Origin of the sequence: Paenibacillus paridis, from assembly GCF_006345825.1 — a bacterium.
Taxonomy (GTDB): domain Bacteria; phylum Bacillota; class Bacilli; order Paenibacillales; family Paenibacillaceae; genus Pristimantibacillus; species Pristimantibacillus paridis.
Genome location: NZ_VCIX01000088.1, coordinates 230,685 through 288,355, shown reverse-complemented (window position 1 = coordinate 288,355; position 57,671 = coordinate 230,685). Strand labels below are relative to the sequence as shown.

The window sequence follows — 57,671 nt, the reverse complement described above, 5'->3', positions numbered from 1 at the left end:
GTTGCCTTCATCAAGAATGAGAATGCTGCTGCTTGCCGATAGCGCGTCATTGCGCCCGATGCTGTTGAACAGCTCCGAACGATACTCCGCCCTGACAATAATAAATAAATCGGGATTCGAGAAATCTCGAATCAGAATTGCCGAGAAATAAGCCGCTTCTTCTGCGTCTGAGCGCTCCGACTCGGGAATCAAACTGCTGAAAAAAACCTCACCGTCCTTAGCTACCGTGGAGCGGAACCATTCCGAATTGCGGACCTGCGCGGCATTTCTCATCCCGCTGTCGTCGGATGCGCTAAGCAGCTCGCCCGTACTGAAATAAATATGGAAGCGAATAAAGTCACGGATTGGCGTTACGTTAAAGCTTTTTAAATAAAGGTCCCCGATTCGCTGGCGAAACTCGAAGCGCTCCTTGTCGCTCATCTCCGGGTAACGGTTGATGCCGTCGACGTAGCTTGGATCATTATAGGAAGCCAGCAGCAAATTCCGTTTGCTGTGAAAATCATTGTCCATGTTTTTTTCGATTTGCTGAACGAGCAAGGCGCTGGCGGACTCCGCCTGCCTGCCCATCGTCGTATAGGAGATATAAAAGGATACCGATCCGACCAAGGTGATGCAGACCAGGATAATAATAAAGTAGCTGAGCAGGAGAACGGTACGTATGCGAATAATGAACCCTCCTATAGCCAAAACCACCCAAGCAATCCCACGGTAGGGATATGGCTTGGGCGGTCAGCTGCTATGTGATGATGGCTTATGCGTTGGTGATTTGGCTGGCGAAGGCGTAGGTGCCTGAGCCAATTTGGAATACAGTCTCGCCGTTCGCCTGCGTAACTGGCTTAATCTCGCTATCCGCAGCACCGGCTTCATATGCCGCAGCGTCGATATGCGTCACAATCCCTGGCAGATGAACCGTCGCGGTCGTGTTGGCCGGAACCGTAACGTTCAGCTTGAACGAGCCGTCAGCTCCGAGGGTCCACGTTACGCCTACTCTTCCGTAAAGGGAGTCATAATGCGCATTGACACTGGATACATCGCCACCCGGCTGCGGCCGGATAATCGCATTGCGGAAGCCCGGTGCCGAAGCGTCCGCTTCAATGCCCGCCATGTAGCGGAACATCCACTCGCCCACGGAGCCCAGCGAATAATGATTGAATGAGTTCATCTGTGGCGTCTGGAACCCTTTGTCCTCTGTCCAACCGTCCCATCTCTCCCAGATTGTCGTTGCGCCATGCTTGATGGAATACATCCACGAAGGGAATACCTCCTGCGTAAGCAGCTTATATGCGATGTCAAGCCGGCCGTTGTCTGATAGGGCAGGCAATAGGTAGCCGACGCCGAGGAAACCCGTCGTTAATCGGTCGCCCCGCTTGGTAATATCCGCTGCCAAATGTCCAATCGCCTTTAGGCGAAGCTCCTCGGTAAGCAGGCCGAATTGCAGCGCTAGCACGTAAACCGTCTGCGTCTCGCCATGGATGACGCCGTCCTCGCTGACAAATGCGGTGCGGAAGGCGGCTGCAATGTCTTGGAACAACTGGTCATACCGGCTCACTTCCTCCGGCTTGTCAAGCACCCCTGCAATCAAACCAAGCAGCTTCGTGCTGTAAGCAAAATATGCGGTCGCGAGCACTTCGTTTGGCGTATCCGCATCGATGGACAGCCAATCCCCGTAGTTCGCATAATCGGGCCGAACGAGATTGTCGGTATTGATTCTCAAATACTCGACCCACTTCGCCATAGCTTCGTAATGCGTCTCCAATATTCTCGTATCGCCATACATCAGGTAGAGCGTCCACGGAATGACGACGCCGGCATCTCCCCAGCCTGCATTGTCCGGCGCGAACCAATTCAGCCGCGTATTCCAGTTTTTGTGGCGAATCCAGCCTGCATCCGGCGCAACGTCAGTGAATGCGCCCGAAGGCTGCTGGCAATCGATCATATCCCATACGAATTTATGGAAGAAACGGGCCACATCCATATTGTAGGACGCCGTGCGCGCGAAAATTTGCGCATCGCCAGTCCAGCCTAGCCGCTCATCGCGCTGCGGGCAATCCGTTGGCACGGACAGGAAGTTGCCGCGCTGTCCCCAAGTAATATTCGAATAAAGCTGGTTGACCATCGCATTCGACGTTTCCAAATAGCCCGTTTCCGGTGTATCCGAATGGACTACCTTGCCGATAACCGTATCCAAATTCGGCTCGCCCGGATATCCAATCAGCTCCACGTAACGGAAGCCATGGAACGTAAAATGCGGCTCGTAGCGCTCTTCGCCTTCGCCCTTCAGCGTATAATGCTCCTGCTGAACGGCTACGCGCAAATTATCGAGATAAAGCGAGCCGTCCGGGCTGAGCATTTCGGCATGGCTCAGCGTAACGGTCGTACCGCGTTCACCCGTCACCTTAAGCTCGGTCCAGCCAACCATATTTTGCCCCATATCGTATATATAAGTGCCTGTGGGGGACTTCTTTATGCTGATCGGCTTTATCGTTTTGGTGATCGTAATCGGCGGCTCGTTCGTAGCCACCAGATTGCCGTTATAGCCTGAGCGTACATCCGGCTGCTCCCAAGCGGCATCGTCATAGCCCGCTTCGTCCCATCCGTCAATTTCAAGGCGTGCATCATAAGCCTCGCCCATAATAAAATCGGAATAAACAATCGGCCCTTTGCTTACCCGCCAAGTATGGTCGGTTACAATGCTTTCCTTGCTGCCGTCCTCATACTCCACATTGACCTGCATCATGAAGAACGGGCGCTCCCCGTAAACCTTATCGCCGAGGAAGCCGACGGTGCCCGCATACCAGCCGTCGCCTACAATTACGCCGAAGGCGTTGTCGCCCTCTGCCAGCAGCTCGGTAATCTCGTAAGCCTGCACCTGCGTGCGGACGTTGTAATCCGTAAAGCCTGGGGCAAAATAATCGCCGACCCGCTTCCCGTTTACGTGAAGCTCGAATAAGCCGAGCGCCGTCGCATACGCAAATGCGCTGCGCACTTTGCCCTTAAGCGAAAAAGCTTTGCGCAAATGAGGCGAAGGCTGCATGTTATGCTCAGCATCGCGCTTGCGGCCGATCCATTTCCCTTTGTAAGCTTCTCTGCTCAGGAGACCCATCGTCCAGAAGGACGCTGCGCTCCACTCGGAAGGCTGCTGCTCCTTGTCCCAGATGCGGACCTTCCAGAAATATTTCCCTTCGGCAAGCAGCTCGCTTCCCGCATATTCGACTTGAATCGATTGGCTCGATTCCACTTTTCCGCTATCCCATACATCGCCTTGCCCGGCTGCCAGCTTCTCGCTGGAGGAAGCTACCAGAATGTGATAGGCCGTCTGCTCGGCGGAGCGGCTGTCCGCTTCGATTTGCCAAAACAATCTTGGCTTGCCCGCTTCAATGCCTATAGGGTTCGTCATATACTCGGTCTTGCAATTCACAATCGACAAGGTCATTGCGTTATCCTCCGTTTTTGGAACTGGCATGGAATAATTCAAGCTTGGCGTACATGTCCTCTAAAGTAAATCGCGCATCGACGGAGCGATACACCCTAATTTTCCGATCCGTTTTTTGCTCCTCATAACGCATATCCGAAGTAATATGCGGCGCGTCCACCATATCATAATCAAATTCCTGATCATCAATAAGCAACGAGACAGCGGGAGAATCACCCAGCGACCACATTTCACCCTTTGGCCATCTCGGCGTATGGTCAGGATGCAAATTAAACTCTACCAGCTGCTCGAACAAATAGCGGCCGATTTCGCCATGCGGACGCACCCTTACGGCTAACTCCGCCAAGCTTACTCGCAGCATTTTGTATACATTTTGCGGAACCTGCCATAATGGAATCGGGGAGCGGAACACGACGTTTGCGGCAGCAATATCATTTTCCAAATTAAACTCCCGTGCTCCCGCTGGATACGGCCCTCCGCCGATCCAGACCGCGGTCATGCGATCGGCAATGCGCGGCTCCTGCAAATAAGCCGAAGCCAGATCCGTCAGTGGCCCGAGAAAAATAACGTATAGCGGAAGCTCGCCTTCCTTCATCGCTTCGCTTACGATAAGCTCCGAGCCCGGCGAGGATACTGGCGTCTGTTCATCCGGCAGCGCAGCTTTGGCCCCTTCATGGACGGTTACTTCATCCTCCATATGCATCAGTTGCAATACCTTCTTGATTTCCAAGAAGGATTCCTCCATCGAGGTATCGATTCTCGTGCCAAAATGCGCCGCAATAATGCCCGCGATATTAAATCTTGGCGTCAGCAGCGCATGGGCAATCGCATATTGGTCGTCCGCTTCGTTTTTGGCATCCGTATTGATGATAAGTCGAATCTGTTTGGATTCTGGTACTTTATAGGGAAAGTTCATGGCTTTGCTCCTTTTGATGAAGCGCTGCTTCATTGGCCAGGACCGCCTTCACCGCGGCCTGCCAGCCTAAAACGCGCCGTTCTCGTTCCTGCTTCGACATGCTCGATTGAAATTCTCTATCCCGCTTATAGAAGCCTGCGATCGCTTCAAGGCTCCAGCGGCCCAGCGCCAGCCCACCGATATAGGCCGAGCCAAGCGCGGACAGCTGCGCAGCCTCGGGACAAACGATGCGCGACTCCAGCAAATCGGCTTGAAATTGCATCAGCCTATCGTTTGCCGTTGCTCCGCCGTCCACCCGCAGCTCCTTAAGCGGCAAACCGGTTTGCTGCTCCAGCAGTTTAACCGCATCATTCACCTGATAAGCAATGCTCTCTAGTGCCGCCAGCAAAATGTGATGACGATCAGAGGAGCGGTTTAGCCCCGTAATCGCTGCTCTTGCCTCGGCGTTCCAATGTGGAGCTCCCAGCCCTACGAATGCCGGCACCAGGTACACGCCGCCGCTGTCTCCGGCCTTGTTTACGCTCTCCTCCAGCTCCTCGAAGCTGCGGTAGAGACCAAGCTGATCGCGCGCCCAGTTCAGGCAGTCGCCCGAGCAATGGATGATTGCTTCGAGCGCGTAGTCAACCTTGCCGCCAAGCCCCCAAGCGATGGCGGATACCAGTCCGTCCCGCGCGCGTACGATATCGGAGCCTACATGCATCAGCACCGATGTTCCTGTGCCGTAAGTGCCTTTTGCCATGCCCGGCTTCGTGCATTGCTGCCCGAACAGGGCGCCTTGCGAATCGCCGATTACACCGGTGATCGGAATTTTCCCGGCAAACAGCCCCGGCTCGTCAATGTAACCGTAAATGTAATCGCTCCCATATACATGAGGAAGAAGCTGCAATGGAACGCCAAACCAGCCGGCCAGCTCCCCGTCCCATTGCAGCGTTTCGATATTGAACAGCTGAGTCCGGCTGGCGTTACTAAAGTCGGTCGCGTGTACTTTGCGGCCGCTCAGATTCCAAATGAGCCAGCTGTCCATCGTCCCCGCCATCAGTTGCTCTAACGGCGTATCCGCAGCTGCGTGTTCAAGCAGCCAGCGCCATTTTGTCGCCGAGAAATAGGGATCGAGCAGCAGTCCCGTTTTGGCCTGAATCTGCTCCTCTAATCCCCTCTCTCTGAGCTCCCCGCAATAGCTTGCGGTACGGCGGCACTGCCATACGATGGCATTTGCAACTGGTATGCCTGTCTCGCGATCCCATAATACAGCCGTTTCGCGCTGATTCGTAATCGTCAAGCCGGCAATCTCCTGCTCTGTTATGCCGGCTTGCGCTATGACGCCGCGAATGGCTGCCTTTACGTTATTATAAATTTCAACCGGGTCATGCTCCACCCAGCCGTCCTGCGGATAATATTGACGGTGGCTGATCGCTACTTGCTGCGCAATTTTCCCGCTCTCGTCAACCAGCAAAGCCTTCGTTGCAGTCGTGCTCTGATCAATGGTTAACAGATACTTAGCAGCATTCGAAATCAGCTCCGATGCTTGCGAAGGCTGCACGTTCATCATACTTGCTTCACCTTAGCTTTGACTAGCTCGGAGGCTAGCTTCTGGACATTGTCCGCAGTCAGGCCGTAATGGGCAAAGATTTCAGCTGTTTTGCCCGCAATTGCCGGCTCATCTGGAATGCCGAGTATACGCAGCGGCACAGGAATATTCGTTGACGTAACTTCCGCAACCGCAGCCCCTAGTCCGCCAAAGATGCTATGTTCCTCCAGCGTAACAATGGCTCCCGTCTCCTTAGCGGCAGCGATAATCGCTTCCTCATCAAGCGGCTTAATCGTATGCATATTGAGCACGCGCGCCCCAATGCCAGCTTCCTCCAGCAGCTTCGCGGCGTCGAGCGCGATGCGCACCGTCTCTCCGGTTCCGATCAGCGTCACATCGCTGCCCGGCTTCATGACAACGGCCTTGCCAATTTGGAAGTCATAATCATCAGACTCATACACATCCTCGACGGGATTGCGTCCAATGCGCACATATGTGCCACCCTCATGCTTCGCAAGAGCCTGCGTCATTTTGCGCGTCTCGTGGCGGTCCGCCGGCAAAATAATCGTTAAGCCCGGGATCGCACGCGTTACCGCAATATCTTGTAAGGAATGATGCGACATGCCAAGCGCTCCATAACTGACGCCGCCGCTAATGCCAACTAGCTTCACATTCGTCGCGGAATACGCGACATCCACCTTCACCTGCTCAATGCTCCGCATGCTAAGGAAGCATGCCGGGGAGGTAACAAACGGCTTCTTGCCGCTATGGGCGAGCCCCGCCGCGATGCCGACAATATTTTGCTCCGCGATGCCTGTTTCTACGAACTGCTCAGGGAACTGCTTAACGAATGGCGCCATGGCAGCCGAACCTCTCGAATCACTAGCCAGCACCATAATATCTCTATCCTCCTGTGCAAGCTCAATCAAAGCCTCGCACATCGCTTGACGGTTGGGTATGTTGTTAGCCATTCGTGCCACGCTCCTCTTCCGCTGCTCGTATCGCCGCGCTCGCTGCTTCCAGCTCGGCAACCGCTAGTCTTAGCTGCTCCTCATTCGGTACATGATGATGCCATTCAGGCTGATTTTCGGCGAAAGATACGCCTTTGCCCTTGGTCGTATTCAGAATAACAAGCGTCGGCTTGCCCGTCTGCTCAGGGACCGCGCGAAGCGTCTCCAGCAGCTCGCCAAAATCATGCCCGTTCACCTGCTTCACATGCCAGCCGAACGCCTCCCATTTGCGGTCCAGCGGATCGATGCCCATGACATCCTCCGTATTGCCGCTAATTTGTAGGCGGTTGCGGTCGACAAAGCCAATCAGGTTATCCAGTTTATAGTGTGCTCCCGCCATCGCCGCTTCCCATACGGAGCCCTCGGCCTGCTCGCCATCGCCCATTAAGCAAAATACCCGGTAAGCCTTGCTGTCCTTCTTCGCCGCAAGCGCCATCCCGACGGAGATCGCCAGGCCATGCCCAAGCGCTCCCGTATTCATTTCGATGCCCGCAACCTTATTGTTCGGATGCCCGATCAGTCTCGTTCCGAACTGGCAGTACGTCGCAAGCTCCTCCTTTGGAAAATAGCCGAGGTCGGCCAAAATGCACCATAACGATTCGACTGAATGTCCCTTGCTCGCAATAAACCGGTCCCGCTCCGCCCATTTGGGCCGGGCAGGGTCATGCTTCATGATTTCATAATATAAGGCCGTTAAAATATCGGTATTGCTAAGCGAGCCTCCCGTATGCCCCATTTTGGCATTGTGGATCAACCGCAGAAGGTCTGCCCGAATTTGTAATGATTTGATCTGAAGCTCGGCTACAGTCGCCATCCTAGACACTTCCTCTCAGCCATGCGCGAATTTCTGCTTCCGTTGGATCAACTGGGTCCGGAGTCAGGCCAGGAATATAATTGCAAGCCTCATAAAGGGAAGGAATGACGTTTGCATGAATGCCGACCGAATGATGGACATAAGGGCCTTTCACCAGCTTCTCTTCCCATAGCGGCCAATCGTTGACTTCTACCCATACATACGAGCCTCTCGTATAAGGCCCTTGAATGCCGCGTGCTTTGCCAAGGAACAGCGAGTATTCGCCATGGTCGCCGTCAAAACGGGCCAGCGTCATATCGCCGCCGCGAATTTCTCCTTCGTGTGTGCCCGGTGCATGGTCATCGAACAAAAAGTGATGGCGCAGCTTCGGCTTGTCTTCCACCGACAAGGAAACCGGGAAGTTGCCGCAGTGGAACAGTAGCTCGCCGTTCGGATTCTCAGGGTGGCGAACGGTCAAGTCCGCAAAGAAGGTAGGCGCTTCGTTCATCGCAGCCGCCTGAACCATCACCGAGGTAATCGCACCATGAATATCCGTTTCGCAGGTCACCGGAATTTGCTCATCTGTGAGCAGCGCATTGGCGAGGCACGGCATAATGCCCATCGCGTCCTGCAATGACGACCAGCACTGAATGGCAATCGCGCCGCTGCCAGTTTCCACCGCATATTTTTTCATGGCAACCTTAAGTGCTGCAACACGCTTCACGGCAGCCTCCGTTACTTCAGCAACATTCAGCATCGCTTGGATATAAGCAATTGCTTCTTGCAGCTCAGACCCGTTCTGCTTTTCGATTCGCTCTGTTGTCTTCTGAATATCGATCAGCGTAATGGGATGCACCTCGATGCCGAAACGCTCCAGCAGCTCGCCTTCATTGACCATCATCGTCCAAAAGGACGCCGGACGAGGCGCGATTTGCAAAATCCGCAGCGTACGGAACTGACGCACGACGTTAGCCGCCGATACGAAGTTTTTGAAACCCCTTTCAAAAACCGGATCATTTACCCGGCTGTTCGTCACATAGGTGAACGGAACGTTGAATCTGCGCAAAATTTTGCCCGTTGCGAACAGACCGCACTGGGTATCCCGAAGCCGCGTGCCATCCTCCAGCGGCGCTTCATCCCGCGGTCCCCACAGCAAGGTCGGCTTTCCAAGCGCCTTGGCCACCCGTGCGACCGTATCCTCCGTGCCGAAGTTGCAATGCGGGAAAAATACGGCATCTACCTTTTCACGCTGGAACCGCTCAATGATTTTATCCGCCCCAATGTTATCGTTATAAAGAAGTCCTTCTTCATTTAGCCCTTCGAGATCGACGATATCAATGTCCATGCCAAAAGAATCCATTTTCTCGCGAATCAACACCTTGTACTTAAAAGCATCCTCTTCGCTAAACACAAAACGACGTGTTGGTGCGTATCCCAGCTTTAACTTTTTCATCCTGTCCGCCTCCGTTAAACTACGACTAAACAACTAAACACCAAAATAATAAACATACTAAACTTTTTTATAATTCGTTGCTTGACCACTTCTATATTCTTATGATTCGCTCTTGGAAATCATCCTATCACGCCTGTTTAGTTCAGTCAATACTAAATATTTAGTTGTTTTCATTAATTTAATAGGGATTTTTCAACTAAACTTTATATCAGTTTAGTAATCTATTGCTAAACTACGCCTCTTCATAGTAAACTAAACATACTAAACGGATAGCTGATTATGTTGATCATAAATAAAGAATGGAGAACGTATCGTGAAAATGGATGATATCGCAAGACTAGCTGATGTATCCAAGTCAGCCGTATCCCTCGCTTTGAACAACAAGCCGGGAATCAGCTCCGAAACGCGTGAGAAAATCATCAGGATTGCTGAGGAGAATGGCTACCATTTTAAGCCCAAGCCAAGCTTGCCTGAGAAGCCAGTCAAAACACTGCTGTTTCTCGTCTTAACCAACTCCGGTATCGTGCTGGAAAACTACTATCAGCAGCCGTTCTTTCGGGAGCTGATTCATTTTATCGAAGAGCATTGCCGCTTGAAGGGATATTCCCTCCGCTTTTCTGCCGTGGACGTGAGCGATTTGGAAAATAACTTGCAGGCCGTCGCAGAAGAAAACAAAGACAATGGCATCATTCTGCTCGGAACCAATCTAAGCCGCCTGCAGATTGAATTTATCGCGCGGCAGCTGCCTAAGCTGGTCGTGCTGGATACTTGCTATGACACGCTTCCTGTCAGCTTTGTACAAATCAATAATGAGATGGGTGCGTATCAAGCGGGCACCTATTTATATGAAAGAGGCCACCGCAGCATCGGATACGTAGCCTCGGACGTTCGAATCCACAATTTCGACGCGCGCAAGAGAGGCTTCCGGCTCGCGCTCAAGGACTACGGGCTTGCTGTAGACGACTCCCATCTCTTCCACGTTGCTCCGACGATTCTATCTTCACAGCCGGAGATGAAGAAGCAGCTTGAGGCCTATATCAGCAGCGGCAAACCGATGCCGACCGCGATTTTCTGCGAATGCGACTATATCGCTATTAGTGCCGTCAAAACGTTAACCGAGCTTGGCTTCCGCATTCCGGAGGACATCTCGGTCGTTGGCTTCGATAATATATCGGAAGCCAGAATCATTACGCCGGAGCTCACAACCATCCATGTCGACAAGGATAAAATTGCACGGGTCGCCGTCGACCTGATCATCTCTCAGCTTGAGGAAGAAAACGACATGAAGGTGAAAATAAGCATCGATACGAAATTTATCGAGCGCCTCTCCTGCGCAGCTCCAGCTGTGGCAGTCGAAACGCAGATATAATGGATGAGGCAAGGTGAAACGGCTATCACCGTCCTCTGGCGGCGCAGCGCGTTTCATTCCACGAAATATTGAGATCCCATGGAGAAGGATCACTTCTCTATATATTAAGAAAAAGGTTAGAGCGAATCAGATCGTGGTCTGATGCTCTAACCTTTTTTGTGCTTGAGGCGCGTTGTTAAATAAGTTTAGCTAATGATTTTCAACTCAATGAATTTTTAAAAGTAGGGTTTAAGTCCATAATTGTGTGTAAAATCTCATCTAGCTCAGCGGCCCGAAATGGACTGGATATGGCTGGGTTCTGGAGAAATAGATCTATTTTTTAGATCTATTCTGGCGGAAATCGCCGATTGGAATGAAATAGGTCTAAAAAATAGACCTAATCTAGCCCAGCGAGCTCCATTGGGCAGTTTGAGGCTGAGTTCTGGAGAAATAGATCTATTTTTTAGATCTATTCTTGCGAAAATTGCCGATTGGGATGAAATAGGTCTAAGAAATAGACCTAATCTAGCGCAGCGAACCCCATTGGGCAGTTTGAGGCTGGGTTCTGGAGTAATAGATCTATTTTTTAGATCTATTCTGGCGGAAATCGCCGATTGGGACGAAATAGGTCTAAAAAATAGACCTAATCTAGCCCAGCGAGCTCCATTGGGCAGTTTGAGGCTGGGTTCTGGAGTAATAGATCTATTTTTTAGATCTATTCTGGCGGAAATCGCCGATTGGAATGAAATAGCTCTAAAAAATAGACCTAATCTAGCCCAGCGAACCCCATTGGGCAGTTTGAGGCTGGGTTCTGGAGTAATAGATCTATTTTTTAGATCTATTCTGGCGGAAATCGCCGATTGGGACGAAATAGGTCTAAAAAATAGACCTAATCTAGCCCAGCGAACCCCATTCGGCAGTTTGAGGCTGGGTTCTGGAGTAATAGATAAGTTGAACGGAAGAAATGAAGGTTAAGCGAAGCTAGATGCGAGTTTAGGGAATCGAAGTGTTCGCCTTAGTAGCCAGATTCTTGCCTTTACATAGATTAGTCCACCTAAGCATCTGCCTGCAACCACGCCTCCAAAGTATAAACTGCTCGTGCAGCGTCCGAAACGATAAAGTTTAGTTCAACGTAAATTGTTGCTGCCTTCCTCCATTGCCAACGATTTCAAATCATGATAAAGTTAAAGATAAGATATATGATTAAGGTTACTTAATTCAAAAGTAAAAGGAGATTTTTTAGTGACCGACAAAAAAATAAAAATTGCCGTGCCTCAGGATGAAGGGCAGCTGTCCATGATGTTCTCCCGAGGAGGTCCGCGTGCTGGAGCTGGAAGAAAAGGCATCGGCGAAACGAAGAAGGTTTCTCTGACGCTTACCAAAGAAATATGGGATGAGCTGGAGAAGCAATGTGCGGCTTCTGAGCTTTCTCGGTCAGAAGCCATCCGCCGCATCATTGAATCGTTTTACCATAAGTCAAATTAAAGATGGGTGAAGCTTATGCATGTTGAAATTGACCAGCAGTCTCTCCGTACCGCATTACAGCACATTTCGGCCGGCGTACCAGCAAGAAGCGTCTCGCCGATTCTAATGGGAGTCAAACTCGAGTCAAGCACAGACGGCTTAACGCTGACCGCGTGCAATACTTCAGTGACACTGCAATATTTTATATCGTGTGCTTCCGATACTTTGATCATTCATAATGAAGGAAGCACCGTCATCCCTGCTCGCTACTTCATCGATATCATTCGCAGCCTCTCGGAGGGCATGGTCACGCTCGAAGAAATGCAGAACTGTTTCATTCGCATTTCCTCGGGTCACGCCGTGTACAGGCTTGCCGCAATGAGCGCTGACGATTTTCCGGTTGCCGCAATTCCTGAAAGGAATAACGGATTCAGCATAAGCAACGTAGAATTAAAGCAAATGGTCAAACAAGTTGCTTTCGCCGCAGCAACCTCTGAATCAAAGCCGGTTCTAACTGGTGTATTGTGCCAAACGGATGAACATAAACTGACGTTTGCCGCTACGGATGGCATTCGGCTTTCGACCAGAACCACAAGGCATAGCGCTAATTCCGTTAGCAGCTTCCCTTCCGTTGTTATTCCTGCTAAACACTTGTCCGATTACACCAAAATGCTTCATAATGAATCCGGCACAACACGGATCACGCTCAGCGATCATAGCATTTATTTTCAGACGCGAAATTTCAGCATGTTATCCTTGCTCATTGCAGGGGAGTTTCCCTCAATTAACAGGCTGATTCCCAAAACCTTCTCAACCGAAATTAGCATGGATGCAGCTTCGCTCCTTAGCTCTGTTCTGCGAGCCGGCCTGCTTGCAGGACCTACGCATGTGGTTGGTATACGTATCACGGATACGGAAGCCGAAATGTTCGCAGCATCTGCCGCAGTCGGCGATGTCTCGGAAAAAATCGCAATCCAGTCGTTTATCGGTGACCCATTGACCGTATTTTTTAACGTAACCTATTTAAAGGATGTATTGCTTGCGATTGAAACCTCACAGCTTCGTCTACATTTCACGGGCCGGGAAAATCCGTTTGTAATCCAGCCATCGACCTCACCGAACGCTCAGTATATCATCACACCGGTGAGGACTGCTTATAGAGAAGCTTAGCTAATTGTGCTCGCTGCCTGCTTTTCAACCATCCGCTCATGCAGAAAATCAACGATATGCTCCACTTTCATCTGGGTGCCGCAGCCATGCTTCTGGACGCCTAGCTTCATTTGCAGCAGGCAGCCCGGGTTGCTTGTCAGCAAATAATGGGCAGCCGTCGCGTTTGCATTCTCCATCTTATGCTCCAGGAGCTGCCCGGCCATCTCCGGCTGCGTAATATTGTAAATGCCGGCTGAGCCGCAGCAGCGGTCTGCCTCATGCATCTCTACAAATTCGACGCCCTCCACTTGGCGCATAAGCGTGCGCGGCGCGTTTGAAGAACGCATGACATTGCGCAGATGACAGGAATCCTGATACGTAATCCGGATGGCAGCCTTGCTTGCTGCGTCATCGGATTTATTTTGTTTGTTGGTTTCACCGGCCAGTTCGCTGAAGAACGGCAGCCGTCCATGACGCACCAGCAAATCGCTAATATCGATGACCCGGTTCGCAAACCAAGCCGCGTCCTCCCGCCACTCTGCTTCCTCATGAAGCAGATGATCATATTCTGTCAAAATCGCTCCGCAACCACCCGCATTAGAGACGATATAATCTACGTTAGCCGCTTTGAAAGCTTCGATGTTTTGGCGAGCCAGCTTCTTCGCGCCGGAGGTCTCGCCGCTATGGGCATGAAGCGCACCGCAGCAGCCTTGGCTATCCGGAATAATAACCTCAAAACCAGCAGCGCTAAGAAGCTCTACCGTTTTGACGTTCGTTTCCGTAAACATTACATCCATCAAACAGCCTCTGAACATGCCGACTGTCGCAATTTTCTCACCCTTAGCCCTGTGGTGCGTGCCCATTCGCTGCACGATCCCCTTCGGTGAGGCGTCCGGCAAAATGGCTTCCATATCGCGCAGATGTTCTGGGAACAGCTTCATCAGCCCGGCACCGCGAGCTAGCGAACGAAGGCCCGAGCGCTGGTAAAGCTGCAGCGCTCCCCCTGCAAGCCTCATCCGGTTCTGCTTAGGAAACAGCTGCTTGAATACGACGCCGCGTACCGATTTGACCCACCAGCGATGGCTATTGGTATGATCCTCAATAGCATCCCTTGCCTGCTCGATAAGTTGGCCATACTTCACGTCGGCGGGGCAAGCCGGCTCGCACGCCCGGCAGCCAAGGCAGTGATTCATCTGCTCCTCGAATACTTCATCCGGACTCATGATGCCATCAGCGACCGCCTTCATCAACGCGATCCTGCCCCGCGGCGACTCTGCCTCAAGCCCGGTTTCACGGAAAGTCGGACAAGCCGGCAAACAAAAACCGCAGCGCATGCAATTCGTGAGCTGGTCCTCGTTAAGATTCAGCTTCAGCTTCTGCGCAAGGGGATTCAGCTTCGTAAGCGATGCTTCCTTTTGGCTTGCAGCCGTATCGTTACGCTCCATCGTTTTAGCCATGCTGAAGCACCACCCTTTTGCGAGATTGCTTAGCGAAGATTTTACCCGGGTTAAGCAGGTTATGCGGGTCAAAAGCATGCTTAATCCCTTTCATTACTTCAATGCCTGCCTCTCCAACCTTCCATTCCAAAAACGGAGATTTAACCAAACCGACGCCATGCTCGCCGGTAATCGTCCCGCCAAGGCGAATAGCCGCTTCGAATATTTCCTCAAAAGCTGCTTCCACCCGGTGAATCTCCTCGGAGTCTCTCGCATCGGTCGTTGCCGTCGGATGCAGATTGCCGTCTCCGGCATGCCCAAACGTACAAATCGTCACCCCATGCTTCACCGCGATCCGGTTGATTTCCATGACCATTTCGGCGATTTTGGAACGCGGTACGGTCGCGTCCTCCAGAATCGTCGTCGGCCGCAGCCTCGCCAGCGCCGTGAACGCGCTGCGCCTTGCTGTCAGCAGCTTTAGCGCCTCCTCTGCGCTTTCGGCCACGCTGACGCTATGCGCATTTTCCCCTCGGCAAATCGCCTCGATCAGCGAAATATCCCGATCCACAGCCTCTTGGTCGCCATCCTGCTCAATAAGCAGAATCGCTTCCATATCCAGCGGCAAGCCTAGCTTCGCAAAATCGTCCACCACGCGCACGGTCGCATTATCGAGAAATTCCAATGTGGACGGTATGATGCGGTTTTCTATAATTTTGGATACCGTTCTTGCTGCCTCGTTTAAATCTTTGTACATGGCAAGCATAGTCTTCTTCGTCGATGGGGGTGGAATAAGCTTCAAAGTCGCTTCCGTAATAATGGCAAGCGTGCCTTCCGAGCCGACCAGCAGCTTCGTCAGATCATAGCCCGCCACATCCTTCATCAGCTTGCCGCCTGTGCGCAAAATCTCGCCGCTTGCAAGAACGGCTTCAAGCCCGATGACATAGTCCTTCGTCGTGCCATATTTTAACCCGCGGAGACCACCGGAGCATTCGGCAATATTGCCGCCGATCGTCGAGATCGCCATGCTGCTTGGGTCCGGCGGATAGAATAGGCCCAGAGCTTCGATATGGGTAATAAAAGATTTCGTAATCAGACCTGGCTGCACGGTCGCAGTCAAATTTTCCAAATCAACCTCCAGAATGCGATTCATCCGATGCATAACCATAACGATCCCGCCGTTGATCGGAACGGTGCCGCCGCACAGATTTGTACCCGAGCCGCGTCCGACAACCGGAATGCGATGCTTGTTTAATATTTTCATCACTTGGCTGACTTGCTCTGTATTCTCGGGATAAATGACCCCGTCCGGCAGCGCTTGCAGCATCGGCGTTCCATCATAAGAATGAGTAACTAGCGCCTCTGCATCATCCTTAAAATAGTTCGGCCCAACGACCGCAATCAGCTCTTTTTTAATCTTCTCGTCCAGCATGATCAAACCTCCAGCAGTTATGATTAATTAATCAGGTCATCTGATGACTTTATTTTAAAAAAAGTATACAATAAAATAAAGCAATGTGAAAGAAGAAAAATGAATGACAAGCAGAGGATGACGTAAATGGAAGCTAATCATAAGCGGCCGCTCAAAAGCCATGAGTGGGTCATGAACGATATTAAGCGCCAACTGCAGGCCGGAGAGCTTGTACCAGGGGATCGTCTGTCCTCCGTGACCGAGCTCGCTTCTTCCTATGGCGTGGGACAGTCCACCATCCGTGAAGCCTTGAGCGCGCTCAAGGCAATGGGCATGCTGACGATCCGCCAAGGCAGCGGCACCTATGTAAGTGCGCCGCAGGAAGCGACTGCTCCTCCATCCTTTATGAACGATGAGCTGTGGGCCAGCAGGGCAACCAGCCTACGACATATATTGGAGGTTCGCAAAATGCTCGAAACCGGCTGCGCTGCGCTGGCAGCGACCAACCGGACCGAGGCAGATGTAACAGCGTTGGCAGCGATCATTGCGAGCATGCGCGAACGACTCGATGACGAGGCTTTTAACGAGCAGGCTGATATTCAATTCCATCAGCAGCTCGCGGCCGCGACTCATAATCCGATTCTAACGGAAATGATGGAGTCCTTGTCCGCCAAGCTTCATGACAGCATGCGGGATACGCGGGCGCTATGGTTCTACTCCCAGCGTTCCTCGGCCGAGCGGCTGCTGAACGAGCACCAAGCGATATACGAGGCTATACTGGAGCAAAATGCCCCAGCCGCTTCGCTGCGTATGGAAGAACATATCGCCAAGGTCGAGAAGGTTCTGATTACGAAGCTTAGTGAGGAGTAGGAGCTATTGGTTTATTAGCCATTGTAGTATGTATTCTAATAAATGCATATGAGGAGAGTTCTAAAGCTCCGCCATAAAGCTTGTAGTCAACTAGCAGACGTTTTCCTGAGACAACTGCGGATTTGTGCCGTTAGAGCGTCCTATCATTCGGATGATGCGTATTTTAAGTCTCCGAGATGCGTTGGCACAAAAGTGGCTTGATTGTTGAGATACTTTGTTGAAGTGTGTTGCTTAAGAAAAAGAATACTTGGTTTCTGAGGGACTTGAATATGTTGAACTAATAGCGCTGGCTGAGGATGCTGGAGAGACTTACATCATTAGCAGTACTGAGGCTCAGGATCGACGGCTGCTTGAACTGTTTGATTGCTGGTGGTATTTGGAGTTATAAAGCCACTAGGATTATTGTGTTAATTTAAATGCAGAATCCGCTGGATTTGTTAAGGGCATTGAACTGCTAGTAGTGTTAGAATTGCTGTAACTATTGAGCTTTTCGAGCTACTAGAGGCTGTTAAGTTACCGATACTGTTGAGCTTATCGAGCTAATAAGAATTTTTGATTTACTGATGCTTTTGCGCTTATTTAGCTAACTAGTGCTACTCTAACTATTGGCGTTGCTGCTCTTATTGAGCTACTACCGTTGCTAGAGTTACTGGCTATTGAAGTTACGGGACAGTTGAATTAGTCGGCCTTAACATGACTCCCAAACACTCAATAGTTTTTCTAGTTAGCGTAAAATATGTGCTGTCCTCGGAGTGACTAACACAGAATAAAACCAAATGAATAATCTACATGGAATTTTTCCCGCTAATTTCTCTTCTATTAATCCATACCAATCAATTAACGGGAATTTATCCCGTTATTTCTGCCCTATCCACCTTAATCGCTGGTAAGAGTCCAGATTAACGGGAGTTTCTCCAGCTTATTCTATTATATTTCGAATATCCTTGAAATTAATGGGAGCTTTTCCCGCTAATTTGCTCCAAGGCCCACTGCACCAGCAAAAATAGACCGTTACCCTGCCAAAATGCAGGATAGCGGCTTGTCATCATTGCTGCTCCATTACTCATATTCCGAGAAGGGATCTTCGATATCGATGCAGTGAGCTTCCGTGTCGCTCGCTCCCACGTAGAGCACCGCGCGGTTGTTAGCCTCTCGGACCAAGCCGCCGCTGAAGATCACGTCCACGAGGTCGGGACGTTTAGCCGGGCCTTCCGGAAAATCACTCCGCGTGGCGATAATTTTGACCGGGGACTTCTCCCTTGTCAGTGGATTAAGCACGAAAGACATCGCGTGGTAATGCAGCAGTCCTGCCTCGTCCGTATACGAGATATGGCCCAAGACGCCGAGGAAACCATTTTTGAGCAAATGGATCTCATTGGCCCCGCCCCACTCGTCCTTCAGAAACTGGTCGCGGAACAAGGGGGCTTGAATAATCGCCGTTTCCGATAGCTCCTCGAACGATTCCAAGATACTGAAGCCAATAACCGCTCTTGTGCCTTCAATGCCAAACGGCCTGGAGAATACCCCTACTGCCCCGCCAACAAGCTCGCACAAACGAATGTCCTTCATATTCCACGGGCCAGAAGCTGCGTGCTCCAGCTCATGCAGGTTCTTCCCACGGTACAGTACCGTTCGCCAGCCAATAATGGACCTTAAAGGCTCCTCGCCAAAATACAATGCTACCCCGCCGAATATCCATTCCCCATTGATCCTCGTAATAAAAGGGTCCTGCAGCTGAAATTTCGGCAAATCCAGCCTAGACGTCCACACGTCGTTCTTGCAAGTAAAAAATATGATCTCGGATTCCTCCGAGCTGCGCTCTTCCACGCGCCCCGCGATATACAGCTCGCCTTCGTTCATGAAAGGAGCCGTAATATTGTAGACATCCCGATCACCGACTCCGGCAAAATGGAGCTTTCTCCCTTTGCTATGAGCAGGTTGATACTCCAAAAGCAGCTCTTTGCACGTTTTCGTGATCCATTCCAATTTCATCATGGGGTAAGTGCCTCTCTTATGCGTATTCCTGCATACCCTTTTCCTTCAGCAATTTGACGATTTCCTTTACTTCCTGCGCCTTGTCTTTAGCACAAATTAACAGCGCATCCTTAGTATCCGCAATAATAAGGCCGTCGATCCCAATCGTCGTTATTAAGCGCTCTTGTCCGTAAATAATAGAATTGCGCGTTTCAATGCCAACATAGCTCGCTTTGACGATGTTGCCGTATTCATCCGGAGGGAAGATTGCGCCAAGCGCATCCCAGCTCCCAATATCATTCCAGCCAAAATCGCCTTCAATGACTACGACCTCGTCGCAGCGCTCCAAAATCCCGTAGTCGATCGATATGTTTTGCAGCAACGGATAGATTTCATTCATCTTATCCTCTTCCCCATCGGTGCCTATATACTCAATGAGGGGAAGCATCGTTTTGAAAAGCCTCGGCAAAAATCGTTTGAAATTTTCGATGATGCATGAGGTCTTCCAAATAAACATGCCGCTGTTCCATAAATAGTGGCCGGATTGCAAATAGGATTGCGCTTTGATAAAGCTGGGCTTTTCTACAAACTCAGCTACCTCATAGACTTGGCAGGGACTCGCGAGAATCGGATCATTTTTGCAGGAGATATAGCCATAGCCGGTAGAAGGAAAGGTAGGTTTAATGCCGATCGTTACGATTTTATCCGTATCCATCGCAATGCGGCAGGCATCCTCAAGCGTTTTCTTAAATCTCTCTTCTTCCGTAATGTGATGATCCGAGGGGAAGACAACCATAAGTGAATCGCCGTGGTTTTTCTCTATGAACAACGCTGCCAGCAAAATGCTCGCCGCCGTATTTTTGGCAACCGGCTCTACTAAAATATTGGCATGCTGCACACTCTTGTGCATAATGCTCTCTAGCAGCACCGCTTGGGTCCGATTGGTGACGACAATCGTATTCTCCATCGGAATTACGCCATTAAAACGTTCAATCGTATCGTTGAGCATAATATCATTTCCGCTAATATTAATCAGCTGCTTCGGCAGCTCCTGACGGGAAAGCGGCCAGAAACGGGTGCCTCCGCCTCCGGCAAGAATCGTTGCAAATTTATTCATGATGCATCACCAAATGAGCCATACAGTAGGAAACAATGTTTTCAGAGCCTTGGTTTAAATTTAGGCCCATCGCATGAATGCCATCATAGCAGCCGCCCGACTCCACATCAATCAACGATTGATTCAGCGAATTGCTTCCATGGAACCACTCATAGCATGCATTTGCTAAATTGCGATAATGAGTGTTGCCTAGCGTATGATAGGCCTCCATGCAAGCAAGAAGCATTTCACAAGCCTCTATCGGCTGTTCATCGTATAACGCCGTTTCACCGCCTCTTATCAGCCAACCGTGGCTTCCTGCTGGTTTAAAATACCCTTCTTTGGCAAACGTCTTTGCAGCCAAAAAATCAAGGCTTTCCTTGGCCGTTTCCCTGAATTCATTCCTATTGGAATAGTGCGAGGCTTTGAGAAGCGCCCATGGCAGCATTGCGTTTCCGTACGTCATGCTGTCCTCAAACCAGTGCCATTCCTCGCCCTTATTCCCTTCATATTGCACATGCAGCCTCATGGCTAGCTCACTGACTGCCGAAATAATGCCTGCTCGTGTCAGAAAATCCGGGTCAGCAACTTCCTTGCTGGCGTAAGGAAACTTGTAGCCGAGCCCATCCGGCTCCCCCAGCATCGCGGTTAATCCTATTACGGTATAGGCCATTGCCCGCGGTGAGCTTAAACGGTTCACATGCGGCAGCGCTTGATTGATCATATACCTGCATGTATTTTGCAAATTATCCGGCACGGAAGGCTCCGATAACGCAAAACCAAGCGCCCATAAGCAGCGGCCTTGGCAATCCTCTGAGCCCACGGTTTCAAGAAATACACGATTATATTCCATAAAATTGCGAAAGCTTCCGTCTTCATTTTGGGCATGATGGATAAAGGATAAGTAGATTTGGATCAACCTCAGGCTCTCCGCATCTTTCCTTGTTTTGTACAGCAGCACGGCTGCAATGAGAGCTCTTGCATTATCATCCGACGTATAGCCCTTCGACCGGTCTGGAATGCCGAATTTCGTATGCTGGAAAATCCCCGTATCATCGGTCAGCCTGTTTAAATAGCCGGTTAGCAACGGTCTAGCGATCGTTTTGACCATTAAACCGCACTCCCTTTCAGCACATAGCTGGCAACCATTGTCTCCCGAAAAAGTGCAGCATACGACTTGGCTATCTCATTCCACATCATCGTGCTGCCCAGCTCCAAGGTTTTCCGCTCCATATCCTCCTTCAGCTCGGGATGGTCCAAAATGTTCAGGATATGCTTCTCCAAAGAAGCCGAATCATGGAATTCCGCAAGCAAACCTCGGCCGTCGGCCAGCATCTCTACCGCATACCGGTACGGAGTCGAAATAACAACTCTGCCATACCCGATTCCATAAGCCAACGTTCCGCTAACCGCCTGATCCTTCCCAAGGTAAGGCGTCATATAAATATCGGATAAGACTAGCGATTGAACGACTTCCTCCTGCGTAAGATGCTTATCGACAAAAGAAACATTACGCTCAAGGCCCAGGCTGGATACCAGCTCAGTCAGCTTCGTGCGGTATACTTCACCGACCTCTTGCTTGACGACGGGATGGGTTTTGCCCCAAATGATATACAGCGCCTCCGGATGCTTCGCAACGACGCCGCTCATTGCTTGGATCGCATATTCGATCCCTTTGCCCGGGCTCAAAAAACCGAAAGTCGAGAGAATTGCACGATCCGTATAGCCATAGCTAGCTTTCAGCTCGCTCCTTGATGCGGTTTGGACCAAAGGGACGCCGTGATGGAACATTTCGATTTTCTCGCGGTCGATGCCATAAATCTCATGCAGATCCTGTATTTTGTTTTGCACCATCGTGACCGCTTTAAAGCTCAAATCTGCAAGCTTCTTCATAATGTGGCGCTGTTTAGGGCTAGGCTCGGCTAATACCGTGTGAAAGATAACAATAAACGGAACGGTCAGCTTCTCCGCCAGTTCCAGCACGTATTCGCCGCTTTCGCCGCCATAGATGCCGAACTCATGCTGGATGACAAGCAATTCAATGTTCGATAAATTGATTTCTGCTGCTGCCTTGCCGTAATCCGCTTGGTTGAATTGATCGATTTGAAGCATCACTTGGTTCCCGTACGCATAAGACTTGTTATTATTGACGGCGATCATCCTAGGCGCATTAAAGTCTTGCAAACGTTCGAGCTCATCCATAAGATCCTGTGAAAAGGTAGCCAAGCCGCATTCCCTCGGCAAACTCGTGCCCAAAAATGCGATATTATGCTTCTTCATCATCTTCCTCAAAGAAATCACTCCCATATTTTATAATTTATTACATCTGTCCATAAAAAAAAGAAATAAAGAGTTCTTTATTTCTCGTTCGGTCTATATGTGATTGGCTTCGTACCGCTTCCAAAGGATTTGTAGGCGGCTGTGATCTTCCACCGTTGCTGCCGTTCCGCTCCTGTCTGTTGCTCCAACCTTAACACGACCTTATTTTCTTGTCAACGAAGCGAAAATCTAGGCTTATTTGACAAACAGTAAACTTGTGATAAAATTAACATATGACAAGAAAATATGGTCGTTAGCGGGCTGATTACACATTCTAGTGCTAATCAGTCTTTTTTTATTGTCAGATTTACCGTACCCCATTCGATTAGGAGGCAATAAATGATGAGCAAAACCATCCAGTTAAACGAACGGGCTAATCTATCAAAATCTCAAATCAATTTGCTGAGAAAGCAAGGCCAAGTCCCAGCCATTGTATATGGCAAAGACGTCGGCAGCATCTCGGTGATCGTCGGAGAGAAAGAAATCATTTCCGTGATCAAGCACAATCCGCGCGCGATTCTGAACGCAGCAATTCCCGAGCAAGGGAACAAGCCTGTGTTGATTCAAAATATACAAAGAGATCCGCTTAGCAATAAAATTGTCCATGTCGATTTCTATCAATTGAATATGAACGAGAGTATGGATTCCAAAGTAACGATTCACTTCTCCGGTGAGCCGGTTGGCGTCAAAGAAGGCGGCACGCTTCAGGTTGAGATGTACGAGGTCGAGGTCCGCTGCATGCCGAATAATCTGCTTAGCGCTTTCGAGGTCGATATTAGCGGGCTTAAAATCGGCGATCAGCTGCATGTATCCGATCTAACTTTCCATGAAGGCATTGAAGTATTGTCTGATGCTGGCTCAATGCTTGTGAAGATCGCGCAAGCAAGTGCAGAAGAAGTCGTCATTCCAGCTTAATTGGTCTATTAATAGCAAAGGAACCCTATACGCCATGTACAGGGTTCCTTTTTATTTATCTGTTTCTTCCTCGAATTTCACTACGATAAACTGCCCAGGGCTAACGTCAAAATATTTGCAAAGCCGCCATATTAAATCCCGCGGATACTGAACCATCTCATCCTTGTACATTTTACGTACGGAATCAAAATGATAATCGATCTCTTTGGCAAGCTGCCTAATCGATAAAGTCGGATCCTTTTCCCTCATTAATTCTTTCAAGTTGCTATGAACCCCTGGCATGCGCACACCTCCATTTCTTTTAATATATATCGGCAGCTTAAGATAATCAACCGAGCATGCATAACAAAACCTTCCCCCTGCTCCATTCGTAAATTCCCTCCGCTTAACGCAACCCGTCCATGTTAATTGCGTCTAACTATTACTAGCTAGACTCTTTTACTTTATGGAACGGAGGAACTTATCATGAAGAAAACCGCTGTTGCGTTACTGGGACTTTGGCTGACTGTATCTACTATTTTGCCTAATCAAAGTTTTGCAGAGAATCAGCCCGACGCGAGCCCTTTTTCCATAATGGGAAAGGTCGTGCAAGGCCGTATGTTAGTGCCTGTTCGTGGCGTGTCTGCCGGATTAGGCGCCGATGTCGTCTGGAATCCGCAGTCCAAAACCGTCACTATTCTAAATGGGGAAAGCGAGGTTATATTGAAAATAAACTCAACCAAAGCGACACGGGATGGAAAAGAATTCACCATTGACGTTCCTGCACGGGTAAACGAAGGCGTTACTTACGTTCCGATTCGCTTTGTCAGCCAAGGGCTTGGCGGTACAATTTCTTGGGATCCTGCTACGAAAACGTCAAATGTAGCGTTAGGCGACAAGAATGTACTCATTACGACCGAAGCAACCTCCAACCATTCGGGCATCCCACAAGAATACATTAACGCGCTGATCAAAAAAGCTAACGAAGCTACTCAGCCTTCTTCCTATCCGCAAATCAGAGCCCATTTTAAAAATTATTTTACCGACGCTTTCATCAATAAAATCATCCAGCAAAAGGGTCTGGCCATTAATGAACAAATTACGAGTACGCCTTATAGCTATTCGGATAAGAACGAAGGATATATTAGCCAGGATGGCAGTGCAATTAACAGCGGCGGCTTGCTCGTGGAACGTAGGATCATTTTAAAATATATTCAGGACAAATGGATGGTCGACGATATCGCTTTCCTTTATTGGACTCCGTAAAGGAGCTGCTTCTTTGTCCACTGTCACGGATAATAATGTCAGACGCAACTAAAAAACGACCCTTTCGCAAGGGTCGTTGAGTTTATGATTATTGGTGCGGTAGACAGGATTTGAACCTGCACGTCCATGGGACACTACCCCCTCAAGATAGCGTGTCTGCCGTTCCACCACTACCGCACATTTGAAGTTACTGCTTGCCTTCATTCCATTCACTTTGAGAATCAAAGAAAATGGTGAGCCATGAAGGACTCGAACCTTCGACACCCTGATTAAAAGTCAGGTGCTCTACCAACTGAGCTAATGGCTCTCACTGTGACGTGGTCGAGCTCATTAGAGCTGATACACATTGAGGATAATGGTGACCCGTAGGGGACTCGAACCCCTGTTACCTCCGTGAAAGGGAGGTGTCTTAACCACTTGACCAACGGGCCGTTTGCTACACCATAAAGATGTCTACCTGAGACAACAAAAATGATTATATCAGCTTCTCAGCAAAAGTACAAGCATTTTTTTCGAAAATAATCAAAGCGGCAAGCCGCCCTGCTTATCCGATTGTTTCAGCTTTAAATACGTTATCGAGCTTGTCCTCAGGCGTTAGTCTTTTTTTCAAAGGGACCTTAACATCTCTGCCAAGCTCTTTAAAGAAAGTTTCAACGTCGCACTCGATTTTGTCGACGTAAACGGATAATACGCCTTTTTCGATGATCGCTTCGTTGCCCTCAGCAGGCACCGTTACCTCGATTGAATATTTCTTCATTAAAGTGTTGCTGTAACGACCAAAAATCTCAAGCAATTCCTCGTTGTTAAATTTGCCAATGGCCGCTTGTCCTTTGTTCGTAAAGTTTAAGTTGATTTTCATATTTACAGCTCCTCTTCTCTAATGATGCATCTGTTCAGACGGTTCGAGTAACTTATAACGAAAAAACCACTCTCTAGTCAGATTTTATGATCTGAATATAAAGTGGCATCATCTATCAGAAAAGTGCATTCAGAATGACACCTTCTAAGTTCACCTATACGCATCGGCTAAGAGTAAGTTATGGTGCGGTAGACAGGATTTGAACCTGCACGTCCATGGGACACTACCCCCTCAAGATAGCGTGTCTGCCGTTCCACCACTACCGCACATTTATAAGTTAATTATCCTTCGCTTCCATTCTGATAAAACAAATGGTGAGCCATGAAGGACTCGAACCTTCGACACCCTGATTAAAAGTCAGGTGCTCTACCAACTGAGCTAATGGCTCTCGCTGTAGTTGTATCCGATCTCCTGAAGAGCCCGTACACTTTAAGCATAAATGGTGACCCGTAGGGGACTCGAACCCCTGTTACCTCCGTGAAAGGGAGGTGTCTTAACCACTTGACCAACGGGCCGTATATGTTACATCAATCATCGCTTCTCACTGCCCTGCAACCTTGAGTGGCAAATAAAAAAGACCGGATGAACGGTCTTCCCGTTACAAACACTTGTGAGAAAAAATGTGGCGGAGAGAGAGGGATTCGAACCCTCGCACCACTTACGCAGTCTAACCCCTTAGCAGAGGGTCCCCTTGAGCCACTTGGGTATCTCTCCAAATCTGGCTCCCCGAACAGGACTCGAACCTGTGACAACTCGATTAACAGTCGAGTGCTCTACCAACTGAGCTATCAGGGAAAAGTAAAAGTGACAAGTAATAATATATCATGTGGTACTTTCAATGTCAATCGTTTTTAACAATAATTTTCCGCGGCATTTTCCACACACATATTTGGCCGGATCTACCTTCCGTTTTCGTAAATATTCCATGCCGCAATTGCGGCATATAAGCTTGTACCGAAACGGCTGCTGCTTGCTCTGTGCGCGTTCAGGAAGCGACTGGCAATAGCGTGAACCGCCAACATGGGCAAGCAGCTGCTTGAAATCAGCATCTCGGTGCTTGTATCCCCGCTTCATTATATGCAAATGATAATGGCATAGCTCATGCTTAATTATTTTTTCCGTTTCCTCCGGACCAAATTCAGAAAGCTGATGCGGGCTAATCTCGATATTATGCGATCGCGTAAAATATCGTCCGCCTGTCGCTTTCAATCGGCTGTTGAAAGTCGCATGGTGCAAAAAAGGCCTGCCGAAGAAAGTTATGGAAATGCGTTCAACCCATTGCTGCAAAGCCTCATTGTTCATTGATTATTCTCCCCCAACTACTTGAATTTTAAAGCTGCGATACGCTACACTGTCAAGTAGGAATTATAAAATTGATGAAATATCGGCAAATGACGGACGGTAACATACCGAGGGGAGACCAAACACGATTATGGCAACTATGCGCTATGTCTTACTGAAACAAAGCGACAACATTCTGTTTGTCGAAATGCCCGCTTCGCACGCTTATCAGCTTAGCGCGCTCAACCTGCGGCTCCATAAAGAAATTGACAAGCTCACCGCAGAACACATTCCTAATCTGCCTTATGCACTAGCCGAATGCGATGATGTCGAACTGCATGATACGAGCATCACGATTATTTCCGGCCTTGATTACATTAACAGCCTGGAACAGGATTTTGCTGTGGTGAAGGAAAAAGCATACCCGCTGATCTCGTTACTCACTGAAATTCGCGCGCTTCAAGCGCAGCTTGAGCAGTGGTACGAAGAGTACGAGGAAGAACAGAGCATTTAGAGTGGACCTGCACGGTCAATCGCCCTTCCCCATATTGTAGTATTACAACAAGTCAGCCCCTGGGAGGAGGACGATGCGTATGCCACAGTGGCTGTGCAATCAACTCATGCGCGCATTTCAAAAGAAGGATCGCAGGCAAATCAAGCTGCTGAACGACTGCTGGTATTTTTATCGCAATAAACAAAGTCCGAAGGAACAAATCAGCGGTACCGAATTCCAATGATCGATCCCGATTGGATCACATAACCGCAAGCGTGCGTCACTTTGATTGCAAGTGCAGTTCTTCTTGCGGCAAATATAAGCGAAGTTATCTATGCAAAGCGCATAACTACTTATATTGGTACGACAAAAACCGGCCTCCGCCTACGCGAGGGGCCGGTTTTTTTTTTATACGTAATCCTGCACGATTAAGCCTTGAACTCATTGAAAGAAACAATGTCCTCAAGCGGCAGGCGAGTCGTTGGATGTCCAGCAGCAGCTGCTTTACCGATTGGCAGCACCAGGGTTGGCACATAACGCTCCGAAATGTTGAAGAGCTCTTTCAGTTGCTCCTTGTTGTAACCGCCCATAGGAACCGTATCATAGCCTTTAGCGCGCGCTGTAAGCATAAGCTGCATGGCAATCAGGCCCGTATCAAAAACTACGATATCCCTTAAGCGCTCCGCTGGCAGGCTCGAATACATATTAGTGGAATTTGTAATAAAGGTATTGGCGACTTCTTCCGTCATATAACCGGCTTTTGCGGCAGCGCCGTAAATTTTCTCCGACAATGTGTACATTTCCAAATCGCCCAGAACAACTATGATTGCTGAAGCTTCCACGACTTGCTGTTGGTTAAATGCGATAGGAAGCAGCTTTTGTTTAAGCTCAGCATCAGTGATAACGAGAAAGCGCCAAGGCTGCATGTTAGAGCCTGAAGGAGCTTTTGTGGCGATCTCCAATATTTCACGGATTTCCTCATCTGAAATGACAACATTGCTGTCGTATTTGCGAACGGAACGGCGCTCGTCAAGCACGGTAAAAAAAGCAGGCTGAGCATTTTCATTCGTTTGTACGCTTACTTGCGAATCAATTTGAGTGTTAGACATTGGGTTTCCCTCCAAAGGATATTTTTTTATCTGTGCATCATTTTACTCAGTATAGCTCAAAAATAATACTGTGTTTTTAACTGCACAGTTAACAGCGCAATGAACTGTATCATTTATATACACAGTATAAGGTCGCGAATATGCGTTTGTCAATTGACTAACTTTGTTATTTTTCCGCCTATTAAGGACGGTAAGTCCACGTTCTCTCCGCGAGCTGGGCAATCGTATGCTGCTGTAGCGTATCAATCGTTTTCTCTTCTATTTCATTTGCGATATCGACAAACGCCGATTGCATAAGCATGCTTGAATCTTTGGTGCACACCGTATCCAGCATGCCGCTGCATAACGGTTCACCGACTTTAAGAGCCAAGTATACCTCGGCAAGGGTAAGCGATTCTGGCGCCCGCTTTAGCCGGTATCCCCCGTCGCGTCCTTCCTTCGTTTCAATCAGCTGCGCTGCCGCCAGCTTCGCAAGTACTTTGCGCAGCTGCGTTGCCTCTGATTTTAAACAGTCGGCGATGGCAGCGCTCGGGTAGATCTCCGATTTGCGCGATAAGATCACAAGCGCCTGCAGTGCCAAACCAAACCATTTGGGGTGTGCCGTGCTTGCAGCCCTGTCTGTTTTCATAGTCATCTCACTCCTTTTGCAGGGTAGTTGGCGATGCCCATGCTTCTAGATTAAGTATAAAGGGCTTGCCTTTGGCAGGCAAACCCTTTATCTGGTCTTGTCTATACTGGCTTGCGCATCGTTAAGCTTACGCGTCCTTTTTTCTCATCGACGCTCAGCACCCATACCGTCACCGTATCGCCGACAGACACGACGTCCATCGGACGCTTGACGAATTTGTCGCTTAGCTGGGAAATGTGAACGAGCCCATCATTTTTGATGCCGATATCGACGAAAGCGCCAAAATCAATAACATTGCGCACCGTGCCATGCAGCTCCATGCCCGGCTTTAAATCTTCAATATTCAGAACATCCGTGTGGAAAATCGGCGGAGGCAGCTCCTCGCGCGGATCACGCCCCGGACGAAGCAAGCTATCCATAATATCGCGAAGTGTAGGCACGCCAACGTCAAGCGCAGAAGCCGTTTGTTCTACATTCAGCTCCGTCAGCTTCGTCTTCAGCTCATCCGTTCCAAGCTGCTTAAGGGTAAGCCCCAGCTCTTTAAACAGCTTGTCTACTACGTCATAGGACTCCGGATGAATCGGCGTGCTGTCGAGCGGATTGACAGGCTCTACGATACGCAGGAAGCCGATGCACTGCTCATAGGACTTGGCGCCAAGGCGAGGCACCTTCTGAAGCTGCGTGCGCTTCGCAAAGCGGCCGTTCTCATCGCGGTATTTGACGATGTTTTTGGCGATCGTCCCATTAATGCCCGCCACATAGGACAGCAACGAGGCAGAGGCAGTATTTACATCGACACCGACATGGTTAACCGCCGATTCAACCACCCCGCCAAGCGACTCATCCAGTCGCTTCTGGCTGACGTCATGCTGGTATTGACCAACGCCAATAGCCTTTGGTTCGATTTTCACGAGCTCAGCCAGCGGGTCCTGAAGCCTGCGTGCTATCGACACTGCGCTGCGTTCCGCCACGTCAAGCTCCGGAAACTCTTCCTGAGCAAGCTTGGAGGCCGAATAGACGCTTGCGCCCGCTTCGTTGACAATAATATACTTCAGCTCCGCGCCGCCCGTAGAGGCGGCTTTGCGCTTGCCTATCAGGGTTGCGATAAACTGCTCGGTTTCCCGAGAAGCGGTACCATTTCCGATAACGATCAGCTCGACCTTATACTTGTCGATCAAGCCGTTAATAAGCTTCTCCGCTTCGGCTACCTTGTTGTTTGGCGGCGTTGGATACGATACTGCGACTTCAAGCAGCTTGCCGATATCATCGATAACCGCCAGCTTGCAGCCCGTACGGAATGCCGGGTCGACGCCAAGCACGATATTTCCTCTGACCGGAGGCTGCAGCAGCAAATTGCGAAGATTCTCTGAGAAAATTGAGATTGCATGCTCTTCTGCTTTTTCCGTCAGCTCGCCTCGCACCTCACGCTCAATAGAAGGCGAAATCAACCGTTTATAGGAATCCTCGATAACTGCAACAAGAATATCACGAATGGACTGGGCTGTCCCATTTCGAAGCAGCTTGCGCTGGATATGCTCGTGGATACGATCAGTCGGCACATCAAAGGCTACGCGCAGCACCTCCTCGCGCTCCCCCCGGTTAATGGCGAGCACCCGGTGGGGAGGCAGCTTGCGAACCGGCTCCTGGTAGCTGTAGTACATTTCATAAACCGATTCCTCGGCAGCGTTTTTCGCATCGGTTTTAATCAGCGCCTGATCGAACGTGAATTTACGCACCCACGCACGTATCGACGCATCATCCGCGATATTTTCCGCAAGGATGTCCATCGCTCCATTAAGCGCATCCTGTGCGGTTGGAACGCCCTTCTCTTCATTCACGTAACGTGATGCTTCCGCAAGCGGATCACCGATTCGGGGCTGCGACCACAGCCATACGGCTAATGGCTCCAGTCCTCTTTCCTTTGCTACGCTTGCCCGGGTTTTCCTCTTTTGCCGGTAAGGCCGGTACAAATCCTCAATTTCCTGCAGCTTAACCGACTGATTGATTGCTTTGCGCAGCTCCTCGGTTAGCTTGCCTTGTTCATCGATCAGGCGGACAACCTCGCGCTTTCGCTCCTCAAGGTTACGCATATATTGCAGCTTCTCTTCGATCGACCTTAGGTCGTTCTCATCGAGCTCGCCAGTCATTTCCTTACGGTACCTTGCAATAAACGGAATCGTATTGCCTTCGTCAAGCAAGCTGACCGCTGATTTCACTTTTGAAATGGGAATGGACAACTGCGCGGCAATCCCATTCATAATCCGCTGGCTCTCGGCCGCTTTCTGCTCATCCGTCAGCTTCGCTTTGCCCGTGCCTTCTTCTGGTTCGTCTATCCATTGTTTTGCCTTTGTATCCGCCAAACGTCATGCCCCTTCCTTAAATCTCATGCTCCCGTATACGGGTTGTTTGCCATCTCGAAGCCGATCGTTGTCCGTCCGCCGTGCCCCGGGTATACAATGACATCTGGGTTTAGCTTGTACAGCTTCAGTCGAATGGAGTCATATAGATCGCGCTCGCGCCCGCCAGGCAGGTCTGTCCGGCCAACAGACATTTTGAACAGCACATCGCCCGAGAATAAATGGTTCCCGCACAGGAGGCTGATGCTCCCAGGCGAATGTCCCGGCGTGTGCATTACACGGAAGGTTAAGCCTAGCAGCTTTAACGTCTGGCCTTCCGCAAGCGCATATTCCGCCGGATCCGTCGAGAGCGGCGGCGTAACGTCCTGCCATCGCATCGAACCGTTCTTGCGCGGATCGGTCAGCCAGTCCGCTTCCAGGTCATGTATGTATACTGGGCAGCCCGCAGCCTTACGCAGCTCATCCACCCCGCCCATATGGTCGAAATGCGCATGTGTCAGCAAGATAGCCTCCACCTGAACGCCCTCCAGACGCTCAAGCAGCTTTCTCGGATTCATGCCCGGATCAATAACGATAGCACGCTCCGCAGGCTGTCCGCCTTCCGAGGAAGCCGGTTCCGTCACGCTAATCAAGTAAGCATTCGTTTGCAAAGGCCCTAAAGTAAAGGTTTCTATTTTCATATTCACACTCATCGCTTTCTTAAAAGGACTCCAGCAAGGTGCGAAGCTCTTTCACGATGACGGACTGATAGCCCGTGCCTTCGCCGTAACGGCGACCGATCTCTTGTCTGGTCACAGCAAGATTATCTTGATAGTCCGCGGCCTCACGGTCCGGATTCGCTTGTTTGAAAGCAATCATCGCTTCTTGCACATGGCTAGGACGAGGTCCCCATTGTCCCAGAACAGCACCGCCTGTATCGGCAAAGATGACAACCGGCACGGAACGTCCGCCCATCGTCAGAAATTCATCCATCGTATCGAGATGCTCTTCCATAATCAGCACTTCCGTAGGAATGCCGCTGTTCGCAAGCGCCTTGAACACGACTGGAATATTGCGGACAACGTCCCCGCACCAATCCGCCATTAGAATCAGCACGCGAAGATCATCACGGTTATTAAGTGATTCGAAATATTGTTTATCGGATTCGTCCGTCCATGTGAACTTCTCCGACCAGTCGATAAAAGCTTCTTTGTTTTTGGTCATGCCGTCGATAAATTGTTGTGGGGTAATGCCTTTGCCAAGCTTGCCTGCTACGCTTTTGCTCATTATGAATCCCTCTTCCGTTAATGTATTGGTGAGACATAGAAATTAAACTTCCTTCGTTCTTCCATTATACCGATTTGCCGCGCGAGCGCACAAATTTGAACAGCACATAGACAATAAGCAGCGCAATGGCGATTAATATCGCAGGCTGTACGTAAGGTGCGGCTTTCTCATCAATTTTATCCCAATTCTCGCCAAGCGAGCTACCCAAATAAACAAATAAAATAGACCATGGAAGTGAAGCAAGGGCAGTAAGCAGTGTAAACAAACCAAAATTCATGCGCGCCATGCCTGCCGGAATCGAAATCACCTGTCTCATCACCGGCACAAAACGTGCGGTAAACACGATGCCGACTCCATACTTATTGAACCATTTCTCGGAAATGTCGACATGCTTCTGCTTAATTTTGATATACTTCCCGTATTTCTCAACGATTGGGCGCCCTCCGTATCGGCCGATCCAATACAAAATCCAGTTTTGACCAATCGCTCCTAACGTACCAAATAGAACGGCTCCCCAGAAGCTGATCTTATCCTGCGATACAAGATAACCTCCATAACCTAGAACGATCTCGCTCGGAATAACCTCGATTAATAGCCCGATTAAAATACCAAAGTACCCTAAACTCTCAATCCACTGCAACAAGCCATCCAATACCTCATGAATAAAATCCATTTCTGTTCTCAATCCGCCTTCCTTCTTAAATGTAGCGATTGCTTGTTTTTCCAGCACTGAGGCTATCTTAACATACGATAAGGACAGCCTTCCACTTTTGTCATGTGCTGACAAGCCTTTGCATAGACTAGCCTTAAATCATACGAATGGATGAGGTGATCGTTTCATGTCCAAGGTTTTTATTGTAAGCAAACGACAGATTCAGCTGTTTATCGTAGTTGCGGCATTAATTATTTTGACCGGCGTTTACTTGAGCTGGAACCAGTCGAGGGAAGTTAACGCGCAGCCTTCGGAAGCACGCGTCTTTAAACTGGTAACAGGCGAATACACGATGACTACCGCAGACGGAAAAGAGCTCGATGTGTACCGCTGGGATCCCGGCACGATAATTGTGAACAAAGGCGAACTGACCGAGCTGCAAATCAGCGGAGTCAACGGCAGCAGCCATCCATTTACTATTGAGGGACTTGGCATAACCGGCGAGGTCATTCAAGGGAAAACGACCGTTGTCAGGTTTACAGCAGACAAAAAAGGAACCTATCCGATTCAGTGCATGACGCATACCGATATGCGCCACGGCGGCCCTATGGTCGGATATATCGTAGTTCAGTAACCTTTCTGACAGCACAACAACGAAACCTTGATTAATGGAGCTAGTGACCGCCTCCTCTCCCTATGCATACATATGGAACAGAGAGGAGTCGGTTTCTATGAAAGCTAACGCGCCAAAGCATAACACCGGCTATCCGAGTGCGCGCAAAATCCGAAGGGCCTGCAGCAACGAGCTTTACCGTACCGTGAAGCGGATGAAGATGTGGATTTCCAAGGAGAAAATGGATCAGGCCGAGGCGCTTTATTTTAAAAAGGTCATTCTTAATTTAAAATGGATCGTCGAGAACGAGAGCAATCGCAAGGTACAATCCGATTGGTGGGACGAGAGCGTTAGCGCAGAGATTGCGGAGCTTTGGGAAGTGGATCGCGCTCAGCTGTGTGCGGCGTTCCGGGACGCTTACGGCGGTTGAATAAGCTCAAATAGAAGAAACCTGGCTGCCGGATAGGCAGCCAGGTTTCTTCTATTTGAGGCGCATTATGAGATAAGCGGGGAATCCAGCTTATCCTGCAAAGCAGCCAGGCGAATCATCAGAACGCTAGCCTGCGCTTTTGTCACAGGCGCTTTCGGATTAAACTTGCCTCCCGTAGTCGTCAGCAACCCTAGCTTGATCGCGAGCGAGACAGCCCCTTTATTTTGAATAGAAGCCGCGTCCTGTAAAGAAGTGACATCCTTCTCTTTATTCATAAAGGCAGACAGCTTGTCATAGTTAAGCATTTGCATAAGCATTAATGCGAGCTGGTCCCTCGTCAGTGATTGCTCAAAATACTCCGGCTCTTTGTCATTATAAGCCTCAAGCCAATCTTCCTCGTAATAATAATCCCCGTATTCCTCATCTAAATATTCAGCTTCCAACTCATCATAGTAACTCGGACTAACTCCATAATAATCATCATCGCGATAAAAAGCTCTCTCCAGCATGACGATCCAATCTCTGATTGAGATCGTCGAATCCGGGTAAAGCCGTCCATCCTCGTCTGTTTCCAGAATACCGAATTCCACCATGGCTCCAAGCGAAGTTTTCGCCCAATGCTTGTCAATATCCGTTGGCTGGATGACAGCCTCCTCTTCCGGATACTGTTCTTCCTCATAGGCAAGTTCGAGTTCTCCCGATACCGCATTGACAACATAATAATCGTTCGTTTTATTGGTAAGTGGAAAATACACTAACTTGACTGCCGTTGTTTCGTATTCTCCCTCCAAATCCTCTGATCTCTGATGAATATACATAAGATCGGTACTCTTTGCTTTTTGGAATTTGCTGCGCGCATCCTCCACGGAAATATTTTGTTGAAGAAGCATAAGTTTTTTCTCCAATTGCTCAGGATCTGTCAAAGAACGGCGATATTCCCTTAGAAGACCGTCGCCACTGATCGTTACAGTCGTATAATTGTCCGCAACCCCGATGCCATTAAATACTTGTGCAAAATAGAAGTGGTACATGGTCTCTCCATTTGACTCATACGTGCTAACATCACTATCTATCCGCATGTATTTAGCTGCATTTAGGAATACGCCTGTAACTAGATCGACCGCTATCTGCTTTGCCGTCTGCATCGTAATGGATGGTTGATTGGTATCTGTCATCTCTTCACTGCCGCTGCCATCCGTATACAAAGCAAGCAATTCACCTGTCTTGGCATTGATGTAAGCAGTAACAGCTTTTTGATTGTTACTCTCCTTTTGGTACTGCAAAATAAACTCCCACGCTGGGTAACCTGTCCCGTACCAATCCTCCAGGTAGCTGCTGCGGTCTTTCTTATATTCAGACGGAAGATTAATCGTTGACAAAAGAGATGCCAAAGCCTGTTCCTCCGTCAATTTACCTTGAGCCGGAATCTTTAATGGAGAGACTGTCGATTTCAACTCGGAGAGAATAGACGGTTCTTCCGCATTTTCTCCACTCCATGCGCCTAACGCCTCTCCTGTTTTAGCATCGATAAAAGGCGTTTCATTTTCCACTTCTCCATAAACCAAGCGGTATTCATTATTTTGTGTATACATGGGATTATAATTATCGTCATAGACAGGCAGGTAATATTGCTCAAGCTGCAGTTCTTCTTTAAATTTGTTTTCTGCTTGCTGCTTCGTTAATTTTATATCCGGCATTGGATAATCCTTGTTAGAAAGGTAGGCGCCAAATCCGACCACGTCACCGTTTCCGTTCATCGTAATGCTTAGATTCTCTTCTTTTGAGGCATAACCATTAATATTCAAATAATATTGGAAGGAATAATACGCCGAGGAAAAAAGAGACGGTCTGCTTTGCTCCGTATACTCCGGCTGCAAAACCAAATCGCTTTCTTTAATCGCAGGGATAGCTTTCGCGATAAAGCGTTTGGCTTTTACCTCCGCTTGCTCCAATGTCGCTTTTAATGGATAGCTTGACTTCGCTGAGGCATGACCGGAATCATAATAGCTGATGATTTGCCCTTTTCTTGCATCAACCTGAACGAGAGCCTCATGTTTGCTTTCGTCCTTCTTCCAAGATATGTTCCAAGCCGGGCTTAATGGATCGGATTCATCAAAGCTAATTTTCACGTTTGCTTTTGCTACTTTCAGCAGCTCAGGGAGCAGCTTGGCAGCATAATTAAACGCTTCGGCTTCCGATATTAGCTTCTTAGCCTGGGTTGTCCCAGCCTGCACCGAACTCGTCTCTCCCCCCGCCGCATAGGCAGGCTGTACATTCATCGTTCCGTTCAATAGGCCCAGCGCTAGTGTAAAACCAATCATGCCTTTGAACCATCTGGAGCCTTTTACCTGCTGACCTTGCCCTTGTTTCATCAAACCCATCGCCCTCTCATCTGTACAGCGTTAAAGAAATAAGACCATGATTCATTCTAGGATAAAATTTCAATTTTTACCATACAAAAAAACCGAATAAACACATGCGTGATGCATGGTTCATTCGGTTCTTTGTTTTCTAATCGCATTGACGTTATTTGTCGATTTCCTTTAGTCGATCGCAGGAAACGGTTTTCGTATTAATTGGGTTATTGCCGACCGTTACCGTGGCCATCCCGTTCGCTTCGTCGATATTTTCGATCCATACGGAATCCTCATCCAAATGGACCGCAAAGGTCTGTTCCGATTCGTAAATTTGCTTCGCTCGCGCAGTATCCATGGTCTTTCCCTCCTTCTTTCGAACTAACCAGAGCAGAATGCACAGACGTGTCTATTTGGATTCTTGCTCCATCGTATCCGTGGTGGATTCATCGATAAGACCATTTTGTAGCGTCACGTTGCCGCCACCTAAGCCTTCATTCACCATCCGGTCGATATCCATAAAATAATCCTCTCGGCCCTCATGCTTTGGATCGGAAGCCGCTTGTTTTTCCTCATTGTTCGTATCTGCCACGGTATGCCCTCCCAAAAGTTTTGCGGACAAACATAAACGCCATCGGCGACCTCTGGCGCTTATAAAGCGTTTTGGTGTCCGCTATGACGGCTTACGTTGCTAAGCCACTATGCAAAATATGCCCGAAACGGCGACTAGTCATGCATCGTTCAAAGCAGCGGCGAGAGCATGTGAAGCAGGGATTCCGCCCATTTTTGGCGGTTTGGCCTTTGGCGAAAGGCAGTTAGCTCTAGTTGGTCGCTGTGTTGCAAATCCTCCATAAAATCCGCCTCAAGCCGGTTTATTGTGCGTTCGTCGAACAGCACCGCGTTCAGCTCGAAATTGCAGTATAAGCTGCGCATATCCACGTTAGCCGTGCCAACGCTTGCCAGCATATGATCGATAATCATTACCTTTGCGTGAACAAAGCCTTTTTGATACCGGTACACTTTTGCTCCCGCTTCCAATAAATCCTGTACGTAAGATAGCGTAGCCAGCAGCACCAGCTTGGAGTCTCCTAGTCCCGGAATAATGAGCCTGACGTCGACTCCGCTAAGTGCAGCTGTCCGAAGTCCCATTAATAAGGAAGCATCGGGTATAAAGTAGGGGGTTGTAATAAAAATCCGCGAGCTAGCGCCAGTAATGGCCGCAAACATGACCTCAGCGATTTTTTGGTCATGCTTGCCCGGCTTGCTAGAGACGATCAATACGCGTTCTTCCCCATCGCATGTATGCGGAGGCATATACGCTTTCCCGCCCAGCTCTTCTTTTGCGGCAAACGCCCAATCATTCATAAACAACTCCTGAAGGTAGTAGACTGAATCCCCCTCCAAACGCAAATGGGTATCCCGCCAAAAGCCCAGCTTCGGGTCTTTTCCTACATATTCATCTCCGATGTTAATGCCTCCGATAAAGCCTACCCGGCCATCTACGACAACGATTTTACGATGGTTTCGATAATTGAGCCGCCTGTCATAAAAGGCAAGGCGTGGCGGCAGGAAGCAGCTCGTCTTTACGCCGGCATGGTTCAGCTCGGCAATATAGGCTTGGCTGAGCGATAAGCTGCCTATGCCGTCATAGACAACCCGTACCTCTACGCCCTCCCTTGCTTTTCGCGTAAGCACCTCCAGAAAACGATTGCCGATTTCATCCGCCCTAATCGTGTAGTAGTCCATATGTATATGATGGCTCGCTTGCTCCAGCTGCTCCAAAATCGCCTCATACGTGTCATGGCCATTCGTGAGCACCTTTACCTTATTTCTGCGTGTAATCGGAAACGGTGCGAGCCCTTGCAGCATCGCATACAGCTTTTCCTGTCTTTCTATGTGCTTGTTGCCGATGTCTGTTAATGAGCCAATCTGCTCTGACATCTGATTCGCCCTTTGCACCGCTTCATGCTTAAATCGTTCTATTCGTCTGCGATTGGTAAAGTGCTTGGCAAGCAGAAGATAGGCAGCAAAGCCTATAAATGGACAGATAAAAACAAGAAGCAGCCATGCCGTCAGTTGTGCAGGCCTGCGGTGCTCCATAATAAAAACAGCGCCGATCTGGGCAATATAAGCAGCAAGCATTACAGTCAACCAAATGCACCAAGCAGCCATAATCGCATCTCTCCTCTGCTTGCCCGATTCCAAAAACAATGGTTTTCTAGTTTGAGCGGAGGCAAAGAAACGTATACTATCGCATAAAAAAAAGCCTGCCGGTTGTTAATGACCGTTCAGACTCCATATCCTAATAAACTGATTAAGATTTCAAAGTAACGTTTGCCCCGTTATCCTCCAGATGAGCAAGAATAAGACGGTGCATGCTTAATTTGCGAGTGACAAAGGCAGGCAGGATTCGATAATTCATTCCCAGCTTGTACCCAATGAGCTTGGCCGCTGATTCAGCTACCAGCTTCGGAACCAGCAGCCATTGCCGCTTGCGGCGTAGCTCCTTGAATTGCAGCTTCACGAGTTTGGAGCCTGCCTTGCCTACGGCGCTGTATGGTGTAATCCACGTATTGCAGCGCATCGATATGCCGTTATCAAAATAACGCTTGAATTGCTGCATGACCGTATAGTTATGTGAATGATAAACGGCGGCTTCGGCACTATAAGCTATTTTATAACCTGTCAGGACACATTTTGCCGCCATAAATAAATCCTCATTAAAAATAACCGGCTCTTGAAAGCGTCCCATACTCTCAAACGTCTCCCGCCGGATTGCCGAGCAAACGTTGGAACAAAAAAACGTCTTAATGCCTAATTGCTCAATATCCTCGTAGCTCTTGACCTCCGATTGCTGCGGGTAATTATGCTGCCGTGCCAGCTTCTCCAGTAGCGTAGCCTCGGGTCTGGCGATTTGTCTGGCATAGGCATAAACAACCTTATCCCCTTCAAAAAGCGGCCTAATCAGCTCCTCAATGAGCTTATCATCATACGGCAGCGCGTCCTGCGTCATAAACATGAATATATCGCCTCGCGCCTCCATAGCCGCTCTATTGCGCGTGCCGCCGTGGTCAAACTCCGCCCGATCCACCTTCATCACGCGTACGCCTGCTCTTTGCGCCAGCTCCGCCGTTCCATCGGTCGAGCAGGAGTCAATAACAATAATCTCGAAGGGCTGCACCGACTGCCCTTGCAGCCGCTGTAACAGCTGCTCAAGCTCAGCGCCTGCATTCAAGGTTGGAATAATGACCGATACGTTAGAAGCTGATTCCCGGTTAGTATGCATTTTTGTTCATCAGGCCCTTCAGTACCGTTTTGAAAATTATTTTGATATCGAAGAAAAACGTCCAGTTCTCAATATAAAAAATGTCGAACATGATCCGGTCCTGAATCGACGTGTCGCCTCTGAGACCATTGGTTTGCGCCCAGCCTGTAATGCCGGGCCGGATCTGATGCTTAATCATATATTTCGGAATTTTCTCTTTAAATTGATGAACAAAATAGGGACGCTCCGGCCGCGGTCCGACAACGCTCATATGCCCTAGCAGCACGTTAAAAAACTGCGGCAGCTCATCCAGGCTGGTACGGCGCAGGAAGCTGCCAAACTTCGTCCGGCGCGGATCATTTTCGACCGTCCACTGCGTATCCGAAACCGCATCCGTCGATACATGCATAGAACGGAATTTAAACATCGGGAACGTCTTGCGGTCCAGTCCCATCCGCTCTTGCTTAAAGAGAATGGGGCCGGGAGAAGTCAGTTTCAGACCTATAACAATAAATAGCATAATGGGAGAAGTCATTATAATAGCCGCAATCGAAAAAGCAATATCAAACCATCTCTTCAAAATTCGGTTGCTCAGCTCATCGAGCGGAATGTCCCTTACATTAATTAACGGTATGCCTGCAAAATTGTCAAAAAACGGCCTCGCAGGCAGCAAATCGAAGAAGTCTGGAATAATGAGCGTCTTCACGCCTGTCCGTTCGCATATTTCAATAATTTCAGCATACTTCTCATGAGCTTCAAGCGGCAGCGCAATAATAACCTCATCGATCGGATGTTTCTCCAGCTTCCGCTTCAAGTCATCAAGCAAGCCGATAATCGGCTTCATATCGCTATGTTCTGGCGAATGCTCCTTATGGTAATCGTCCAGAAAGCCAACAACCTCATACCCTAAATCCGGATGCTGCTGCAAGTTGTGATAGAAGCTGCGCCCTACCGAACCCGCGCCTACGATCAGCACGAACCGTTTATTGAAGCCTTTACGACGGAAGGAAGCCAATATCGATTTCACCCAGAAGCGGTATAGCGTGATCGCTACAAAATTCATAACAAAGAAAATGGCGAGAAATTCCCGGGAAATATGTACCTCGCGCGTGAAGAAAAATAAACTCAGCAGCCCGAGAAAGCTGATCGTTTGAATTTGTAAAATTCTTAATACTTCATAGGAATAATTCTTGCGTCGTTTGGGTGAATAAAACTGAAAATAAAACCCAACGAGAACCGCTGAAAAGGAGTAAATCGTTCCCCATAATAAATAAGTAGAAAATGATACGGAATTAAAGCTTGGAAGCAGGCCGCTATAAAATTTAAGCCAATACGCAGCCATAAAGACGACCAATGTGCAAGATAAATCCGCCAACATATACAGTTGGGTCAAAAACCGTTGGTTTTGCCTTAACATTCGCCGTTATCACCTGCATTCTCTTAAATTTCGACTCTATCTGCATTGTACCAAATATAGCTAGCGAGGAGAACCCCATATATTCCCATAAAATTAAACATTCTTTTGTTTTGCTTTCTGAATGAGCCACTTACGTTTACGATGCATGACTGGCATACTGCGAAAAATAAATGGCCAGCAGCGGAGCAAGCCTGGCTCCCTTAGGACAATATAGCCTAACTTCATTATCTCAGCAGCGGCAATCCATGGGCCTAGCACTAGAGAATGCCAACCTATCGGTTCATTTTTCAATAGTGTAAAAAAACGATTCTGATAGGAATGCTGGCGTACAAACAGCGGAACGCTGCTGCGACTGCCTTTCTTCCAGCCCCGATGGTGCACGGCATACGCTGCAGGCACATAATACGAAGTCCAGCCCAGCTTCCGTGCACGCCAAGCCACATCGACATCCTCCTTGTAAGCAAAAAAATGCTCATCAAAAAATTGCCCTTCGTAAGAGATGTCTTCCACCATCGCTCTTCGATAAACAGCCGCCGCACCAGAAACCCCAAACACTTGCTTGGTTTCATTCCAGTTGGCCGCTGGCTCGCCTGCCGCTAGATCAAAGGCATTTCTTGTACGCTTCATCCCAAGCCCTGCGCTATCCATCACTTCTTTATTAGACGCAAGAACGAGCTGTCCGGTTGCACTTCCAACCAAATGATTTTGTTCCATGAAACGAATGGTTTCTGTTAGATAATCAGGATCAAGCGTCACGTCTGGATTTAATACGAGCACATAATCTGAACGGGTCTGCCGAATAGCCTGATTTTGGCCGCCGGCAAACCCGTTGTTCACTTTGTTCGCTATAAAATGGACGTGCTCCGCATAAGGCTTCACACGCTCAGCCGTTCCGTCCGAGGATGCATTGTCTATGACAACAATGCGCTCCACCGGAAAGCTTTGCTGCATAACGGCCTGCAGACAGTTTTCAATATCTTCTGCGCTATTATAAGTCACAATACAAACGCTTGCTGTAGGCATGGTTTTATCACTCACTGTCTTTGAGATAGTGGTTTAACGCTTCCCTCCACGGACGCAGCAATTGAAGGCCATTGCTCCGAATGGCCGAATGATCCATGACCGAATATGCGGGTCTTGGTGCTGGCCGCGGAAAATCTGCTGTCGTACAAGGATCAACAAGAATAGACCTGCCGCTATCTTCAAAAATAGCATTTGCGAACTCAAACCAAGAGCAGACTCCGCTATTGGATGCATGATAGATGCCATAATAATCTGTATGAACAAGCTCTAGCAAAAAAGCAGCCAGATCATAGGTATAGGTAGGCGAGCCTATTTGATCCGAGACTACCTTCAGTCGATCGCGTTCTCCTGCCATTTTCAGCATCGTTTTTACAAAGTTGTTGCCATATTTCCCGTACACCCAAGAGGTGCGGACGATATAAAACCGATCATGGAGCGTCTGCACGGCTTGCTCCCCTGCGAGCTTCGACTTGCCATAGACAGTTTGCGGATTCGTCTGATCATACTCGTTGTAAGGAACACTGGAAGTTCCATCAAATACATAATCAGTGCCAATATAACAAAGCTTAGCTCCAACTTCACGGGCTGCAACCGCCACATTTCGGGTAGCCGCCGCATTCACGCGAAAAGCCTCGTCCGGCTCGGACTCGGCTTTATCAACAGCGGTATAAGCAGCACAATGAATCACGACATCAGGCTGGTGAATGGCAAAAATATTCCGGCATGCTGGCAAGCTTGTAATATCCAGTTCATTCCGGCCAAAACCAATCATTTCAGCCGTTTCCGTCTTCCATTCCGCCAATTCACGACCAAGCTGCCCGTTAGCGCCCGTGATGACAATTTTTAATTTAGACATCGGATTCGTTCGCCTCCAGGCGATCCTTGTATTGAGTTTCGTAATACTGCTGATAAGTACCGGATGCCACCTGCGACATCCACTCGGCATTGCCGAGATACCAACGAATGGTTTCCTTGATTCCGTCCTCATAATTGAACTTTGGCTGCCAGCCTAGCTCATTCCGGATTTTATCGGCATCAATCGCATAACGTCGGTCATGACCCAGCCGATCCTTAACATAAGAGATCAACGACTCCGGCTTGCCTAGCTCCTCAAGAATGGTCCGAACCACTTGCAAGTTATTCCGTTCATTTCGTCCGCCAACATTATATACCTCGCCAGCGCGGCCTTTATGCAGCACTAGATCAATCGCACTGCAATGATCCTCTACATACAGCCAATCCCGCACATTAAGACCGTCGCCATACACGGGAAGCGGCTTATCCTGTAGCGCATTCTGGATCATCAAAGGAATCAGCTTCTCAGGGAACTGATAAGGACCGTAGTTGTTCGAGCAACGAGTAATATTGACATGAAGACCGAAAGTCTCGTGGTACGCGCGAACAAGCAAATCCGCGCCTGCCTTACTGGCTGAATATGGACTATTTGGTGCAATCGGCGTATCCTCCGTGAACAGCCCTGTATCGCCCAGTGTACCGTAAACCTCGTCTGTAGACACTTGAACAAACTTGGCAACGTTATATTGCTTCGTCAGGTCCAGCAGCGTCTGCGTCCCCAAAACATTCGTTTGCACGAAAATTTCCGGATGCAAAATGCTGCGATCCACATGCGACTCAGCAGCGAAGTTAATGACCGCATCCACGCCTTGCTGGAAGAGAGGTTCAAGCTCAGACCGATTGGCAATGTCCGCTTTCGCGAAGCTATAGCCCGAATGCTGCTCAATTGAACGCAAATTTTCTAAATTGCCCGCATAGGTCAATGCATCCACATTGATAATTTCATAAGTGGGGTAGTTCTCAATCATATATAATACGAAATTGCTCCCGATAAAGCCGGCACCGCCGGTAACAAGTAATTTCACGAGTCTAACTCACCCTTCATATACAAAGTTAATTTCCGCATCAGCCAGCACTGGATGTTTGGCATCTTTATCCGAAAGGATCGGATTCGATGTCGGCCAGTCGATCGCAAGGGCCGGATCGTTCCAGGCAATGCCTCGGTCGTGTTCTGGAGAGTAGAGGGCATCTACCTTGTATTGCACCTCACAATTTGGAACTAATGTGCAAAAACCATGTGCAAAACCTTGAGGAACCAAAAGCTGTCTCTTATTGGCTGCACTTAAAATAAATCCCCGCCATTGCCCAAAAGTTGGTGACCCTTTGCGAATGTCGATGACAACATCATAAATGGCACCGGCCGTTACCCGTACTAGCTTCGTTTGAGCTTTCGGTGATAGTTGATAATGCATGCCTCTGAGCACACCGGCTTCTACGGATAAGGAGTGATTGTCTTGGATAAAAGCATGAGATATCCCATTGGCATTTGCAACTTCTTCATTATAGCTTTCCATAAAGAAGCCCCGATGATCGCCGAATACGGCCGGCTCTATGACTTTAACACCTGGTAGACTAGAATTAATTATTTTCATAGGTCACCTATTCTATTATAATTTTAACTTTCCAAACTCTTCGCCAAATGTAAGATCTTTTGCAAGCTCATTTGCTTTCGTCAATGAAGCATGGGTACCTGCATCCGTCCACCATCCGTGGAGAATATCATAACTTAGCTCGCTTGCTTCAATATAAACATTATTAACATCCGTAATTTCAAGCTCTCCGCGACCTGATGGTTTGAGAGTTTTGATAATTTCAAAAACATTACTATCATACATATATATGCCTGTAACCGCATAGTTGCTCTTTGGTTGTTTAGGTTTCTCTTCAATAGAAACGATCTTATCTCTATCCAATTGTGGAACCCCATAGCGCTGCGGATCATGAACCTCTTGAATAAGAATTTTTGCTCCCTTATTCTGCTCTTTAAAGTTGCTTACGAACGGAACAATACTATCATCAAATACGTTATCACCTAAAATAACGACCATCTGATCATCATTCACAAAGTTTTCAGCTAATCCAAGAGCTTGCGCAATACCTCCAGCTTCGTCCTGAACTTTATATGTAAAAGAAACGCCAAATTCATAACCACTTCCAAGTAAATTTACTACATCCCCCATATGTTCTTTACCGGTAACGATGAGGATATCGACAATATCAGCTTCTTTAAGCTTGGCAATAGAGTGGAAAATCATCGGATACTTGCCTACTGGCAATAAGTGCTTATTAGTTACTTTGGTGAGGGGGAATAAGCGCGAGCCAGTTCCTCCTGCTAGAATTATGCCTTTCATGAGAAAGTCTCCTTTTAGAATACTATACTATAATTATATAAATATAATTCTAATATAAGTAACACTGAATTCTTACTATTTATTCAACCGTAATACACTTGCTAGTACAGCTTACCTTATATCAAACTAGATCATATCGAGAAGTTAATTTAAACCCACTTTGACAATCTCGTGAACGAATATTTTTTGTTTATCGTGCTCACTAATGAAGTGGTACTGAATTCTCCCGTTGTTATTATTCGAATTCTTATTCGCTAGCTCCTTTACTCTATCAATCTCTCTAATTTTCTATTGTTATAGTTAAGAAATTTATCCAATAGGTTTAACAAACTTCGAATTTCTTTTGGCTGTTGGATATATATATCTGCCTATCACCCAAGGGATTTTATTATTAATTAATGAAAAGAATAATCTTTTTGTTATTTCAACTTTAAGAACCATTAAAAACACTTTAAATAACACTATATTAGATTTAACAGAAACATCAAAAAATGCAAGCAGTGCTGTTGCAATCGACATTGCGATACTTTCAAACCCACAAAGTATCAGAGTGTTCTTCCCAATATATGATAGATAATAAGATTTTTTTAAAGCATAGGCAATAATAAGATTGAAAACTATTAAGAGAATTGTAATCAATAGAATTAATATCTGGATTAAATACGAATTAAAGAAACTACCACCTATATCATTCGAGAATTGAAGCATCACCCTATCGATATCGTTAGGTCTTGAATAAATAAAAAAACTACAAGCTAAAACCAAACTAACAGACACTGAAAAAAACACTTTAGATAATCTGTTAATTTCCGTAAAAGAGAAATCCTTGATTCTTGCAAATATAATATCCCCTAAACAAAAGAAAAAAATATAGTAAACAGCGCTATCTATGTTAAAAAACATAGTTGGATCATTTGGAGCTTTTAGTATAATAGAACTTACTAAGGCTGATGCAAAAGAGATTATAAATATTAATATTTTTTTTCTAATCAATTTATTCAAAAAGTAATACAATAATTGTATTGTTAATAAACACGTAAAGAACCATAATTGACCGGCAAAACCTATTTGATTACGAATACCCCATAATGATTGAATTATAAATGTTTTTACTAATCCTAAGTCACTTCCTGTTGTAACTATAAAATATACAATGTTAAAAAGACAAAAGAAAGCATATGGTATTAGAATAGTCTTTACACAGTTAATGATGTAATTTTTAACTGACAAATCTTTTTTCTTTGAAAAAAACAAACCAGATAGAAAGAAAAACAAAGGAACGTGATAACGAAAAACAAAAGTGGTTACATTATCCCCTGGAGCAATATGTCCAATGAATATGGCTAATATTGCCAATCCTCTACATACATCTACCCATTCATATCTATTATTAGTTTTATACTCCTCTTGATAAGTTTCCATTTTTCAAAACTCCTATCAAAACTAACAAATGTAGTATCGTACAAGCAAGTTTAATAAAACACAGAAATAAATATAGTCACGGTTACTCTACGGTATTGAGTCTGTCAATATTTTTACGTAATTTATTAAAATATGTTAACTCGTCAAGTTAGCTCCCGGTTTTCAATACAGATAGTTATAGTAACCTTCTCTATGGTTTTGAGCGTCACCTTCCATGTGCGTAGGACATCCATTATGAATAATAAAGTACTTCGAACAGTACGTCGTCACTATGAACATACTTTCTTCATTGTCTCTTTGCACAACTCACTGTGGTAACTTTCAATTATATTCGTGGGCAGATAGTCTTGCGTGTTTCTGGAGGACAACAAAAAAGAAGCGGCTAACTTATCCCCGTATTTGATCAAAGAACGCATGATCAGGGATGTTTCTTAACCCATAATTTCTTAAATTAATCTAATAAGCCTCTTCAGCGGTGGACATATAAATGAATGATGCACTACTGATTTTTAGTCAACGGATAAGTAAGGAGAAGTCCGTAAAGTTATCTGAAATTGTGGTGAGAATATCTAGAGCACCATAGTTTTTGTACTCATTCAACAAACCGGTTCAGAACTTAACGGACTCATACCGTTGTTCCATCTCCTAGACTTTTTTGTTTCAATCCAGATCAGTTTAATGAAGAATTAAGCTGCTAGTTCACAATGGCTCCTATTGTTTCATTATGAATGTTATAGCTGACTTCGAGAAAGGTAGCGCATAAATACCTTAAGAGATCGATCTAGTCGTTCCTAATGCCCCATGTGTTCTCACAAACTCAACTATGTTCCTAATACAATGGATTAGGAGGACGATCAAATATTTCATGAAAACCCTCCTAAATTCACAGTAATATAAAAGACTATATTTAACGATCTACAATACCACTACCTAATCCCTGTTTACCAAAACAATATTCGTTTTTCTAAACAGTTTTAGTAATAGTCGTTTAATATTCCATTACACTGATAGTTTTTTTTTCTTTAATTGCAAACTTTTCTTTTCGATTTGGTACCATGAGAAAATAGAGATAGCAAGAGTTATCGGCGTAGCTATAACAAAATTATAAAAAGGAGTTATATGGTCTATCAATAACAAAGAAACGATTTGTTGTATAGGAAACGCATAGATATACATCCCGTAAGAGAAGTCGCCTTTTTCTTGAAACTTTTTAACCACTTTTTTAACACCAAATCCTAAATAAAAGATAATGTACGTTCCACACAATATAAATCCTAATTTATAATAGCCAGACCACGCAAGCAAAGTTAATGCAATCCCAGAGAGTAAAGCAGCATATCGATTAAGTTTGATGTCATCTCTAAATAAGTAAACAATCATTCCCATACTAAAATACTTGAAAAGCTCAAAGTATTGAAAGACTGCGACTGTAGAATCTATTTTATACGCTACGAACAACACCAATAAAAATAAAGGAACAATAACAACTTTCTTCAGCATCTTTAATGATCCAAGTACCGCTACAACAATATAGAAGAAAAATTCGTACCATAACGTCCAAAGAGAACCGTTGACCGCATTAGGATATGGGTTGTTTTCAAAAACTGCCGGCAAACTATATTGCATATTAACAAGCATAAACGATTCTAAATATCGCAATGTCGCAGGATTAGAGAAATATGCTTTTCCACCAATAGTTGTTAAAATAGGACCCAAAATAAAAACGGTAAAAAGAATAAGTACGATTAATGCTGGATATATGCGAAGAATCCTATTTCTGAAATATTCATACACATTAGCACAACGCTCAAAACTATAAGTAATCAGAAAACCACTTATGATAAAAAAGATACTTACACCTAATCCCCCAAATGTCTCTTGTCCATTAGTTAATTTAATAAATGGTTCCGAAGCATTTGAACCCAATGTTAAAGGGTAAGAGTGTGAAAAAACAACCAAAATTGCTGCAATTAGCCTTATTAAATCAAAATTATTTTCACGACTATTGAAACAATCACCAATACTTTTCCAATTGTTCTTCATATCAACTTCCCTTTACTTTTTTCTAAACACTCGGGTTATTTTCCAACTCTTCGAATTTTGAGAATTTGAAATAAATTCATCTAACTCTAATTCAGAAGCAGTGAAAATTTCTGGGACGCAGGTCTTTTTACCAAGTATTCTTTTAACTAACCGTAGCGGCTTTGTAATGTTCCATGAGTTTGAAACAAGTATAAGATGCGCGATTTCCCTTTTCCGGATCAGTTCATCATTGATTGGATAACCATTATTCAAATCACGGTTTTCTAATCGCATTCTAATCAAAGAAGAAATTCGTTTTGCATTCCCAGGTGGCATGATTAAATACTGAGAATTAAATTTATTCTGGACGTATCTATAATTTTCTTCCCATTCTTCGTTATTATGAAGTGATTGTGAACTTTCTCCCTTAAGCCACCATCTGTAGATGTTCGTGATCGTTGGAGTACTAGCAACACCGCAAATAAATGCCGCACGAACAATGAAATCCCAATCTTCGATTGTATTGATTGTTTCATCAAACCTTAAACCAAAATCATGATAGATCGACCTTGGAAATGCTAAACATAACCCTGGACACTCGTTATGATGTAGCATGGTAATAAAATCAAAATCTGCAGGATAATCATTTAGAAACCCAGAAACCGCAATAGAAGTATTCTGACTAAAAGAAGTTTTTACAGGCTCATATTCTTGTCTCACCGAAACAGATTTTAATATCTTTCCGTAGTGATTATTAGAAAGATTCTTAAATTCTTCTACCCAGTTGCTGAACACGATATCATCATCGTCAAGTATTGCCATATACTGTCCTTCGGCATTTTCAAATCCCGCATTCAATGGTGTAGATCGGTTGCCTCCATTTACTCTTATCAATCGGATTTTTGACCGAATCCACTCAGGTGTAGCATTAATTATACTTTCAACTAATAATTGTTTCTCCACAGTCAAGTTGTGTCCAACAACAAGTACTTCGAAATCCGTACATTCTTGTCCAGTCAAACAAAGCAAAACTTCTTTCAATTCTTCCGGTCTATCCCCAACAGTTCTGGTCACAATAGATAAAAATGGTCTTGCTAGTTGTCGATTGACAGGTATTTGTGTAGGATGGCTCGCGATGAACATTCGAACGAGCTGATTGACTTTCCCATCAGCACCCATATTTTTTCTTAAGCCTAACAGTAATTGACGCAAAGATGAATTTTCAGTAAGCGTTAATAGTTCTTTTGGGAAGTACTGATCACTTTTTTCCATCACAACATCTTTTTTGCTGATTTGATGCAACCCATGTTTTTTGCAGACTTCCAATAATTTTTCTTGGGTAAAGATGTTGATGTGGGTTTCATCCAATAGTCCAGTGTTAGTTTCATCGAATTTATTACATAACAATTTAAAAACAATATCATCATGAGCAAAATTCGGGACACTTATAACAACAGGAGCATTATGCTGTTTGGAAAGCACAGAGACTGTCTGTAGCAAATCCTCAAAATTTAATACATGCTCCATCACATCAAGTATGGAAATCGATGAAATAGCACGTCCGTTAAGAATCTTATCGATAAATTCAATATTGTCTTTCAGACTTGATAATTTATAAGTGTGAGCTTCTTTACCCTCCAAAACAAGATGATTAACAGCATCTGGATCCGCATCGATGCCAATGTAGTGTATTGGATGGTTTTCCATCAATTTTTCACTCATTGATCCCCAACCGCAACCAATATCGAGATGGATTCCTTGTTTAGGAAGGTCAAATTGACCCAGTAAGCTCACTGTGTGTCCATAAACATTGTCTTGCGCATATTCAAATTTATAAGGATATTCATCGATGCTTTTATTTTTCATAGTGAAAACCTCATTTTGCCGTAATTATTATTGATGAACTCTCCAATCCGATGACCGGAATCGACTTGTTCTGGTAATTTACCGTCTCTTTTTCTTCTCTTAAACTCTTCAGCTGCTTTCTTATAATAACTAACATCTGATTTTTCGAAATAGGTCAAGATATTCTCCAGAATATCGTTTCTAGACCATTTATAAGCCATTAATAGCCCTGCTTCTGCGGAATAATAATCCTCCGCATCACTTGTTTGCCAAGCTGCATTTTTAGACAAGATTTTGTCATGAAAGGCAACAGCAGATGGTTGGAAGATAATTCGATACCCTTTAAGTCGAACCATCCAAGAAAAATCAACATCATCACAATACAGAAAGAATGTGTCCGCATCAAATCCATTTACTTCTTCAAAAACAAGCCTTGGGATAAGAACACAGGCTGTTGAAGCCCAACTTGTCTCTCCGGTTCTAGTATTGTAGGATTTAGGATGCTCTACAGGCAATTGCCTTGCTTCGACTACCCCCACCTTTTGTTTGGGGTTAGCATACGGCTCAGCTAATTGAAGAAGCGTATCAGGAGCCAATATAATATCCGGATTAATAATCATAATGAAATCAGAATCAGAATGATTAGCTAATCGGTTATGTCCTCTTGCTGAACCTAAATTTGATTCAAAATAATCGTATTTGATTTGTATGTACTCTCCAAACTCAGAATTTAAGTCTTTGAGCTCTTGATCGGTAAACACGGGGTCTTGAGAACCATCCCCATAATATACCGTAATTCCCGTAAAAATTTGCTTATTAATAGCAAAGTCTGCCGCCCTAACAATGCTTTTAATCGATCGAATAATACGGGGAGCTTCATTGTTATATAAAACCGATTGAATTTGTAGACTTTTTTTATGCAACATATTTAATTCTCCCTAATAATGGTAACATATTTTATTCCCCCAATTGACCATCAATCCAATCACACAACAAGTTCATTCCCTCATTTAAGGAAACTTTCGGGCTCCAATTTAAGCTAGCCAACGTATTGGAAATGTCGCCTTGTGCGTGTCTAATGTCACCGTTGCGATATTTTCCGCATACTTCCGGATTCGGTGCTTCATATCGCGCCGCTACCAACTGAGCGACCTCTTTAATCGTTGCACCATAACCACTTCCAATATCAAAAACTTTTCCATTTGCGTTTTCACTCAACATAACTTCATGAATAGCTTGGGCTACATCCGAAATGAAAACAAAATCTCTCAACATCATGCCATCCTCGTACAAAGGGATGCTTTGTTTCTGTTTGGCCATTCTCACAAAAAGAGAGACAATACCTGTATATGAGTTAATCAATGATTGCCCTGGACCATATACGTTTTGGAGACGAAGTATGGTGTAGCTAACGTCAAAAGATTTGCACCAGCATGAGATTATATGTTCCTGTGTAAGCTTAGTTGCACCATAAATACTAGTCGGCATCGGAGTCGTATTATTTACATTCATTGGTGAAAAGGTTGAATTTTCAAAATCCCACTCACCATTTGCCAATTGTTCATTGCTTCTCTGTCCAGGAAAGTATGCCATCCCTTCAGCATTCAACCATTTCCCCTCACCATAGACCGCTCTACTACTGGAAAGTACTATTTTGCTAGGAATCGCATCATTTCTGACCAATGCATCTAACATTTGCGTAGTTCCCACTACATTCACATTGGCGTGACGACTGCTTTCTATTAAAGATTGTCCAGTTCCTGTTTCGGCCGCCAAATGTAATATCAAATCCGGCTTCCATTTAGAAAGAATCTCATCCCATATGATAGGGTCCGTAACATCTGAGACATATAAGTGTACTTTTGAGGACAATTGAGCCGGCCTTTTTCCTGATTTATGAATCTGGGGATGCAAGCTATCAATAACGATGATATTATCAAATGTATTCTCAATTAATTTCGATACTTCGCAGCCAATGAATCCTGCTCCGCCTGTGATTAGACAAGTTTTCATTAAAATTTCTCCTTAAATTTTTTTTAGGGTTTTTATCATTTTTAATAGGATTTTGTAAAGCGAGTAGAGTATTTTATGTCTATTTTTTAAGGAGCTTGTTTGGCTATGCTCAATCAAATCCATGATATTCATCGAAACATCATATCCGTTCATATTAGAAAAATAGTTTTTTTGTTTTTCTCTTACATAGGCTATTGCGTTGTCTAGAACTTTCTGACGATTTTCGACTTGTGTTTTATGATAAGGAACTCGGTACAATGAGGTGGTTTTGTCTACCAACAAGAAGTCGTTATCGAGTGATAGCCTCATCCAAAAATCCCAATCCTCTAACGCATCCATATTCTCATCAAAGTAGATCTTGTCTCGTACTAAATCTTTCTTAAACATCACACATTGTATGGGTAAATAATTTTGGTAAAACAATTTCAACCTATTGAACTTGCTATTAAACACCACTTTGTATTCATGGTTTTGGGTAGATTCATCTGGTAAGTACTCCGTAGGAACCTCAAAAGCAACAGAATATATAACAGAAATAGGATGACGAGACAACTCATTAACTAACACTTCAACGTGGTCTGGGAATAATAAATCATCATCATCTAAAAAGTTAAGAAATTCCCCGTTCGCCATATCTAAAGCGATATTCGCAGCTCTAGAACGTCCTACTTTATCCTTTATACTGAAGAACACAATATTGAGATCATGGAAATCCTCTTTAATTAATTTCTCTGACTCATTGCCTCCATCTTCAACAACAATTACTTCAATGTTTTTGTACGTTTGATTCCTTACACTCGTCAGTGCTTCTTTCAATATCTTCGTTCTACCTATCGTACGAATCAAAATAGACACAAGCGGTTTATAATCGTGTTGTACGAAATTATTATAAAACCCGCCTGTCCTTTCCTCCTCGTAATCCCAACCAACGAAGGTTGGTCTGAGTTTTTTTAATGAGCGGCTATAAAAAAAAGGGATCATAGACAAATTCTGGATGTAGGCAGATACAAGATTTCTCCGAAGTCCGTGATTAGGATTACCCTGAAGAAGCATGTAAGAGAACTTCAGGTGCCATGTGACAACATGGCGTAGTGAACCATACCTAACTTTTAAATTTAAGTTATTTATCAAACTATGTGTGAATTGGTTAGGTTTGATTTCATTTTCTTCATTGTAGGAATAATGATAAACGATACACTGTGGCATATATATCAATTTATAGCCTTTAGATCGAATTCTCCAGCTCAAATCAACATCTTCCGCATACATGAAGATGGCCTTGTCAAAGCCATTTACTTCTGCAAATACAGCTCTTCTTATAATAAAAGCTGCTCCAGTAATCCAGCTTGTTGATAAGGTAACAGGATCATAATTTTTAGGGTGCTCATAAGGGAATTGTCTAAACTCCCATGCAGCGATATTTTTGTCACTTTGTTCAATAACGATCGAAGCATTTTGAATCGAATCTTCAAATACTTCTGTATCGATATTCAAGAAAAAAATATAGTCTGATTTACCTTTTTTCGCCCCTATATTATTGGCTCTACCAAAGCCGACATTTTTTTTATTTTGAATTAGTTGCATGCTTCCAAAGCTAGATTCGTTGTTAACAATTTCTTGTTCAATTTTAGTTACCGTTGAATCCGAAGAGGCATTATCAACAAAAATGAGGTTTAATTTCTCTTTTGGAAAACGGCATCGTGATATACTGTCAACACATTTCTCAACCCAAAATTCCGAGTTATAAGTTACTATAATGATATCTAACTCCATCAGAAAAGCTTCCCCTCAGACCTGCTCTTTTATATCCTCATTGCTATGAGAATTAATGTTCATATATTGATTGCATATCTCTTCAACGTCACCCGAGCTAATAAGCTTTCCTCGGTTGAGCAAAAATGCTTTTTTACACATGCTTCTAATTTGTTCAATAGAATGTGAAACCATGATAACGGTAGTATCATCGGTAATCATTGTTCTAATTCGCTCTTCACATTTTTGCTGGAATTTGTAATCACCGACTGATAATATCTCATCTAAAATTAAAATATCGGGCTTCACTACTGTTGCAATACTGAAGCCGATACGTGCAACCATTCCAGATGAATAATTTTTTAGAGGCACATCGAGAAAATCGTGAATTTCTGCAAAGTCAACAATATCGTTAAACTTACTCTCAATAAATTTTCTAGAATATCCCAAAATTGCGCCATTCAAATATATATTTTCTCTTGCAGTCAGTTCCATATCGAATCCGGCACCTAACTCGATTAACGGAGCAACCTTACCATAAGTCTCCACATTTCCTTTAGTTGGAGTCAACACCCCTGCTATCGTTTTTAGCAAAGTACTTTTACCAGCGCCATTAAATCCTAATATACCAATAACTTCTCCCTTTAATATGGATAAAGAGACATGATCTAGTGCATTGAATTTTTCAGTGACTAACTGTCTTTTAATTTTTTTTATTATGTATTCTTTGAATCCACTAATATTCTCTTTGTGTAAATCGAAGGTAACAGATACATCTTTTAATTTTATCACTATATTTTCCATTTATTATACCTCATATAAATAAAACGATTTTATTTTCATTCTTCTTATAAACTTTATAACCTATGAGTAAAGATAATACAGTGTATGTTATAGCTAGTGCGTTTAGTTTAAAGTCAGGAAGCTGTCCGTAGAGAACCAACACCCTAAAATAGTTAATAAATACATACACCGGGTTATATTCTACCATGCCTCTAAATGTTGCAGGAATAATCTCAATCGGATAGAACGTTGCAGAAAAAAATGATAGTAAGCTTAAAAAGACACCATAAATGTGTAAAATATCCCTATAAAAAACGGTTAATGTCGACAGGAGGAGTCCAATACCGATTGAGAATAGGAATATTAAAATAACAGGGATAAAAAACAGGGTCGATGTCAACGGTAAATCATACCCCATTATGATAATAATAATAAGAACAGCTATTAAGGAAAACGATGTATTTACCAATGAGAAACAAATTTTGGATAAGGGAAAGATATATTTGGGCGTATACACTTTTTTAATTAAAGATCCATTTTGAATCAGTCCCATTTGGGCTAAACCAGTCGATTCTGCGAAGAAAGCATACATCACCTGACCGCTAAGAAAATAAATCGGAAAGTTTTCAATTTGGTTCTTAAACATAGTGGAAAAAATAATTGTTGTGATCACCATAAAGAGCAATGGGTTTAACACACTCCATATGATCCCTAGAGAAGACCTTCTATACTTTATTTTCAGGTCTCTTTTCACCAACTCGAATAACAATTCTCTATACCCATATATTTCTCGTACTATCTTCATGCCGTGCTTCACACTTTCCTATTAAATGTAGTTAATTCTGCCTTTTACGCATTATTCTGTTCGTTATATATCTCACGGTCGATGCAATTAGTTTCTCTTGAATTCTCAAATAAAAAAAAACATGTTTATACTGAAATCGCTGCCGTTGTACATGATTTAGATGAATTATTGCTTCTTGAAGTCCTCTTAGATAGATGCTACCCCACCCTCTTCTTAGAAAAAAAACATACTTTACTGAAAATCCAATTAATAGCATTGGTAAATTCAATAAAAGCTGAATATAGGGCATATTTTTATAAAATATATAGACGTTATTTCTTGCGGACAGCTTTATTTTAAACTCATTATATTTAGAACCGGAAGTACCACTTCCAACATGATACACAATAGCATCAGGACAATACTCGTTATGGTATCCATACAATTGAGCTCTATATCCAATATCTACATCTTCAAGATAAGCAAAAAAATCTTCATCAAATACACCAATCTTATCAAAAATCCATTTCCGGTAGATTGCAGCCCCTGCACATGAACTAAAAATTGGCCCACTATCGCGAAAATCCGAAACCTGTTCGCCATCACCTCGCTTGAAAGCCCATCCGAGAACTGTCAATTCATCTCCTGCGTCATCGATGATATTTCGTTCATCAAATCTGATCATTTTACTCGATACAGAGAAAATCGAATCGCTTTGGTTAATTTGATGATACAGGGATATTAACCAATCATTCTCCACTTCCGTATCATTATTTAGAAGAACAACATAATCACCGTTTGAGACGGATATGCCTTCGTTTACAGCTTTACTAAAGCCATAATTTCTTTCCAGTTCGATAATTTCAACTTTTGGAAAATCAGACCGAATATAGTCGAGACTTTGATCCGTCGACGCATTATCGACGAGAATTACCTCGAATGAAATTCCCTTTTGCCTATACAGAGATAATAAACAGCGTTCAAGAAATTCCCGTCCGTTATAGTTCGGAATCACAATTGAGCATTGTACCATGTGGAATTAGTCCATTCTTACGGATATTTGTTCAAACCCTTAAAGATTACAATATTTAAAACCAAACTTCACAATTGTATATCTCTACTAATATTTCCAATTAATTATACACCAAGCGCATAGAGAAAGTGACATCCACTTCTTGATTCGTTGTATCACGTCGATATTAAAGGATAAAATCCCACATTTCTAGAAGAGAAAATATATAAGCATTTTCTATATAACATCTAATATTTGCATATAGAAAGAGTCTTTCCACCCTTGTTATCTTACCAAAGTTCCTCCCATATTCATACCTTATTCTCCTTTCCAAACCAAACAAATTGTTGGAATTTTGCGGAATGTATGCTTTTTCGACAAATCCGCATTTCAAACAAATTTGTAAACTACATACAATTATAACCTCTCTTATATAGTAATCCACTCCCCCTTTTGCTAAAATACTAGAAGGAGTAACAGTTTCAGATATACATAACTATGGATGAGGAGTACGTACGAATGAGCGCACACACTAAATATTCAAGCAGTACACCTACGATAGCAGAGGGCTTAACGCTGTTTAGGTGGATTGGAACGATTGGGCTTGCCCTATTTCTGGTTATTTTCCCATATCAGAGAGGATTGTTCAATGGCTATGAGTTCAGCTTTGACAGTCCCATATACGGGGCTATCATCTTTGGATTGTTTCTGTTGATCGCAACTGCCGG

Annotated in this window: 54 protein-coding genes and 8 tRNA genes (2 of these 62 cut by a window edge); 12 read left to right on the top strand and 50 right to left on the bottom strand. The window is 45.7% G+C overall.

All coding sequences use genetic code 11. The annotated features are described in order from the left end of the window. The 7 genes from FJQ58_RS18400 to FJQ58_RS18370 form a co-directional block, all read right to left on the bottom strand. Positions 1 to 687, bottom strand: the 5' portion of a protein-coding gene (locus FJQ58_RS18400; protein WP_162341572.1) for a cache domain-containing sensor histidine kinase. 1,119 nt of this gene lie to the left of the window's left edge; only the first 687 of its 1,806 coding nucleotides appear in the window; its start codon is at positions 685 to 687; its stop codon lies beyond the left edge, outside the window. Positions 688 to 751: 64 nt separating this feature from the next. Then, entirely contained in the window at positions 752 to 3,433 is a 2,682-nt protein-coding gene (locus tag FJQ58_RS18395) for a glycoside hydrolase family 78 protein (RefSeq protein ID WP_139996039.1), read from the bottom strand. A gap of 4 nt (positions 3,434 to 3,437) precedes the next feature. Beyond that, entirely contained in the window at positions 3,438 to 4,349 is a 912-nt protein-coding gene (locus tag FJQ58_RS18390; RefSeq protein ID WP_139996037.1) for a nucleoside hydrolase, read from the bottom strand. After that, entirely contained in the window at positions 4,333 to 5,898 is a 1,566-nt protein-coding gene (locus FJQ58_RS18385; protein ID WP_238404145.1) for an FGGY family carbohydrate kinase, read from the bottom strand. The genes FJQ58_RS18390 and FJQ58_RS18385 overlap by 17 nt, the downstream gene beginning before the upstream one ends. Next, positions 5,895 to 6,848, bottom strand: coding sequence for a transketolase family protein (locus FJQ58_RS18380; RefSeq protein WP_139996035.1), 954 nt, complete (start codon positions 6,846 to 6,848; stop codon positions 5,895 to 5,897). The genes FJQ58_RS18385 and FJQ58_RS18380 overlap by 4 nt, the downstream gene beginning before the upstream one ends. Beyond that, positions 6,841 to 7,701 carry a transketolase gene (locus FJQ58_RS18375; protein WP_139996033.1) on the bottom strand — a complete coding sequence of 287 codons (861 nt, stop codon included), beginning with the start codon at positions 7,699 to 7,701 and terminating at the stop codon, positions 6,841 to 6,843. Before FJQ58_RS18375 ends, FJQ58_RS18380 begins: the two co-directional genes overlap by 8 nt. A gap of 1 nt (position 7,702) precedes the next feature. Further along, positions 7,703 to 9,133 carry an L-fucose/L-arabinose isomerase family protein gene (locus FJQ58_RS18370; RefSeq protein WP_139996031.1) on the bottom strand — a complete coding sequence of 477 codons (1,431 nt, stop codon included), beginning with the start codon at positions 9,131 to 9,133 and terminating at the stop codon, positions 7,703 to 7,705. A gap of 313 nt (positions 9,134 to 9,446) precedes the next feature. On the opposite strand from FJQ58_RS18370, the gene FJQ58_RS18365 reads away from it, so the two are divergent. The 4 genes from FJQ58_RS18365 (at position 9,447) to dnaN (ending at position 13,115) form a co-directional block, all read left to right on the top strand. Then, entirely contained in the window at positions 9,447 to 10,502 is a 1,056-nt protein-coding gene (locus FJQ58_RS18365) for a LacI family DNA-binding transcriptional regulator (protein ID WP_202915286.1), read from the top strand. Positions 10,503 to 10,778: 276 nt separating this feature from the next. Next, positions 10,779 to 11,456, top strand: coding sequence for a hypothetical protein (locus FJQ58_RS18360; protein ID WP_139996029.1), 678 nt, complete (start codon positions 10,779 to 10,781; stop codon positions 11,454 to 11,456). A gap of 267 nt (positions 11,457 to 11,723) precedes the next feature. Further along, a complete protein-coding gene (locus FJQ58_RS18355) occupies positions 11,724 to 11,966 on the top strand; it encodes a ribbon-helix-helix domain-containing protein (protein ID WP_139996027.1) in 243 nt (80 codons plus the stop codon). A gap of 15 nt (positions 11,967 to 11,981) precedes the next feature. Continuing rightward, positions 11,982 to 13,115 carry a DNA polymerase III subunit beta gene (gene dnaN / locus FJQ58_RS18350; RefSeq protein WP_139996025.1) on the top strand — a complete coding sequence of 378 codons (1,134 nt, stop codon included), beginning with the start codon at positions 11,982 to 11,984 and terminating at the stop codon, positions 13,113 to 13,115. On the opposite strand, the gene FJQ58_RS18345 is transcribed toward dnaN, so the two are convergent. Both FJQ58_RS18345 and FJQ58_RS18340 read right to left on the bottom strand, forming a co-directional pair. Continuing rightward, on the bottom strand, positions 13,112 to 14,551 hold the full coding sequence (locus FJQ58_RS18345) for a (Fe-S)-binding protein (protein WP_139996023.1): 1,440 nt from the start codon (positions 14,549 to 14,551) through the stop codon (positions 13,112 to 13,114). The two genes, dnaN and FJQ58_RS18345, sit on opposite strands and share 4 nt — an antisense overlap. Then, positions 14,544 to 15,959, bottom strand: coding sequence for an FAD-binding oxidoreductase (locus tag FJQ58_RS18340; protein ID WP_139996021.1), 1,416 nt, complete (start codon positions 15,957 to 15,959; stop codon positions 14,544 to 14,546). The genes FJQ58_RS18345 and FJQ58_RS18340 overlap by 8 nt, the downstream gene beginning before the upstream one ends. Before the next feature lie 126 nt (positions 15,960 to 16,085). Between FJQ58_RS18340 and FJQ58_RS18335 the strand changes: the two genes are divergently transcribed. Further along, positions 16,086 to 16,808, top strand: a complete 723-nt coding sequence (locus FJQ58_RS18335) for a FadR/GntR family transcriptional regulator (protein WP_139996019.1) — start codon at positions 16,086 to 16,088, stop codon at positions 16,806 to 16,808. A gap of 1,059 nt (positions 16,809 to 17,867) precedes the next feature. Here FJQ58_RS18335 and FJQ58_RS18330 read toward each other — a convergent pair. Genes FJQ58_RS18330 through FJQ58_RS18315 form a run of 4 tightly spaced genes read right to left on the bottom strand, consistent with a single transcriptional unit; the run spans position 17,868 to position 22,161 of the window. Then, a complete protein-coding gene (locus FJQ58_RS18330) occupies positions 17,868 to 18,803 on the bottom strand; it encodes a DUF1861 family protein (protein WP_139996017.1) in 936 nt (311 codons plus the stop codon). A 16-nt stretch (positions 18,804 to 18,819) separates the two neighbouring features. Further along, positions 18,820 to 19,899 carry a mannose-1-phosphate guanylyltransferase gene (locus FJQ58_RS18325; RefSeq protein ID WP_139996015.1) on the bottom strand — a complete coding sequence of 360 codons (1,080 nt, stop codon included), beginning with the start codon at positions 19,897 to 19,899 and terminating at the stop codon, positions 18,820 to 18,822. After that, positions 19,892 to 20,989 carry a glycosyltransferase gene (locus tag FJQ58_RS18320; RefSeq protein WP_139996013.1) on the bottom strand — a complete coding sequence of 366 codons (1,098 nt, stop codon included), beginning with the start codon at positions 20,987 to 20,989 and terminating at the stop codon, positions 19,892 to 19,894. Before FJQ58_RS18320 ends, FJQ58_RS18325 begins: the two co-directional genes overlap by 8 nt. Next, positions 20,989 to 22,161 carry a glycosyltransferase family 4 protein gene (locus FJQ58_RS18315; RefSeq protein ID WP_139996077.1) on the bottom strand — a complete coding sequence of 391 codons (1,173 nt, stop codon included), beginning with the start codon at positions 22,159 to 22,161 and terminating at the stop codon, positions 20,989 to 20,991. Before FJQ58_RS18315 ends, FJQ58_RS18320 begins: the two co-directional genes overlap by 1 nt. Before the next feature lie 378 nt (positions 22,162 to 22,539). On the opposite strand from FJQ58_RS18315, the gene FJQ58_RS18310 reads away from it, so the two are divergent. Further along, positions 22,540 to 23,112: a 50S ribosomal protein L25 gene (locus FJQ58_RS18310; protein ID WP_162341570.1), complete on the top strand. Its 573-nt coding sequence runs from the start codon at positions 22,540 to 22,542 to the stop codon at positions 23,110 to 23,112. A gap of 51 nt (positions 23,113 to 23,163) precedes the next feature. Here the strand turns inward: FJQ58_RS18310 and FJQ58_RS18305 are convergent, their stop codons facing one another. Continuing rightward, positions 23,164 to 23,394: a helix-turn-helix domain-containing protein gene (locus FJQ58_RS18305; RefSeq protein ID WP_139996009.1), complete on the bottom strand. Its 231-nt coding sequence runs from the start codon at positions 23,392 to 23,394 to the stop codon at positions 23,164 to 23,166. A gap of 183 nt (positions 23,395 to 23,577) precedes the next feature. Between FJQ58_RS18305 and FJQ58_RS18300 the strand changes: the two genes are divergently transcribed. Next, complete coding sequence (locus tag FJQ58_RS18300; RefSeq protein WP_139996007.1) at positions 23,578 to 24,357, top strand: copper amine oxidase N-terminal domain-containing protein; 780 nt, start codon at positions 23,578 to 23,580, stop codon at positions 24,355 to 24,357. A gap of 92 nt (positions 24,358 to 24,449) precedes the next feature. Here the strand turns inward: FJQ58_RS18300 and FJQ58_RS18295 are convergent. The 10 genes from FJQ58_RS18295 to FJQ58_RS18250 form a co-directional block, all read right to left on the bottom strand. Further along, positions 24,450 to 24,534 (bottom strand) — tRNA-Leu (locus tag FJQ58_RS18295). A gap of 54 nt (positions 24,535 to 24,588) precedes the next feature. Beyond that, positions 24,589 to 24,664: transfer RNA gene (locus FJQ58_RS18290), tRNA-Lys, on the bottom strand. Positions 24,665 to 24,713: 49 nt separating this feature from the next. Beyond that, positions 24,714 to 24,788, bottom strand: a tRNA-Glu gene (locus FJQ58_RS18285). 113 nt (positions 24,789 to 24,901) lie between these two features. After that, positions 24,902 to 25,216 carry a hypothetical protein gene (locus FJQ58_RS18280; protein ID WP_139996005.1) on the bottom strand — a complete coding sequence of 105 codons (315 nt, stop codon included), beginning with the start codon at positions 25,214 to 25,216 and terminating at the stop codon, positions 24,902 to 24,904. Positions 25,217 to 25,397: 181 nt separating this feature from the next. Then, positions 25,398 to 25,482 (bottom strand) — tRNA-Leu (locus tag FJQ58_RS18275). A gap of 46 nt (positions 25,483 to 25,528) precedes the next feature. Beyond that, a tRNA-Lys gene (locus FJQ58_RS18270) sits at positions 25,529 to 25,604 on the bottom strand. Between the two features lie 52 nt (positions 25,605 to 25,656). Next, positions 25,657 to 25,731 (bottom strand) — tRNA-Glu (locus FJQ58_RS18265). A 108-nt stretch (positions 25,732 to 25,839) separates the two neighbouring features. Then, positions 25,840 to 25,930, bottom strand: a tRNA-Ser gene (locus FJQ58_RS18260). A 5-nt stretch (positions 25,931 to 25,935) separates the two neighbouring features. After that, a tRNA-Asn gene (locus tag FJQ58_RS18255) sits at positions 25,936 to 26,011 on the bottom strand. Between the two features lie 27 nt (positions 26,012 to 26,038). After that, entirely contained in the window at positions 26,039 to 26,518 is a 480-nt protein-coding gene (locus tag FJQ58_RS18250) for a SprT family protein (protein WP_139996003.1), read from the bottom strand. A 130-nt stretch (positions 26,519 to 26,648) separates the two neighbouring features. Here FJQ58_RS18250 and FJQ58_RS18245 point away from each other — a divergent pair, with 130 nt between their 5' ends. Together FJQ58_RS18245 and cmpA are read left to right on the top strand one after the other, a co-directional pair. Further along, positions 26,649 to 27,011 carry a hydrolase/acyltransferase gene (locus FJQ58_RS18245; protein ID WP_139996001.1) on the top strand — a complete coding sequence of 121 codons (363 nt, stop codon included), beginning with the start codon at positions 26,649 to 26,651 and terminating at the stop codon, positions 27,009 to 27,011. Between the two features lie 79 nt (positions 27,012 to 27,090). Then, the gene (gene cmpA, locus FJQ58_RS18240) at positions 27,091 to 27,234 is read left to right on the top strand and encodes a cortex morphogenetic protein CmpA (RefSeq protein ID WP_139996075.1); all 144 of its coding nucleotides are present in this window, start codon (positions 27,091 to 27,093) and stop codon (positions 27,232 to 27,234) included. 184 nt (positions 27,235 to 27,418) lie between these two features. On the opposite strand, the gene FJQ58_RS18235 is transcribed toward cmpA, so the two are convergent. The 6 genes from FJQ58_RS18235 to uptA form a co-directional block, all read right to left on the bottom strand. Next, on the bottom strand, positions 27,419 to 28,099 hold the full coding sequence (locus FJQ58_RS18235) for a nitroreductase family protein (protein WP_139995999.1): 681 nt from the start codon (positions 28,097 to 28,099) through the stop codon (positions 27,419 to 27,421). 181 nt (positions 28,100 to 28,280) lie between these two features. Then, a complete protein-coding gene (locus tag FJQ58_RS18230) occupies positions 28,281 to 28,727 on the bottom strand; it encodes an RrF2 family transcriptional regulator (protein ID WP_139995997.1) in 447 nt (148 codons plus the stop codon). A gap of 101 nt (positions 28,728 to 28,828) precedes the next feature. Beyond that, positions 28,829 to 31,087, bottom strand: coding sequence for a Tex family protein (locus tag FJQ58_RS18225; protein WP_420799849.1), 2,259 nt, complete (start codon positions 31,085 to 31,087; stop codon positions 28,829 to 28,831). Between the two features lie 23 nt (positions 31,088 to 31,110). Next, on the bottom strand, positions 31,111 to 31,770 hold the full coding sequence (locus FJQ58_RS18220; RefSeq protein ID WP_420799848.1) for an MBL fold metallo-hydrolase: 660 nt from the start codon (positions 31,768 to 31,770) through the stop codon (positions 31,111 to 31,113). Positions 31,771 to 31,783: 13 nt separating this feature from the next. Then, complete coding sequence (locus tag FJQ58_RS18215) at positions 31,784 to 32,350, bottom strand: thioredoxin family protein (RefSeq protein WP_139995993.1); 567 nt, start codon at positions 32,348 to 32,350, stop codon at positions 31,784 to 31,786. Between the two features lie 64 nt (positions 32,351 to 32,414). After that, positions 32,415 to 33,023, bottom strand: coding sequence for an undecaprenyl phosphate transporter UptA (gene uptA / locus FJQ58_RS18210; RefSeq protein WP_139996071.1), 609 nt, complete (start codon positions 33,021 to 33,023; stop codon positions 32,415 to 32,417). A 166-nt stretch (positions 33,024 to 33,189) separates the two neighbouring features. Here uptA and FJQ58_RS18205 point away from each other — a divergent pair, with 166 nt between their 5' ends. Continuing rightward, entirely contained in the window at positions 33,190 to 33,636 is a 447-nt protein-coding gene (locus FJQ58_RS18205; protein WP_139995991.1) for a cupredoxin domain-containing protein, read from the top strand. 97 nt (positions 33,637 to 33,733) lie between these two features. Next, positions 33,734 to 34,045 carry a dehydrogenase gene (locus FJQ58_RS18200; RefSeq protein WP_139995989.1) on the top strand — a complete coding sequence of 104 codons (312 nt, stop codon included), beginning with the start codon at positions 33,734 to 33,736 and terminating at the stop codon, positions 34,043 to 34,045. 65 nt (positions 34,046 to 34,110) lie between these two features. Here the strand turns inward: FJQ58_RS18200 and FJQ58_RS18195 are convergent, their stop codons facing one another. The 20 genes from FJQ58_RS18195 to FJQ58_RS18100 form a co-directional block, all read right to left on the bottom strand. Further along, a complete protein-coding gene (locus FJQ58_RS18195) occupies positions 34,111 to 36,417 on the bottom strand; it encodes an S-layer homology domain-containing protein (protein WP_162341568.1) in 2,307 nt (768 codons plus the stop codon). A gap of 154 nt (positions 36,418 to 36,571) precedes the next feature. Continuing rightward, positions 36,572 to 36,757 carry an H-type small acid-soluble spore protein gene (locus FJQ58_RS18190; protein WP_139995985.1) on the bottom strand — a complete coding sequence of 62 codons (186 nt, stop codon included), beginning with the start codon at positions 36,755 to 36,757 and terminating at the stop codon, positions 36,572 to 36,574. Positions 36,758 to 36,808: 51 nt separating this feature from the next. Beyond that, positions 36,809 to 36,991 carry a hypothetical protein gene (locus FJQ58_RS18185; protein WP_139995984.1) on the bottom strand — a complete coding sequence of 61 codons (183 nt, stop codon included), beginning with the start codon at positions 36,989 to 36,991 and terminating at the stop codon, positions 36,809 to 36,811. A gap of 149 nt (positions 36,992 to 37,140) precedes the next feature. Then, positions 37,141 to 38,571, bottom strand: a complete 1,431-nt coding sequence (gene cls / locus FJQ58_RS18180; RefSeq protein ID WP_139995982.1) for a cardiolipin synthase — start codon at positions 38,569 to 38,571, stop codon at positions 37,141 to 37,143. A gap of 142 nt (positions 38,572 to 38,713) precedes the next feature. Then, complete coding sequence (locus FJQ58_RS18175) at positions 38,714 to 39,685, bottom strand: glycosyltransferase family 2 protein (RefSeq protein WP_139995980.1); 972 nt, start codon at positions 39,683 to 39,685, stop codon at positions 38,714 to 38,716. Next, positions 39,675 to 41,081 carry an undecaprenyl-phosphate glucose phosphotransferase gene (locus FJQ58_RS18170; protein ID WP_139995978.1) on the bottom strand — a complete coding sequence of 469 codons (1,407 nt, stop codon included), beginning with the start codon at positions 41,079 to 41,081 and terminating at the stop codon, positions 39,675 to 39,677. Before FJQ58_RS18170 ends, FJQ58_RS18175 begins: the two co-directional genes overlap by 11 nt. A 93-nt stretch (positions 41,082 to 41,174) precedes the next feature. Then, positions 41,175 to 42,104 (bottom strand): glycosyltransferase family 2 protein, encoded by a 930-nt coding sequence (locus FJQ58_RS18165; RefSeq protein ID WP_139995976.1) that lies wholly within the window; start codon positions 42,102 to 42,104, stop codon positions 41,175 to 41,177. Positions 42,105 to 42,111: 7 nt separating this feature from the next. Next, positions 42,112 to 42,960, bottom strand: coding sequence for a dTDP-4-dehydrorhamnose reductase (gene rfbD, locus FJQ58_RS18160; RefSeq protein ID WP_139995974.1), 849 nt, complete (start codon positions 42,958 to 42,960; stop codon positions 42,112 to 42,114). Beyond that, on the bottom strand, positions 42,953 to 43,984 hold the full coding sequence (gene rfbB / locus FJQ58_RS18155; RefSeq protein WP_139995972.1) for a dTDP-glucose 4,6-dehydratase: 1,032 nt from the start codon (positions 43,982 to 43,984) through the stop codon (positions 42,953 to 42,955). Before rfbB ends, rfbD begins: the two co-directional genes overlap by 8 nt. A 9-nt stretch (positions 43,985 to 43,993) precedes the next feature. Next, the gene (rfbC, locus tag FJQ58_RS18150; RefSeq protein WP_139995970.1) at positions 43,994 to 44,551 is read right to left on the bottom strand and encodes a dTDP-4-dehydrorhamnose 3,5-epimerase; all 558 of its coding nucleotides are present in this window, start codon (positions 44,549 to 44,551) and stop codon (positions 43,994 to 43,996) included. Positions 44,552 to 44,566: 15 nt separating this feature from the next. Continuing rightward, entirely contained in the window at positions 44,567 to 45,310 is a 744-nt protein-coding gene (locus tag FJQ58_RS18145; RefSeq protein WP_139995968.1) for a sugar phosphate nucleotidyltransferase, read from the bottom strand. A 309-nt stretch (positions 45,311 to 45,619) separates the two neighbouring features. Beyond that, positions 45,620 to 46,732 carry an acyltransferase family protein gene (locus FJQ58_RS18140; protein ID WP_139995966.1) on the bottom strand — a complete coding sequence of 371 codons (1,113 nt, stop codon included), beginning with the start codon at positions 46,730 to 46,732 and terminating at the stop codon, positions 45,620 to 45,622. 999 nt (positions 46,733 to 47,731) lie between these two features. Beyond that, a complete protein-coding gene (locus FJQ58_RS18135) occupies positions 47,732 to 48,775 on the bottom strand; it encodes an acyltransferase family protein (protein WP_139995965.1) in 1,044 nt (347 codons plus the stop codon). 12 nt (positions 48,776 to 48,787) lie between these two features. Then, the gene (locus FJQ58_RS18130; RefSeq protein WP_139995963.1) at positions 48,788 to 50,620 is read right to left on the bottom strand and encodes a methyltransferase domain-containing protein; all 1,833 of its coding nucleotides are present in this window, start codon (positions 50,618 to 50,620) and stop codon (positions 48,788 to 48,790) included. Continuing rightward, on the bottom strand, positions 50,617 to 51,525 hold the full coding sequence (locus tag FJQ58_RS18125) for a glycosyltransferase (RefSeq protein WP_139995961.1): 909 nt from the start codon (positions 51,523 to 51,525) through the stop codon (positions 50,617 to 50,619). The genes FJQ58_RS18130 and FJQ58_RS18125 overlap by 4 nt, the downstream gene beginning before the upstream one ends. Positions 51,526 to 51,556: 31 nt before the next feature. After that, positions 51,557 to 52,612, bottom strand: a complete 1,056-nt coding sequence (locus FJQ58_RS18120; protein WP_139995959.1) for an NAD-dependent epimerase/dehydratase family protein — start codon at positions 52,610 to 52,612, stop codon at positions 51,557 to 51,559. A gap of 12 nt (positions 52,613 to 52,624) precedes the next feature. After that, positions 52,625 to 54,385 (bottom strand): glycosyltransferase family 2 protein, encoded by a 1,761-nt coding sequence (locus FJQ58_RS18115; RefSeq protein ID WP_139995957.1) that lies wholly within the window; start codon positions 54,383 to 54,385, stop codon positions 52,625 to 52,627. Positions 54,386 to 54,400: 15 nt separating this feature from the next. After that, positions 54,401 to 55,168 (bottom strand): ABC transporter ATP-binding protein, encoded by a 768-nt coding sequence (locus tag FJQ58_RS18110; RefSeq protein WP_139995955.1) that lies wholly within the window; start codon positions 55,166 to 55,168, stop codon positions 54,401 to 54,403. Positions 55,169 to 55,178: 10 nt separating this feature from the next. After that, entirely contained in the window at positions 55,179 to 55,952 is a 774-nt protein-coding gene (locus FJQ58_RS33420; protein WP_139995954.1) for an ABC transporter permease, read from the bottom strand. A 31-nt stretch (positions 55,953 to 55,983) separates the two neighbouring features. After that, entirely contained in the window at positions 55,984 to 56,964 is a 981-nt protein-coding gene (locus tag FJQ58_RS18100) for a glycosyltransferase family 2 protein (protein ID WP_139995952.1), read from the bottom strand. Positions 56,965 to 57,462: 498 nt separating this feature from the next. Here FJQ58_RS18100 and FJQ58_RS18095 point away from each other — a divergent pair, with 498 nt between their 5' ends. Further along, positions 57,463 to 57,671 carry the 5' portion of an O-antigen ligase family protein gene (locus tag FJQ58_RS18095; RefSeq protein WP_162341566.1) on the top strand. Its footprint extends 2,044 nt past the window's final position, so the window shows 209 of its 2,253 coding nt (coding positions 1-209); the start codon lies at positions 57,463 to 57,465; the stop codon falls past the right edge of the window.

Excerpts from the sequence above, each read along its gene's own strand:
- FJQ58_RS18145 (WP_139995968.1), bottom strand. The coding sequence starts at position 45,310 with ATGAAAGGCATAATTCTAGCAGGAGGAACTGGCTCGCGCTTATTCCCC.
- FJQ58_RS18315 (WP_139996077.1), bottom strand. The coding sequence starts at position 22,161 with ATGATGAAGAAGCATAATATCGCATTTTTGGGCACGAGTTTGCCGAGG.
- FJQ58_RS18380 (WP_139996035.1), bottom strand. The coding sequence starts at position 6,848 with ATGGCTAACAACATACCCAACCGTCAAGCGATGTGCGAGGCTTTGATT.
- FJQ58_RS18385 (WP_238404145.1), bottom strand. The coding sequence starts at position 5,898 with ATGATGAACGTGCAGCCTTCGCAAGCATCGGAGCTGATTTCGAATGCT.
- FJQ58_RS18375 (WP_139996033.1), bottom strand. The coding sequence starts at position 7,701 with ATGGCGACTGTAGCCGAGCTTCAGATCAAATCATTACAAATTCGGGCA.
- rfbD (WP_139995974.1), bottom strand. The coding sequence starts at position 42,960 with ATGTCTAAATTAAAAATTGTCATCACGGGCGCTAACGGGCAGCTTGGT.
- FJQ58_RS18305 (WP_139996009.1), bottom strand. The coding sequence starts at position 23,394 with ATGCCAGGGGTTCATAGCAACTTGAAAGAATTAATGAGGGAAAAGGAT.
- FJQ58_RS18340 (WP_139996021.1), bottom strand. The coding sequence starts at position 15,959 with ATGCTGGACGAGAAGATTAAAAAAGAGCTGATTGCGGTCGTTGGGCCG.
- FJQ58_RS18300 (WP_139996007.1), top strand. The coding sequence starts at position 23,578 with ATGAAGAAAACCGCTGTTGCGTTACTGGGACTTTGGCTGACTGTATCT.
- FJQ58_RS18360 (WP_139996029.1), top strand. The coding sequence starts at position 10,779 with ATGGACTGGATATGGCTGGGTTCTGGAGAAATAGATCTATTTTTTAGA.
- FJQ58_RS18120 (WP_139995959.1), bottom strand. The coding sequence starts at position 52,612 with ATGAAAACTTGTCTAATCACAGGCGGAGCAGGATTCATTGGCTGCGAA.
- FJQ58_RS18110 (WP_139995955.1), bottom strand. The coding sequence starts at position 55,168 with ATGGAAAATATAGTGATAAAATTAAAAGATGTATCTGTTACCTTCGAT.
- FJQ58_RS18345 (WP_139996023.1), bottom strand. The coding sequence starts at position 14,551 with ATGGCTAAAACGATGGAGCGTAACGATACGGCTGCAAGCCAAAAGGAA.
- FJQ58_RS18250 (WP_139996003.1), bottom strand. The coding sequence starts at position 26,518 with ATGAACAATGAGGCTTTGCAGCAATGGGTTGAACGCATTTCCATAACT.
- uptA (WP_139996071.1), bottom strand. The coding sequence starts at position 33,023 with ATGGATTTTATTCATGAGGTATTGGATGGCTTGTTGCAGTGGATTGAG.
- FJQ58_RS18205 (WP_139995991.1), top strand. The coding sequence starts at position 33,190 with ATGTCCAAGGTTTTTATTGTAAGCAAACGACAGATTCAGCTGTTTATC.
- cls (WP_139995982.1), bottom strand. The coding sequence starts at position 38,571 with ATGGCTGCTTGGTGCATTTGGTTGACTGTAATGCTTGCTGCTTATATT.
- FJQ58_RS18170 (WP_139995978.1), bottom strand. The coding sequence starts at position 41,081 with ATGTTAAGGCAAAACCAACGGTTTTTGACCCAACTGTATATGTTGGCG.
- FJQ58_RS18190 (WP_139995985.1), bottom strand. The coding sequence starts at position 36,757 with ATGGATACTGCGCGAGCGAAGCAAATTTACGAATCGGAACAGACCTTT.
- cmpA (WP_139996075.1), top strand. The coding sequence starts at position 27,091 with ATGCCACAGTGGCTGTGCAATCAACTCATGCGCGCATTTCAAAAGAAG.
- FJQ58_RS18245 (WP_139996001.1), top strand. The coding sequence starts at position 26,649 with ATGGCAACTATGCGCTATGTCTTACTGAAACAAAGCGACAACATTCTG.
- dnaN (WP_139996025.1), top strand. The coding sequence starts at position 11,982 with ATGCATGTTGAAATTGACCAGCAGTCTCTCCGTACCGCATTACAGCAC.
- FJQ58_RS18395 (WP_139996039.1), bottom strand. The coding sequence starts at position 3,433 with ATGACCTTGTCGATTGTGAATTGCAAGACCGAGTATATGACGAACCCT.
- FJQ58_RS18370 (WP_139996031.1), bottom strand. The coding sequence starts at position 9,133 with ATGAAAAAGTTAAAGCTGGGATACGCACCAACACGTCGTTTTGTGTTT.
- FJQ58_RS18280 (WP_139996005.1), bottom strand. The coding sequence starts at position 25,216 with ATGAAAATCAACTTAAACTTTACGAACAAAGGACAAGCGGCCATTGGC.
- FJQ58_RS18200 (WP_139995989.1), top strand. The coding sequence starts at position 33,734 with ATGAAAGCTAACGCGCCAAAGCATAACACCGGCTATCCGAGTGCGCGC.
- FJQ58_RS18125 (WP_139995961.1), bottom strand. The coding sequence starts at position 51,525 with ATGTTGCATAAAAAAAGTCTACAAATTCAATCGGTTTTATATAACAAT.
- FJQ58_RS18135 (WP_139995965.1), bottom strand. The coding sequence starts at position 48,775 with ATGAAGAACAATTGGAAAAGTATTGGTGATTGTTTCAATAGTCGTGAA.
- FJQ58_RS18235 (WP_139995999.1), bottom strand. The coding sequence starts at position 28,099 with ATGTCTAACACTCAAATTGATTCGCAAGTAAGCGTACAAACGAATGAA.
- FJQ58_RS18310 (WP_162341570.1), top strand. The coding sequence starts at position 22,540 with ATGAGCAAAACCATCCAGTTAAACGAACGGGCTAATCTATCAAAATCT.
- FJQ58_RS18390 (WP_139996037.1), bottom strand. The coding sequence starts at position 4,349 with ATGAACTTTCCCTATAAAGTACCAGAATCCAAACAGATTCGACTTATC.
- rfbC (WP_139995970.1), bottom strand. The coding sequence starts at position 44,551 with ATGAAAATAATTAATTCTAGTCTACCAGGTGTTAAAGTCATAGAGCCG.
- FJQ58_RS18195 (WP_162341568.1), bottom strand. The coding sequence starts at position 36,417 with ATGAAACAAGGGCAAGGTCAGCAGGTAAAAGGCTCCAGATGGTTCAAA.
- FJQ58_RS18335 (WP_139996019.1), top strand. The coding sequence starts at position 16,086 with ATGGAAGCTAATCATAAGCGGCCGCTCAAAAGCCATGAGTGGGTCATG.
- FJQ58_RS18215 (WP_139995993.1), bottom strand. The coding sequence starts at position 32,350 with ATGAGCAAAAGCGTAGCAGGCAAGCTTGGCAAAGGCATTACCCCACAA.
- FJQ58_RS18165 (WP_139995976.1), bottom strand. The coding sequence starts at position 42,104 with ATGCCTACAGCAAGCGTTTGTATTGTGACTTATAATAGCGCAGAAGAT.
- FJQ58_RS18140 (WP_139995966.1), bottom strand. The coding sequence starts at position 46,732 with ATGGAAACTTATCAAGAGGAGTATAAAACTAATAATAGATATGAATGG.
- FJQ58_RS18230 (WP_139995997.1), bottom strand. The coding sequence starts at position 28,727 with ATGAAAACAGACAGGGCTGCAAGCACGGCACACCCCAAATGGTTTGGT.
- FJQ58_RS18130 (WP_139995963.1), bottom strand. The coding sequence starts at position 50,620 with ATGAAAAATAAAAGCATCGATGAATATCCTTATAAATTTGAATATGCG.
- FJQ58_RS33420 (WP_139995954.1), bottom strand. The coding sequence starts at position 55,952 with ATGAAGATAGTACGAGAAATATATGGGTATAGAGAATTGTTATTCGAG.
- FJQ58_RS18330 (WP_139996017.1), bottom strand. The coding sequence starts at position 18,803 with ATGATGAAATTGGAATGGATCACGAAAACGTGCAAAGAGCTGCTTTTG.
- FJQ58_RS18100 (WP_139995952.1), bottom strand. The coding sequence starts at position 56,964 with ATGGTACAATGCTCAATTGTGATTCCGAACTATAACGGACGGGAATTT.
- FJQ58_RS18325 (WP_139996015.1), bottom strand. The coding sequence starts at position 19,899 with ATGAATAAATTTGCAACGATTCTTGCCGGAGGCGGAGGCACCCGTTTC.
- FJQ58_RS18175 (WP_139995980.1), bottom strand. The coding sequence starts at position 39,685 with ATGCATACTAACCGGGAATCAGCTTCTAACGTATCGGTCATTATTCCA.
- FJQ58_RS18115 (WP_139995957.1), bottom strand. The coding sequence starts at position 54,385 with ATGGAGTTAGATATCATTATAGTAACTTATAACTCGGAATTTTGGGTT.
- FJQ58_RS18320 (WP_139996013.1), bottom strand. The coding sequence starts at position 20,989 with ATGGTCAAAACGATCGCTAGACCGTTGCTAACCGGCTATTTAAACAGG.